Source organism: Clostridium sp. AF22-10 (genome assembly GCF_003478725.1).
GTDB classification, from domain to species: domain Bacteria; phylum Bacillota; class Clostridia; order Lachnospirales; family Lachnospiraceae; genus Otoolea; species Otoolea fessa.
The window spans coordinates 1-54,521 of the sequence record NZ_QUFZ01000010.1 but is presented as its reverse complement, the minus strand read 5'-3'; the positions used below and the strand labels follow the sequence as shown (position 1 = coordinate 54,521).

General features: G+C 47.4%; 72 protein-coding genes, 1 tRNA gene and 1 pseudogene (1 of these 74 running past the window's edge). 67 read left to right on the top strand and 7 right to left on the bottom strand.

From position 1 onward, the window contains the following. Together DWX91_RS09130 and sigE are read left to right on the top strand one after the other, a co-directional pair. Positions 1–702, top strand: the 3' portion of a protein-coding gene (locus tag DWX91_RS09130) for a sigma-E processing peptidase SpoIIGA (protein ID WP_182431329.1). 87 nt of this gene lie to the left of the window's left edge; the window shows 702 of its 789 coding nt (coding positions 88–789); its start codon lies beyond the left edge, outside the window; its stop codon occupies positions 700–702. A 53-nt stretch (positions 703–755) separates the two neighbouring features. Then, complete coding sequence (sigE, locus tag DWX91_RS09125; protein WP_106999729.1) at positions 756–1,514, top strand: RNA polymerase sporulation sigma factor SigE; 759 nt, start codon at positions 756–758, stop codon at positions 1,512–1,514. On the opposite strand, the gene DWX91_RS09120 is transcribed toward sigE, so the two are convergent. Continuing rightward, positions 1,468–2,535, bottom strand: coding sequence for an acyltransferase family protein (locus tag DWX91_RS09120; RefSeq protein ID WP_022360223.1), 1,068 nt, complete (start codon positions 2,533–2,535; stop codon positions 1,468–1,470). The genes sigE and DWX91_RS09120 overlap by 47 nt on opposite strands. 242 nt (positions 2,536–2,777) lie before the next feature. Here DWX91_RS09120 and sigG point away from each other — a divergent pair, with 242 nt between their 5' ends. After that, positions 2,778–3,554 carry an RNA polymerase sporulation sigma factor SigG gene (gene sigG / locus DWX91_RS09115; protein WP_106999731.1) on the top strand — a complete coding sequence of 259 codons (777 nt, stop codon included), beginning with the start codon at positions 2,778–2,780 and terminating at the stop codon, positions 3,552–3,554. A 450-nt stretch (positions 3,555–4,004) separates the two neighbouring features. Then, complete coding sequence (locus tag DWX91_RS09105) at positions 4,005–4,793, top strand: SseB family protein (protein WP_106999732.1); 789 nt, start codon at positions 4,005–4,007, stop codon at positions 4,791–4,793. Between the two features lie 119 nt (positions 4,794–4,912). On the opposite strand, the gene DWX91_RS09100 is transcribed toward DWX91_RS09105, so the two are convergent. After that, the gene (locus tag DWX91_RS09100; protein WP_106999733.1) at positions 4,913–5,686 is read right to left on the bottom strand and encodes a type III pantothenate kinase; all 774 of its coding nucleotides are present in this window, start codon (positions 5,684–5,686) and stop codon (positions 4,913–4,915) included. A 309-nt stretch (positions 5,687–5,995) separates the two neighbouring features. Here DWX91_RS09100 and DWX91_RS09095 point away from each other — a divergent pair, with 309 nt between their 5' ends. From DWX91_RS09095 to DWX91_RS09030, 14 genes and pseudogenes are all read left to right on the top strand, one after another. Beyond that, the gene (locus DWX91_RS09095; RefSeq protein ID WP_106999734.1) at positions 5,996–7,585 is read left to right on the top strand and encodes a peptide chain release factor 3; all 1,590 of its coding nucleotides are present in this window, start codon (positions 5,996–5,998) and stop codon (positions 7,583–7,585) included. Positions 7,586–7,832: 247 nt separating this feature from the next. Next, a complete protein-coding gene (locus DWX91_RS09090; RefSeq protein WP_022360228.1) occupies positions 7,833–8,282 on the top strand; it encodes a GatB/YqeY domain-containing protein in 450 nt (149 codons plus the stop codon). Positions 8,283–8,314: 32 nt separating this feature from the next. Next, positions 8,315–9,718, top strand: coding sequence for a dipeptidase PepV (pepV, locus tag DWX91_RS09085; RefSeq protein ID WP_022360229.1), 1,404 nt, complete (start codon positions 8,315–8,317; stop codon positions 9,716–9,718). A 154-nt stretch (positions 9,719–9,872) separates the two neighbouring features. After that, positions 9,873–10,865 carry an FAD-binding protein gene (locus DWX91_RS09080; protein WP_118538680.1) on the top strand — a complete coding sequence of 331 codons (993 nt, stop codon included), beginning with the start codon at positions 9,873–9,875 and terminating at the stop codon, positions 10,863–10,865. Positions 10,866–11,221: 356 nt separating this feature from the next. Next, on the top strand, positions 11,222–12,520 hold the full coding sequence (locus DWX91_RS09075) for a dicarboxylate/amino acid:cation symporter (RefSeq protein WP_118538678.1): 1,299 nt from the start codon (positions 11,222–11,224) through the stop codon (positions 12,518–12,520). Between the two features lie 250 nt (positions 12,521–12,770). Then, the gene (locus tag DWX91_RS09070; protein WP_118538676.1) at positions 12,771–13,787 is read left to right on the top strand and encodes an aminopeptidase; all 1,017 of its coding nucleotides are present in this window, start codon (positions 12,771–12,773) and stop codon (positions 13,785–13,787) included. A 417-nt stretch (positions 13,788–14,204) separates the two neighbouring features. Beyond that, a complete protein-coding gene (locus tag DWX91_RS09065; RefSeq protein WP_118538674.1) occupies positions 14,205–15,191 on the top strand; it encodes a LysR family transcriptional regulator in 987 nt (328 codons plus the stop codon). Between the two features lie 300 nt (positions 15,192–15,491). After that, the gene (gene ispH / locus DWX91_RS09060; protein ID WP_118467777.1) at positions 15,492–16,343 is read left to right on the top strand and encodes a 4-hydroxy-3-methylbut-2-enyl diphosphate reductase; all 852 of its coding nucleotides are present in this window, start codon (positions 15,492–15,494) and stop codon (positions 16,341–16,343) included. Beyond that, positions 16,324–17,405 (top strand): annotated as a pseudogene (rpsA, locus tag DWX91_RS09055) (30S ribosomal protein S1). Before ispH ends, rpsA begins: the two are co-directional and overlap by 20 nt. A gap of 52 nt (positions 17,406–17,457) precedes the next feature. Next, positions 17,458–17,607, top strand: coding sequence for a hypothetical protein (locus DWX91_RS18070; RefSeq protein WP_333490962.1), 150 nt, complete (start codon positions 17,458–17,460; stop codon positions 17,605–17,607). Between the two features lie 466 nt (positions 17,608–18,073). Then, a complete protein-coding gene (locus DWX91_RS09045; protein ID WP_022360428.1) occupies positions 18,074–18,388 on the top strand; it encodes a PadR family transcriptional regulator in 315 nt (104 codons plus the stop codon). 13 nt (positions 18,389–18,401) lie between these two features. Next, a complete protein-coding gene (locus DWX91_RS09040; RefSeq protein ID WP_118472902.1) occupies positions 18,402–19,223 on the top strand; it encodes an HAAS signaling domain-containing protein in 822 nt (273 codons plus the stop codon). A gap of 12 nt (positions 19,224–19,235) precedes the next feature. Further along, positions 19,236–19,496 carry a hypothetical protein gene (locus DWX91_RS09035; RefSeq protein ID WP_117795242.1) on the top strand — a complete coding sequence of 87 codons (261 nt, stop codon included), beginning with the start codon at positions 19,236–19,238 and terminating at the stop codon, positions 19,494–19,496. A gap of 47 nt (positions 19,497–19,543) precedes the next feature. Beyond that, entirely contained in the window at positions 19,544–19,750 is a 207-nt protein-coding gene (locus tag DWX91_RS09030) for a small, acid-soluble spore protein, alpha/beta type (protein ID WP_118472901.1), read from the top strand. 109 nt (positions 19,751–19,859) lie between these two features. On the opposite strand, the gene DWX91_RS09025 is transcribed toward DWX91_RS09030, so the two are convergent. From DWX91_RS09025 to DWX91_RS09010, 4 genes are all read right to left on the bottom strand, one after another. Beyond that, complete coding sequence (locus DWX91_RS09025; protein WP_118472900.1) at positions 19,860–20,924, bottom strand: site-specific integrase; 1,065 nt, start codon at positions 20,922–20,924, stop codon at positions 19,860–19,862. Between the two features lie 201 nt (positions 20,925–21,125). Further along, complete coding sequence (locus DWX91_RS09020; protein WP_118472899.1) at positions 21,126–21,860, bottom strand: hypothetical protein; 735 nt, start codon at positions 21,858–21,860, stop codon at positions 21,126–21,128. Between the two features lie 38 nt (positions 21,861–21,898). Further along, positions 21,899–22,333: an ImmA/IrrE family metallo-endopeptidase gene (locus tag DWX91_RS09015; RefSeq protein WP_243021919.1), complete on the bottom strand. Its 435-nt coding sequence runs from the start codon at positions 22,331–22,333 to the stop codon at positions 21,899–21,901. Positions 22,334–22,343: 10 nt separating this feature from the next. Continuing rightward, positions 22,344–22,772: a helix-turn-helix domain-containing protein gene (locus DWX91_RS09010; RefSeq protein WP_118472898.1), complete on the bottom strand. Its 429-nt coding sequence runs from the start codon at positions 22,770–22,772 to the stop codon at positions 22,344–22,346. 199 nt (positions 22,773–22,971) lie between these two features. On the opposite strand from DWX91_RS09010, the gene DWX91_RS09005 reads away from it, so the two are divergent. Beyond that, complete coding sequence (locus DWX91_RS09005; RefSeq protein ID WP_347474711.1) at positions 22,972–23,172, top strand: helix-turn-helix domain-containing protein; 201 nt, start codon at positions 22,972–22,974, stop codon at positions 23,170–23,172. A gap of 162 nt (positions 23,173–23,334) precedes the next feature. Here the strand turns inward: DWX91_RS09005 and DWX91_RS09000 are convergent, their stop codons facing one another. Continuing rightward, complete coding sequence (locus DWX91_RS09000; RefSeq protein WP_118472896.1) at positions 23,335–23,853, bottom strand: hypothetical protein; 519 nt, start codon at positions 23,851–23,853, stop codon at positions 23,335–23,337. Between the two features lie 134 nt (positions 23,854–23,987). Here DWX91_RS09000 and DWX91_RS08995 point away from each other — a divergent pair, with 134 nt between their 5' ends. The 48 genes from DWX91_RS08995 (at position 23,988) to DWX91_RS17390 (ending at position 53,753) form a co-directional block, all read left to right on the top strand. After that, entirely contained in the window at positions 23,988–24,491 is a 504-nt protein-coding gene (locus tag DWX91_RS08995) for a helix-turn-helix domain-containing protein (RefSeq protein WP_118472895.1), read from the top strand. 82 nt (positions 24,492–24,573) lie between these two features. After that, a complete protein-coding gene (locus DWX91_RS08990; RefSeq protein ID WP_118472894.1) occupies positions 24,574–24,819 on the top strand; it encodes a hypothetical protein in 246 nt (81 codons plus the stop codon). An 83-nt stretch (positions 24,820–24,902) separates the two neighbouring features. Continuing rightward, positions 24,903–25,094: a hypothetical protein gene (locus DWX91_RS08985; protein WP_118472893.1), complete on the top strand. Its 192-nt coding sequence runs from the start codon at positions 24,903–24,905 to the stop codon at positions 25,092–25,094. Next, on the top strand, positions 25,095–25,274 hold the full coding sequence (locus DWX91_RS08980; protein WP_118522316.1) for a hypothetical protein: 180 nt from the start codon (positions 25,095–25,097) through the stop codon (positions 25,272–25,274). Between the two features lie 37 nt (positions 25,275–25,311). After that, entirely contained in the window at positions 25,312–25,524 is a 213-nt protein-coding gene (locus DWX91_RS08975) for a hypothetical protein (RefSeq protein WP_118472892.1), read from the top strand. A gap of 5 nt (positions 25,525–25,529) precedes the next feature. Further along, positions 25,530–25,718 carry a hypothetical protein gene (locus DWX91_RS16405; protein ID WP_147354041.1) on the top strand — a complete coding sequence of 63 codons (189 nt, stop codon included), beginning with the start codon at positions 25,530–25,532 and terminating at the stop codon, positions 25,716–25,718. After that, the gene (locus tag DWX91_RS08970) at positions 25,699–25,995 is read left to right on the top strand and encodes a hypothetical protein (protein WP_118472891.1); all 297 of its coding nucleotides are present in this window, start codon (positions 25,699–25,701) and stop codon (positions 25,993–25,995) included. The genes DWX91_RS16405 and DWX91_RS08970 overlap by 20 nt, the downstream gene beginning before the upstream one ends. Next, complete coding sequence (locus DWX91_RS08965; RefSeq protein WP_118538672.1) at positions 25,967–26,287, top strand: hypothetical protein; 321 nt, start codon at positions 25,967–25,969, stop codon at positions 26,285–26,287. The genes DWX91_RS08970 and DWX91_RS08965 overlap by 29 nt, the downstream gene beginning before the upstream one ends. Beyond that, the gene (locus DWX91_RS16615; protein ID WP_182431328.1) at positions 26,271–26,426 is read left to right on the top strand and encodes a hypothetical protein; all 156 of its coding nucleotides are present in this window, start codon (positions 26,271–26,273) and stop codon (positions 26,424–26,426) included. Before DWX91_RS08965 ends, DWX91_RS16615 begins: the two co-directional genes overlap by 17 nt. After that, on the top strand, positions 26,413–26,898 hold the full coding sequence (locus DWX91_RS08960; protein ID WP_118472890.1) for a siphovirus Gp157 family protein: 486 nt from the start codon (positions 26,413–26,415) through the stop codon (positions 26,896–26,898). Before DWX91_RS16615 ends, DWX91_RS08960 begins: the two co-directional genes overlap by 14 nt. Positions 26,899–26,909: 11 nt before the next feature. Continuing rightward, complete coding sequence (locus DWX91_RS08955) at positions 26,910–27,590, top strand: ERF family protein (protein ID WP_118538670.1); 681 nt, start codon at positions 26,910–26,912, stop codon at positions 27,588–27,590. A gap of 36 nt (positions 27,591–27,626) precedes the next feature. Next, the gene (locus DWX91_RS08950; RefSeq protein WP_147353140.1) at positions 27,627–28,172 is read left to right on the top strand and encodes a hypothetical protein; all 546 of its coding nucleotides are present in this window, start codon (positions 27,627–27,629) and stop codon (positions 28,170–28,172) included. Next, positions 28,138–28,290, top strand: coding sequence for a hypothetical protein (locus DWX91_RS16610; RefSeq protein ID WP_182431327.1), 153 nt, complete (start codon positions 28,138–28,140; stop codon positions 28,288–28,290). Before DWX91_RS08950 ends, DWX91_RS16610 begins: the two co-directional genes overlap by 35 nt. A 149-nt stretch (positions 28,291–28,439) precedes the next feature. Further along, positions 28,440–28,820, top strand: a complete 381-nt coding sequence (locus DWX91_RS08940) for a hypothetical protein (protein WP_118472887.1) — start codon at positions 28,440–28,442, stop codon at positions 28,818–28,820. A 5-nt stretch (positions 28,821–28,825) separates the two neighbouring features. Continuing rightward, a complete protein-coding gene (locus DWX91_RS08935) occupies positions 28,826–29,254 on the top strand; it encodes a hypothetical protein (protein ID WP_118538668.1) in 429 nt (142 codons plus the stop codon). Then, positions 29,247–29,975, top strand: a complete 729-nt coding sequence (locus tag DWX91_RS08930) for a DUF6291 domain-containing protein (RefSeq protein WP_118538666.1) — start codon at positions 29,247–29,249, stop codon at positions 29,973–29,975. Before DWX91_RS08935 ends, DWX91_RS08930 begins: the two co-directional genes overlap by 8 nt. A 29-nt stretch (positions 29,976–30,004) precedes the next feature. Then, positions 30,005–30,484, top strand: coding sequence for a hypothetical protein (locus DWX91_RS08925; RefSeq protein ID WP_118538664.1), 480 nt, complete (start codon positions 30,005–30,007; stop codon positions 30,482–30,484). Positions 30,485–30,521: 37 nt separating this feature from the next. After that, positions 30,522–30,827 carry a hypothetical protein gene (locus DWX91_RS08920; protein WP_118538662.1) on the top strand — a complete coding sequence of 102 codons (306 nt, stop codon included), beginning with the start codon at positions 30,522–30,524 and terminating at the stop codon, positions 30,825–30,827. After that, positions 30,824–30,973: a hypothetical protein gene (locus tag DWX91_RS16605; protein ID WP_182431283.1), complete on the top strand. Its 150-nt coding sequence runs from the start codon at positions 30,824–30,826 to the stop codon at positions 30,971–30,973. Before DWX91_RS08920 ends, DWX91_RS16605 begins: the two co-directional genes overlap by 4 nt. Positions 30,974–31,091: 118 nt before the next feature. Further along, a complete protein-coding gene (locus tag DWX91_RS18065) occupies positions 31,092–31,214 on the top strand; it encodes a hypothetical protein (RefSeq protein WP_279220581.1) in 123 nt (40 codons plus the stop codon). Positions 31,215–31,262: 48 nt separating this feature from the next. Next, positions 31,263–32,171 (top strand): hypothetical protein, encoded by a 909-nt coding sequence (locus DWX91_RS08915; RefSeq protein WP_118472257.1) that lies wholly within the window; start codon positions 31,263–31,265, stop codon positions 32,169–32,171. Positions 32,172–32,459: 288 nt separating this feature from the next. Then, positions 32,460–33,299 (top strand): ParA family protein, encoded by an 840-nt coding sequence (locus DWX91_RS08910; protein WP_118472258.1) that lies wholly within the window; start codon positions 32,460–32,462, stop codon positions 33,297–33,299. Then, positions 33,292–33,690 (top strand): hypothetical protein, encoded by a 399-nt coding sequence (locus tag DWX91_RS08905; protein WP_118472259.1) that lies wholly within the window; start codon positions 33,292–33,294, stop codon positions 33,688–33,690. Before DWX91_RS08910 ends, DWX91_RS08905 begins: the two co-directional genes overlap by 8 nt. Next, a complete protein-coding gene (locus tag DWX91_RS08900) occupies positions 33,680–34,342 on the top strand; it encodes a hypothetical protein (RefSeq protein WP_118472260.1) in 663 nt (220 codons plus the stop codon). Before DWX91_RS08905 ends, DWX91_RS08900 begins: the two co-directional genes overlap by 11 nt. A 288-nt stretch (positions 34,343–34,630) precedes the next feature. Next, positions 34,631–35,083: a hypothetical protein gene (locus tag DWX91_RS08895; RefSeq protein WP_182431284.1), complete on the top strand. Its 453-nt coding sequence runs from the start codon at positions 34,631–34,633 to the stop codon at positions 35,081–35,083. Between the two features lie 144 nt (positions 35,084–35,227). Continuing rightward, positions 35,228–35,300, top strand: a tRNA-Ile gene (locus DWX91_RS08890). A gap of 230 nt (positions 35,301–35,530) precedes the next feature. Continuing rightward, entirely contained in the window at positions 35,531–36,388 is an 858-nt protein-coding gene (locus DWX91_RS08885; protein ID WP_118472261.1) for a terminase small subunit, read from the top strand. Next, positions 36,378–37,751 (top strand): PBSX family phage terminase large subunit, encoded by a 1,374-nt coding sequence (locus DWX91_RS08880; RefSeq protein WP_118472262.1) that lies wholly within the window; start codon positions 36,378–36,380, stop codon positions 37,749–37,751. Before DWX91_RS08885 ends, DWX91_RS08880 begins: the two co-directional genes overlap by 11 nt. 6 nt (positions 37,752–37,757) lie before the next feature. Continuing rightward, positions 37,758–39,122: a phage portal protein gene (locus tag DWX91_RS08875; RefSeq protein WP_118472263.1), complete on the top strand. Its 1,365-nt coding sequence runs from the start codon at positions 37,758–37,760 to the stop codon at positions 39,120–39,122. Continuing rightward, complete coding sequence (locus DWX91_RS08870) at positions 39,119–40,666, top strand: phage minor capsid protein (protein WP_118472264.1); 1,548 nt, start codon at positions 39,119–39,121, stop codon at positions 40,664–40,666. Before DWX91_RS08875 ends, DWX91_RS08870 begins: the two co-directional genes overlap by 4 nt. After that, a complete protein-coding gene (locus DWX91_RS08865) occupies positions 40,647–40,826 on the top strand; it encodes a hypothetical protein (RefSeq protein WP_118472265.1) in 180 nt (59 codons plus the stop codon). Before DWX91_RS08870 ends, DWX91_RS08865 begins: the two co-directional genes overlap by 20 nt. A gap of 160 nt (positions 40,827–40,986) precedes the next feature. Continuing rightward, positions 40,987–41,532 (top strand): phage scaffolding protein, encoded by a 546-nt coding sequence (locus DWX91_RS08860; protein ID WP_182431286.1) that lies wholly within the window; start codon positions 40,987–40,989, stop codon positions 41,530–41,532. Between the two features lie 3 nt (positions 41,533–41,535). Then, complete coding sequence (locus DWX91_RS08855; RefSeq protein WP_118472267.1) at positions 41,536–42,732, top strand: phage major capsid protein; 1,197 nt, start codon at positions 41,536–41,538, stop codon at positions 42,730–42,732. Between the two features lie 15 nt (positions 42,733–42,747). Next, entirely contained in the window at positions 42,748–43,140 is a 393-nt protein-coding gene (locus tag DWX91_RS08850; RefSeq protein WP_118472268.1) for a hypothetical protein, read from the top strand. A gap of 2 nt (positions 43,141–43,142) precedes the next feature. Continuing rightward, the gene (locus DWX91_RS08845; protein ID WP_118472269.1) at positions 43,143–43,502 is read left to right on the top strand and encodes a DUF6751 family protein; all 360 of its coding nucleotides are present in this window, start codon (positions 43,143–43,145) and stop codon (positions 43,500–43,502) included. After that, entirely contained in the window at positions 43,502–43,936 is a 435-nt protein-coding gene (locus DWX91_RS08840) for a minor capsid protein (RefSeq protein WP_118472270.1), read from the top strand. Before DWX91_RS08845 ends, DWX91_RS08840 begins: the two co-directional genes overlap by 1 nt. 1 nt (position 43,937) lies before the next feature. Further along, positions 43,938–44,375 carry a hypothetical protein gene (locus DWX91_RS08835; protein ID WP_118472271.1) on the top strand — a complete coding sequence of 146 codons (438 nt, stop codon included), beginning with the start codon at positions 43,938–43,940 and terminating at the stop codon, positions 44,373–44,375. After that, entirely contained in the window at positions 44,372–44,878 is a 507-nt protein-coding gene (locus tag DWX91_RS08830; RefSeq protein WP_118472272.1) for a phage tail tube protein, read from the top strand. The genes DWX91_RS08835 and DWX91_RS08830 overlap by 4 nt, the downstream gene beginning before the upstream one ends. Positions 44,879–44,888: 10 nt before the next feature. Beyond that, positions 44,889–45,194 carry a hypothetical protein gene (locus DWX91_RS08825; protein WP_118472273.1) on the top strand — a complete coding sequence of 102 codons (306 nt, stop codon included), beginning with the start codon at positions 44,889–44,891 and terminating at the stop codon, positions 45,192–45,194. Then, the gene (locus DWX91_RS08820) at positions 45,191–45,817 is read left to right on the top strand and encodes a Gp15 family bacteriophage protein (RefSeq protein ID WP_118472274.1); all 627 of its coding nucleotides are present in this window, start codon (positions 45,191–45,193) and stop codon (positions 45,815–45,817) included. Before DWX91_RS08825 ends, DWX91_RS08820 begins: the two co-directional genes overlap by 4 nt. Positions 45,818–46,008: 191 nt before the next feature. Then, positions 46,009–47,574, top strand: coding sequence for a phage tail tape measure protein (locus tag DWX91_RS08815; protein ID WP_118538660.1), 1,566 nt, complete (start codon positions 46,009–46,011; stop codon positions 47,572–47,574). 13 nt (positions 47,575–47,587) lie between these two features. Beyond that, the gene (locus tag DWX91_RS08810) at positions 47,588–48,631 is read left to right on the top strand and encodes a hypothetical protein (RefSeq protein ID WP_118538658.1); all 1,044 of its coding nucleotides are present in this window, start codon (positions 47,588–47,590) and stop codon (positions 48,629–48,631) included. After that, positions 48,628–49,326, top strand: coding sequence for a mtfA protein (locus DWX91_RS08805; protein ID WP_118472276.1), 699 nt, complete (start codon positions 48,628–48,630; stop codon positions 49,324–49,326). Before DWX91_RS08810 ends, DWX91_RS08805 begins: the two co-directional genes overlap by 4 nt. Further along, complete coding sequence (locus DWX91_RS08800) at positions 49,327–51,564, top strand: phage tail spike protein (protein ID WP_118472277.1); 2,238 nt, start codon at positions 49,327–49,329, stop codon at positions 51,562–51,564. Beyond that, positions 51,561–51,764: a hypothetical protein gene (locus DWX91_RS08795; RefSeq protein WP_118472278.1), complete on the top strand. Its 204-nt coding sequence runs from the start codon at positions 51,561–51,563 to the stop codon at positions 51,762–51,764. The genes DWX91_RS08800 and DWX91_RS08795 overlap by 4 nt, the downstream gene beginning before the upstream one ends. A gap of 2 nt (positions 51,765–51,766) precedes the next feature. Next, complete coding sequence (locus DWX91_RS08790; protein WP_118538656.1) at positions 51,767–52,654, top strand: hypothetical protein; 888 nt, start codon at positions 51,767–51,769, stop codon at positions 52,652–52,654. A 77-nt stretch (positions 52,655–52,731) separates the two neighbouring features. Then, the gene (locus tag DWX91_RS17395; protein WP_243099010.1) at positions 52,732–53,106 is read left to right on the top strand and encodes a hypothetical protein; all 375 of its coding nucleotides are present in this window, start codon (positions 52,732–52,734) and stop codon (positions 53,104–53,106) included. 35 nt (positions 53,107–53,141) lie between these two features. Beyond that, positions 53,142–53,753 (top strand): tyrosine-type recombinase/integrase, encoded by a 612-nt coding sequence (locus DWX91_RS17390; RefSeq protein ID WP_243099009.1) that lies wholly within the window; start codon positions 53,142–53,144, stop codon positions 53,751–53,753. Positions 53,754–54,521: the final 768 nt, after the last annotated feature.

Genomic DNA, 54,521 nt, shown 5'->3' with positions numbered 1-54,521 from the left:
CGTCTGCCGGAACGCCGGTATGGGCGGTTGGCAGGGAGTCTTCTGGGAGCCGTGTATGCGTTAGGAATGGTGTTAGCTCCGGTTCCGCTGGGATATGCCGGGCGGATGCTCCTAAGCGCCACGATGAGCGTGCTGATGGCATGGACGGCATTTTCCATCCGTAGGAAGTCGGAGGCGGCAGAAGCTGCGATCGGGCTTTACATAGCATCTATGCTGGCGGCTGGCTGCATGGAACTGGTTCAGCCGCTTGGAATACGGGCGAATCTTCTGTTCTGGCTGTTTACCGCGGGGGGCAGTTTTCTGATTCCATCTGCGGTGTGGCGGTTTGGTATGCAGCGGTGTATGAAGCTGGAACACCAGTACGCGGTAACGCTTTTTAACAAAGGCAGGGAGCGGCATGTGCAGGCGATTCTCGACACAGGCAACCATCTGACGATGCCGCTTTCGGGGCGTCCGGTGCAGGTGCTGGATGCGTGTGCGGCAGAGAGATTTTTTTCCTGGGAGGACGGTGTCCAATACATCCCATTTCGGAGTGTCGGAAAGGGCGGCGGCGTGATTCCGGCATATCAGGCGGAGCGGATGGAAGTGTCCGGTCAGGGCGGTATGCGGGTGATTGAGAAGCCGTGGATTGCCATTTCACAGGAGGCGCTGTCGCAGAAGGGCGAGTATCAGATGCTGCTCAATGAAAAATATTGGTTGTGAAGAAAACCATGCAGACAATCGAACCATAGCGAACAACATAAGGGGGAAAGCGTATGTTTATAAAAGTTTCAGTTCCAGGTCAGTTTCGTTTAAAAATGATGCCGTCGTTCCGGTCATTTCTGATGCACCGGGACGGGGAAGTTCATTATATCGGGGGAACCGATATCCTTCCGGCACCGTTTGACAGTGTGCGGGAGGCGGAGGTTTTAAGAAAATTTGGAACCAGTGAGGATAAAGAGGCGCGTTCGGCGCTGATCGAACACAACCTGCGCCTGGTGGTCTACATAGCAAGAAAGTTTGACAACACCAGCGTGGGCGTGGAAGATCTGATTTCGATCGGGACGATCGGTCTCATCAAGGCGATCAACACGTTTGACGTGGATAAAAATATTAAGCTGGCGACCTATGCATCCCGTTGTATTGAAAATGAGATTCTGATGTATCTCCGGAGAAATAATAAGACGAAGCTCGAGGTTTCGATCGATGAGCCGTTGAATGTGGACTGGGATGGAAATGAATTGCTTCTGTCGGATATTTTGGGAACGGATGAGGATATTATTTACCGGGATCTGGAGGATGAGACAGAGCGGAAACTGTTGAATGCGGCGATCGACCGCCTGAATCCGCGGGAACAGAAAATCGTGAAGCTGCGCTTTGGTCTGGGGAGAGAGCAGGAAGATGAAATGACCCAGAAGGAGGTTGCCGACCTTCTGGGTATCTCGCAGTCATACATATCGAGGCTGGAAAAGAAGATTATGAAACGCCTCAAGAAAGAAATTTCGCAGCAATGCGGTCTATACACCAGCCGATAAGTGCTGGAAGAAACAGACCGATCAGGATGTAAAACGGACCCATTTCATAGCGGAAGGAGACCGGGAAGTTGGAGAGCGTTTCCGGTATTTCCTTCAAAATGAAGCGGGCATAGGCAAAATCGATCAGCTTGAACAGCGTGAAATGAATCGCCATAATGTCAAAGGAATGGCGTCCTAAAAAGGCAAGGACCTTTGCCAGCGGTCTGATGCGCTCGGACAGGTCGGAGAGCGAAAGAACGAAGTAAATTCCAATGATGGAGATCGGATAAAATAAGACGCCCGGAATGTGCATGCTTGCCAGATCGATGAAAATGTGAAGCTTTGTGTTCGTCAGGTGCAGAAGCAGGGCGCTTATCAGGCAGCCGTACCAGACCGTATAGTGGCGGAAATTGGAGAAAAACTGCTGCATCAGCCAGGCGATGAGATAGACCGGAACAACGAGCAGCGCCGCCTGCAGATTGTAAGGGAGCGGGCAGCTTCTCATATTTAAGAAGACACCGGCAAGGCCAATCAGGATGCATGCAAATGCACATACAGGAAGCTTGACATTATCTTTCCGGGTAAAGCGGGCAGCTGCGCGTCCAAACCAGACGCATCCGGCAAAGAGTCCGGAGGACACCAGCCAGACCGGCAGAAACCAGAGGGCACCCTGAACCTGTTCCGGTGAGTTGAAGGAAAGACTGCTCATCCATGCCGTAAGCATTCTGGTATGGTTGTAAAGTTCCTGTCCCGCATAGAGCCTGTGCGTCACAAAAAAGTTGTGGAGCAGGACAAAAAACAGCGTGTAGAACATATACCTGGGCCATGCACCGGCGAGACGGGAGCCGAAGTAGAGAAACGGCGTATCCCCGTATTTCGTTTCATTATAAAAATAGCCTGTGATAAAGAAAAACAGCGCCAGGTGGAACAGATAGACGAACGCACCGGCGAAATATCCGGTATGCCCCAGCACGATCGCAATAATGCCCCATCCCTTTACGATATCCCAGTAGAGGGAACGGGCTTTTTTTTGTGTGTTCATGAATGGATCTCCTTGTGGTTGAATTCTATTTTCTATAAATAATATTGATCGTAAAACCCCTGAAAATATATTTTACTATGGAACGGCAGAAAAGGCAAGAAATTGGAATGAGTGAAAACGGTTCTCATTTGTCCGGGTATAAATGAGCTTTGAATTGTCCATTCTAATGTATAGGTGACAAAACAAAAATCAAAACGATTCAACCGTTTGCGTTGATCGTCCATCATACGGAGGGAATGGAAATGCCGGTCTATAAAGTGGAAATCTGCGGGGTCAATACATCCAAGCTGCCTCTTTTAAGTAATGAGGAGAAAGAAGAACTGTTTCGCCGGATTCTAAAGGGCGATCGGGAGGCAAGAGAACAGTATATCAAGGGGAATCTGCGGCTGGTGCTCAGTGTAATACAGCGCTTTTCGGGCAGCCGGGAAAATGTGGACGATCTGTTCCAGATTGGCTGTATCGGCCTCATCAAGGCGATTGATAATTTTGATATTACCCAGAATGTCCGTTTTTCGACGTATGCGGTTCCGATGATCCTGGGGGAGGTGAAACGGTATTTGAGGGATAACAATTCAATCCGGGTCAGCCGGTCGCTCCGCGATACGGCATACAAAGCGATCTATACCCGTGAAAATCTGCTGAAAAAGCAGTCAAAGGAGCCGACACTCTGCGAGATTGCCAAAGAATTGGGAGTCAGCAAAGAGGAGATTGCGTATGCGCTCGATGCTATCCAGAGCCCGGTCAGCCTGTACGAACCGGTCTATACGGACGGCGGCGATCCGCTCTACGTGATGGATCAGCTCAGTGACAAGAAAAATTCAGAGGAACATTGGGTCGAGGATCTGTCGCTGGGGGAGGCGATGCAGCGCCTGCCGGACCGGGAACGCCGCATTATTGATATGCGCTTTTTTGAGGGAAAGACCCAGACAGAGGTTGCCGAAGAAATCCATATTTCGCAGGCGCAGGTGTCACGGCTGGAGAAGAGTGCGTTAAAAAGCATGAAGCATTATTTGAGCTGAATGTTGATAGGGATTGTGTTATAGGGATTGTGTGAGATTCTTCTGATTGATTGTTTGGCGGCTCTGTGTTAAAATATAGGAGATATAGTCTGCAAAAAGAATCTGAAAATCAAGCAGATGACTGTTATCTGACTGGGGTTGAGCGGAGTATTCCATCTGATATAGTGATAAAGGCAGCTTGGCGATGCGACACTCAGGCAGTCATGGACAGCAGACAGAGTAGAAAAGACAGGCGCAGGCGGATTGAGCCTCGCGCATGATAAAATGTACTCTCGGAGTCTTTTCTGCACTCGCTTTTGTGGCTGATTTTCCGCCAGCCGTACCCGAATTTCATCAACGTACGCACCGCGTACGCCTCAGAAATTTGGGCACAGCTGACAAAAAATCATCTCACAAAATCAAGCACAGAAAGATTCCGAGAGTACATTAAAAAGAGCCGGAGGAATTCAAATGGAGAAATTACGTAAGCTGATGAAAGAACATCAGGATAAAGCAGATAAAAAAGTGATGGGAGAGGTTCTGGAGCTGCTTCAGAGAGAGCCGGGACTGTTTGTTGTGACTGTCCATGCGACGAAAAACTTCTTCCTGGGTGCAGAGAACGGCAAGGCGGCTGCTTTCCTTTACACCAGCCGCGAGTATGCAGATGAGTTCGTGAAAGGGCTGGAGATGGTCGGTGTAGAGACGAAGGTACTGGAGATCCGCCCATTACAGCGTATTTCCTTTTTCAACGACCTCTACCGCAGCGGTTTTGAGGCAGTTGTGATCGACAAGGGACAGGAAAATCATATGTCCATGTCGCTGTTCAGCATCATCGAGAAACCAAAGGATACATCCGAGATCGTGATGAACCCGTCCCTGGTCCGTTCTGCAAATCAGTTCTATCAGGCACTGGTACAGCACCAGGCATTCCCACAGATGCAGGATCTGATGTGCAAAGAGCTTTACGGTGCGCGTCTGCTGGTTCCGGTTGCTGACCCGCAGAAGACGACGGCAGTACCGGTTCTGACCACCGGAAAGGGTGTACGCTATTACCCGGCATTTACGGATTTAGTAGAATTTGGCAAATTTGACCGTAAACATCAGTTTGGAGCAATGGAAGTCCGCTTCCGCGATCTGAAAAAATATCTGGATTACGTGAATGGAATCGTGGTAAATCCGTTTGGATTTGCACTCCGTCTGGACGGCGAGAAGCTGGATCGGATTGAGAAAGAGAATATGAAGCTGAAGGTTGTAAAATAAATGCTGCTGTGACCGTGACCGGTAATGAATAGATGTCAGCATAATAAACTGTGATAAAAAGGCTGTCTCCCATCAGAATGTATCATATAGATACATCTGCCGAGAGACAGCCTTTTTGATTATTCGGTTCTTCTGTTTTTTTCATATAAATGTAGTAATCCCTTCATCAACAGCGCCCCATCATACGTGATCGTATGCGAACAGAGCGGCAGGACAATCTTGGAGATGCCGCCGGTGGCGATGATGGAAGTTTTCTCTCCGAGTTCTTCCTCGATGCGATCCAGCATACCGTCGATCATCGCGGCATTGCCAAATATGACGCCGCTTCTCATGCAGTCTATGGTATTTTTGCCAATGACACGGCGCGGCGTATCGAGGCTGATGCGCGGCAGCTGGGCAGTGCTGGCGCTCATGCTGTCGAGGGAAACGCGAAGTCCCGGCAGGATCGCGCCGCCGACATAGCGTCCGTTTTTGTCGATGACAGACATGGTCGTAGCGGTTCCCATTTCGATGATGATGATTGGCGGTTCATGCTCTGCAAGGGCACCGACTGCGTTTACGATCATATCGCTGCCGACGGATTTCGGGTTGTCCATCAGGATGTTTAAGCCGGTTTTCATGCCGGAACCGACCAGCATTGCGTTTAGTCCCGTTATTTTACGGATGGCGGCAAGAATCGTCCGGTTAAGCGGCGGAACGACCGAGGAGACGATCGCACCATCAAGCTGATCTGGGGCGATATGGTAAATTTCAAGAATACTTTTCAGCGCCACGGCATATTCCAGATTCGGTTTTCCGATGGTGGTCGTGATGCGTTCTACAAAATACGTTTTTTTTGCGTCGATCACGCCGATAATAATGTTGGTGTTTCCAACGTCGATAGCTAGAATCATAAAATAACTCCTTTATATCTCCTGCATCTCTACAATAATCAACATCTCTTATAAAATGTTGATTGTATAGTTATCGCAACGGTTTCATATGTTCAACTGTTACTATTTATTATATATCCACGTTAATAGTATGATTATATGTTTTTTAAAGAAAAGGATCAAGAAGAAGATGAAAAATGTTTTTAAGATCTGTTACCGATCGCGCGTGAGTGAACCGTAACTTGGACTTGCGTATTCGTTTAAAATAATATAGAATAAATACGTTTAGACAAAGTTGAAGAATGGTAGTAAGTTTGGAGGAAGATTTTTTTGGAAAATATAGCGGAGCAGATCAAAAAACGGCGTACATTCGCCATTATTTCCCACCCGGATGCTGGTAAGACAACCCTGACGGAGAAGTTTCTTCTCTACGGAGGCGCGATCAACCTGGCTGGTACGGTCAAGGGAAGAAAAGCGGCCAAGCACGCGGTTTCTGACTGGATGGAGATAGAGAAGGAGAGAGGTATTTCGGTTACCTCTTCCGTATTACAGTTTAATTATGAGGGATTTTGCATCAATATCCTGGATACACCGGGACATCAGGATTTCTCGGAGGATACCTACCGTACTCTGATGGCAGCCGATTCGGCGGTCATGGTCATCGATGGTTCTAAGGGTGTCGAGGCGCAGACGATCAAGCTTTTCAAGGTTTGCGTTATGCGCCACATCCCGATTTTTACCTTTATCAACAAGATGGACCGCGAGGCGCGCGATCCGTTTGAGTTGATGGATGAGATCGAGAGCGTGCTCGGCATCCGTACCTGTCCGGTCAACTGGCCGATCGGCTGCGGTAAGAATTTTAAGGGCGTGTATGACCGTGCCACAAAGAAGATCACAACTTTCACAGCAGCAATGGGCGGACAGAAGGAGGTCGCATCTCAGGAGTTCTCGTTAGAGGGCGATGAGGTTAACTCCATCATCGGTCCAGACTACCATCGGCAGCTGATGGATGATATCGAGCTTCTGGACGGCGCATGCGATGAGCTGGATATGGAGCGTGTCAGCCGCGGAAATTTATCCCCGGTATTCTTTGGTTCGGCGCTGACAAACTTTGGTGTAGAGACATTCCTGGAGCATTTCCTGAAAATGACAACCTCGCCGCTGCCGAGAAATACGACAACCGGCATGGTGGATCCGTTCTCTCCGAATTTCAGCGCGTTTGTCTTCAAGATTCAGGCAAATATGAACAAGGCGCACCGCGACCGTATCGCATTTATGCGTATCTGTTCCGGCAAATTTGAGGCAGGCATGGAAGTAACGCATGTGCAGGGCGGACGCAAGATCCGTCTCTCCCAGCCACAGCAGATGATGGCGCAGGATCGAAAGATCGTCGAGGAGGCATATGCGGGCGATATCATCGGTGTATTCGACCCGGGTATTTTCTCGATTGGTGATACACTCTGTACAGGTGAAAAGGTAGAATTTGAAGGCATTCCTACGTTCGCACCGGAACATTTTGCACGCGTGCGCCAGATGGACACGATGAAGCGCAAGCAGTTCATCAAGGGCATCAGCCAGATCGCCCAGGAAGGTGCGATCCAGATTTTCCAGGAGTTCAACACAGGTATGGAAGAGATCATTGTCGGCGTAGTCGGCGTCCTCCAGTTCGAGGTACTGACCTACCGTCTGGAAAATGAGTACAATGTAGAAGTCAAGCTGGAAAAACTTCCATACGAGTACATCCGCTGGGTAGAAAACGCTGACGAGATCGACGTTGCCAAGATTCAGGGAACTTCGGATATGAAGCGGATCAAAGACCTCAAAGACAATCCACTGCTTCTGTTTGTCAACAGCTGGAGTGTGGGAATGGTGGAAGAGCGGAATCCGAAGCTTAAGTTAAGCGAGTTTGGGCGTAACTAAAGCCATGCAGCGGAAAGCACCGTTTCAGCGAATGGAAAATTTATTTTTCAGGCGCTGAAAGGGGGATTTCTGCTATACGGCGCAGCCGGACAGGGGTGTGAAACCGCAGGTTTTGCACCCCTGGGCATGGTAAAACAAGAGAGAGTTCCTATCGCACCCCTGGGCATGGTGAAACAAGAGAGAGTCCCCATCGTCCCACCTGGGCATGGTGAAAATATAGAAAAAATCAGAAAAGGAGACATTTCATATGAGCAGAGTAGATGTAGTACGTGCAGCCATGGTAGAAGCCATGAAAGCAAAAGACAAAGCAAGAAAAGATTCCTTATCCATGCTGTTATCCGCACTGAAAAATGCGGAGATCGACAAGCGTTCTCCGCTGACTGAGGAAGAGGCGGACGCAGTTGTAAAGAAAGAGATCAAGCAGACGAAGGAGACTCTGGAACTGGCTCCGGCAGATCGTGCGGATATCCGCGAGGAGGCACAGGCACGTCTGGCAGTTTATCAGGAATTTGCACCGGAGGATCTGACCGAAGAGCAGATCGCAGAGGTGATCAAAAGTGTTCTGGCAGAGCTGGGCATTGAAAATCCGGCACCGTCTGACAAGGGCAAAATCATGAAAACCCTGATGCCGAAGGTAAAGGGCAAGGCAGACGGAAAGGTAGTGAACCAGGTACTGGCTGGAATTCTGTCCAAATAATAATCAAAGGAAAAGAACGAGGCGGAAGATTTATGTATAAAAAGAAAATCGAGCAGTATATCGAGGCGCACAAGCAGGAGATGTTAGATGACATATGCACGCTGTGCAGCATCAACAGCGAGCGTTCGGCATACCAGGAGGGCGATCCGTTCGGCGAAGGTCCGAGCCGCGCACTGGCACAGGCACTCAAAATGGCGGAAGAGTATGGATTTTCCATCAACAATTACGATAATTATGTAGGAACCGCCGATTTAAACGACGGTGAGCACCAGCTAGATATTCTGGCACACCTGGATGTTGTCCCGGCAGGCGAGGGCTGGACTGTGACACAGCCGTTTGAACCGATTGTAAAAGACGGAAAGTTGTACGGACGCGGCACGGCGGATGACAAGGGACCGGCGGTAGCAGCTCTGTATGCGATGCGTGCGGTCAAAGAACTGGGAATCCCGGTGACAAAAAATGTTCGCCTGATTCTGGGAACAGATGAGGAGTGCGGCAGCAGCGATATTGAACATTATTATAAAGTGGAGAAGGAAGCGCCGATGACATTTTCCCCGGATGCTTCGTTCCCGGTTATCAATATCGAAAAAGGACGTTTCCCGGGGCATGTGACAGCTTCTTTTGAGGTATCGACGGAGAATGCGCGGATCCTGTCCATCGAGGCTGGCATCAAGATCAATGTTGTTCCGGGCAAGGCGCATGCGACAATTACAGGACTGACCGAGGAAGAGGTACGTCCGATGGCAGAGGGCGTGACGAAGGAGACTGGCGTACAGTTTGAGCTTCAGGCAGAGGAAGATGCGATCGTGATCACCGCAATCGGTGAGGGCGCACACGCCTCGACACCGGAGGAAGGCAAAAATGCGCTGGCATCCCTGCTTCTGCTTCTGGATCGCCTGCCATTTGCATCCTGCGGACAGACGAAGCTGATTCACAGCCTGACTGAGTGCTTCCCGTGGAATGATACCGAGGGCAAGGCGCTTGGCGTGGCGATGCAGGCAGAAGGATCCGGAGCGCTGTCTCTGGCATTCACGATGCTTACGATGACGGAGACACGGATGGAAGCGTACTTTGACGGACGTTTCCCGATCGGCGGCAATGATGACAACCTGTTGAAACCGGTGGAGGCAAAACTTGCGTCCCACGGCATGAAGTTAGAGTCCCCGCAGCTGCGAGAGCCGCATTTTGTAGACGGCAATTCCGAGTTTGTCAGAACACTTCTGAATGCTTATGAGCTTTATACCGGCAACAAGGGCGAGTGCAACTACACCGGCGGCGGCACATATGTGCATGACCTGAAAAACGGCGTTGCATTTGGCGCGTCGATGCCGGGCGTGGACAACCGGATGCACGGGGCAGATGAATTTGCCTATGTGAGTGATCTGGTGGCAAGTGCGAAGATTTTTGCACAGGTGATTGCGGATTTGTGTAAGTAACAGAAAATTTCGTTTTTTCCGCCGTAAGAATTAAAGAAACCTTAATTGATTCGCCGCAGGTTCTATGTTAGACTGAAATCCACAACCGAGAGGTACTGTGCATGTTTGAAGACGGCTGCAGGAACTCCGGCGAGAGGGAAAGGAGAGAACGATTATGAAAAAATCATTCCATACAGTTAAAAAGGCAGGGATTCTGACGGCGGCAGCGGTTCTGGGAACAGCGGCACTGGCGGGATGCGGCAGTAAGGCAGATACAACAGAGAGTGCAGCGGCAAGCGAGGAAGCAACCGAAGCGGCCGGAGAGGCAGAAGCATCGGATGCACAGCTTGTCATCGCAGGCGGAGACAGCGCCGGATTGATCGCGGCGGTTCAGGCGGCAGCCGAGGGCATGGATCCGTCGAAGATCCTGATTCTGGCACCGGGCGAAGAGCTGGCGGCAGATATGGCGGAGATGGCGCCGTATGTCAATGCAGCCGATACAGATGAGCAGTTCCAGGCGAATCTTACGGATGATTTTGAGATTTATCTGTCGGATATTATGACGGCAGGAAATAATACGAACAATTCGGATATGGCGGCAGATGTATCGGAGAACAGCGAAGAGGCGAAAGACTGGCTTGCCGACACACTGGGAATGGAGTACGGCGATCTGACACAGGAGGCAGGTTCCACGGTAGCCCGCAGTTTCCCGGCAAAAGAGGGAAATTTGAACGAGCTTGCACAGGAAGCGCTGCTTAAAAAAGTCGAAGAGCTGAAGATTCCGGTTGAATATAAGGCAGAATTAAAGAGCGTCGCTTACAATGAAGAAGGCGCGCTTGACCGCATCACTGTGACGGTGGACGGCAAGGATCAGGAGATTGACTGCCTGGCACTGGTAGCGACCGATGTCTCCCTGATTCCGGTTTTTGAGGAATCTCAGGTATATGAGGCAGATGGAAAGGCAGCAGCCCTGGTTGTCAGCAACAATGCGGAACAGCTAAACAAAGATAGCGGCGAGCTGATCAATGGTCTTTATGCAGCAGGTCCGATCCTGTCAGCGGCAGTAGACGGTGAAGGTGTGCTCTCCGGCAATGAGCTGACCGAGGCGGTTGTGTTTGGTTCGACTGCAGGAACAGAAGCAGCGGTTTATGTTTCGGATAACCAGTAAAAGCTAAAATGATTCACATATAATGCCATTTCTAAAAAGTAGATGATGCAGACGAAATAAAATAGAAACCTTTAAGAAGAAGGTTCAAGCAAGAAGCGGGTAAAAGCGAAAAAACTTTTACCCGCTTTTGGTATTTTACAGAAAACAGCTCGGAACTGATTTGCAAAAATAAAATTGTTTTTATTATGGAGATAATACCTAAAAAGTAAGTCAGAACTAACTCTGTATCACTGAATTATTATAACTTATTCGCGATTCGATATATTTGTTTATAATAATCCGGCTTTTTGATACTATGTAGTCAAACCTCATGAGGAACACGAGAAATAAAAAACCATTACATAAGGGGGTATCACATGGTGGAGAAAACTAAAAATGGGGCGGAGAAAAAAGAAACTCCGTTGTACGTGAAAATATTTATTGCATTGTTTGCAGGTATCGCATTTGGTTACGTCTTAAATTTTATGGGCGGCGTGGAGAATGAGATCATTAACGGATATGTCCTTCCGTTCTTCCAGTTCATCGGAGATTTGTTTATCAAGTTGATCAAGATGATTGTCGTTCCGCTGGTGTTCTTCTGTATTATCGACGCGGCGCTTTCGCTGGGTGATATCAAGAAACTTCGAAGCATCGGCGTTAAAACCATCATCTGGTTTTTAGCAACTGGCGGTATTTCGGCAACCATCGGTCTGATACTTGCCAATATCATCAAACCGGGACGCGGCTTGCAGCTGGGAACGGCAGAGACAGCAATGGAGGTGAAAGAACTTCCGGGTATCTACCAGACACTGCTCGACTTAATCCCGTCCAACCCATTCCAGGCACTGACAAGCGGCGAGATGATGCAGATTATCGTCTTTTCCCTGTTTCTTGGATTTGCCATCATCAGCATCGGCAAGGAAGCACAGCAGTTATGTGACATCATCAGCCTTTGTTCACGGACGATGTTTAAGGTTATCGACATGATTCTTGGAATCATCCCTTACGGTGTATTCAGTTTGATGACGGTAGCACTTGCAAAATATGGCGTTGCCATCTTCGGACCGGTTCTGAAATTCATCTTAACTGACTATCTTGCCTGCATCACCATGAGTATTGTTGGATACAGCATTTTCCTTAGCGTGATTGGAAAGGTAAATCCGATGAAGTTCTGGCGCAAAGCGTTTGAACCTTGGATGATTGCATTTAGTACCTGTACTTCTTCAGCAGCTCTTCCGGTATCGATGGAAGTAGCACCGAAGAAGATGGGCGTTCCGAGAGATATTGCGAGTTTCGTACTTCCGCTTGGATGTACCGCTCAGATGAACGGAACGTGTGCATACTTTGGTATCGTTGTTCTCTTTGCCGCACAGCTGTACGGCGTAGAGTTAAGTATTCAGCAGCAGATCATGCTGGTTGTACAGGCAACATTCTTAAGCGTTGGCTGTGCAGCAACTCCGCAGATTGGTCTGGTTATCAGCTTAACCCTGATGACGCAGATGGGACTTCCGCTGGATGCATACGCACTGGTAGCTGGAATCTATCGTATTATCGACCAGATTCACACATCTACTAACTCTGTAGGCGACCTGGTAGCGTCTGTCTGCATTTCTCAGATGGAGGGTGAACTGGATCACGATATTTTCAATCAGGAAGAAGCCAAAAAGGCAGCTTGAGTTTTAGAAAGAAACATCCCGGATTCGTATGAAATGTGAAATATATCTGGGCAGTAGTTATGTATGAAACCCGGAAAGCGGGGAAACGACAAATTTGTGCAGAACGTGAATCAAAGATGGAATATGGAACACCCGGTTCTGAAAAGTCCACGTTTTCCGGATAAAAAGGAAAAAAACAGAAATAATTCCCACTTGCAAAGGTGCAAAAATTTAAGGGAACCAGACAAAACAAGAAAAGGAGATTAAAACTATGAGTGATAACAGAATTATCGAATGTATGGAACGTGCACAGTATCTTCTTGGCAACCTGATGGCTGTTAAACCGGGCGAGGAAGTTTTAATCGTAGTAGACCCGCAGACCGATGAGAGAATGACCCAGGCGATGGCAGCAGCCGCTTTAAACTGTGGCGCTGAGTACGGCGTATACATGATGCCGATTCGTGGAAAAGACAAAGCAACCATCTTCCCGAAATCCCTGGAACTTGGCATGGATGCCTGCGATGTATTTGTCGGCATGACTACTGCATCCGGTGCAGCGATTTACAATAACCACTTAAAAGAGCTCATCAACCAGAAGAAACTCCGTGAGGTTTCCATCTGCTTAAGAAGCATCGATAACTTCACAAGAGGCGGCGCACTGGCAGATTATGAAGCAGTTTATGCAGACGGCGAGAAGCTGCAGGCAATCTGGAGAGGTCATAAGATGGCTCACATCACCACACCGGCTGGTACCGACCTGTACATGGAAATGAATCAGATGGAGCCGATCATCGAGTGCGGTATCGCGAGAAATCCGGGCGATGCAATGGCGTGGTCTGACGGCGAAGTTTCCTTAGGACCGGTTATCGATACAACCCACGGAAAACTGGTAATTGATGGACCTATCTGCTACTACGGCTGCCCGACCACACCGGTTGAGTTAAAGATTGAGAAAGGCCGTATCGTAGAAGTAGTCGGCGGCGACCCGAAGATCTGCAAAGAGATCCGTCGTCAGATTGCAGAAGTCAAAGATTCCGACAACATCGCAGAGATCGGACTTGGTCTGAACCCGGCTTGTATGTTCAACGGAGACTTCGAGGAAGAGAAGAAGGCAAGAGGAACCTGCCACATCGCGATGGGCAACGGCTTCTACTATGGACAGCCGGCACGCTCGACCGTACATATCGACATGGTACAGTACAATCCGACCGTTATCTTCGACGAGGGAACACCGGAAGAGGTTCTGATCGTAAAAGACGGCAAGGTTGTATGCCTGGGTGATAAATAATATGGCTGCATATTAAGAAATATCAAGAACGAATTGTCAATGAAAGACTGCATGAATTGCGGCTGCGATTTCCCCTTGAGCAGCCGCAATATAAAACATCAGGAATTTGTAAAAGCTTAGGAATTGAATAAACCTCCATATTAAAAATGGAAGCTGTGGACGCAGGTTAGCTGCCTTAGATGTGCAGAGCGCAGGTGTTCGCAGCTTCTTTTGAGTGCTGATTCACGCACCTGGAAGTTTCGTAAAACAAGCTGGATTCTGTCTGAAAAACGACAAATGGACGGAAAATACAGTTTATTTGTTTACAGATATAGAAATCTTATGATAAAATAATAACAATAAAAAATAACTGTTAGATATGGCGGTTATATTCGTTTAAGCAAAGCAGGATGGAAAATGGACAGGGGGAATTGACAAATGCTGAATGAAATGAAGTACGTGTATGAGGTTTACAAAGAAAAGAGTTTTTCCAAAGCGGCGAAGAAGCTTTTTATCAGCCAGCCAGCACTCAGCAACATGGTGCGGAAGGCAGAGAAAGAGATGGGAGCGCCGATTTTTGATCGCAGTACGATTCCGCTGACGGTGACGAAGGAGGGCGCGTATTACATCCGTACCGTTGAAAAGATTCTTTTTCTGGAACGGAATCTGGAACGGTATTTTCAAGATATTGCGGGGCTTCAGGGCGGCACGCTGGCGCTCGGCGGTGCATCTTATTTCTGCTCGTTTGTGTATCCGGATCTGATTGCCCGTTTTCAGACAAAATATCCGCAGGTTACGATTGACCTAACAGAAGGAAATACGCGGGAGCTGAAAGCAGGGTTGGAAAATGAGTCGCTGGATCTGGTGTTGGAGACGGCGATGGAGAAGGACGATACTTCGATCAAACGGTATTTATTCCGGAAGGAAAATCTGATTCTGGCAGTTCCGGAAAGTTTTCCGGTTAACCGGAAGCTGCAGCCATACCGACTGTCCAGGCAGGAGATTCTGTCCAAGTCCTTTTTAAAACCGGAGGTGGAGGCGGTTCCGTTAAAGGAATTTAAGGATGTGCCGTTTATCACGATGAAACCGGGCAATGATATGTATAAACGAGGCGCGAAAATATGCCGCAACAGCGGTTTTACGATGAAAACTGTGATGATGGTGGATCAGGTGCTGACTTCTTTAAATATCGTCTCCAACGGGGTTGGAGCGATGTTTGTGCGTTCTGATATTGTACAGTGGCGTCCGGAGGACCCGAGGCTGGTCTATTATAAGATAGACGACCCGTTGTCTGAGCGGGAGATCACATTTTCGGTCAAGCGGGGGCGTTATGTGACGGCGGCGATGCGTGAGTTTATGCGTCTGGCAGGCATCCGGTCGGATGATCCGGACGCCGATCCGGCTGCCGGGAGGCAAAAGGAGTAACGGCAATTTCCGAAGACAGGGACTGAATGCGGCGTAAATTCCGGAATGTGGTTGCAAAATCAGTTAATCGTGTAAATTTTATATAATTTTACGTCGATTTAGACTTTACCAGCAGTCTAAAGTATGATAGACTATAACAATGAGGGTAAATGAGTTGCCGATTAAAGGCGGAAGAATTTCTATTCTGGAGAATTCGCGGGATGCTATGAGAGACAGGAGCAAAGGTGGATTTTATGAAGGAGACAGAGGGGATTTATTTATCCAAGACGATGAGGAATAGGAGGAATAGCGGGCAGGAACATGGAAATCACAGTTGCGAAGACGGCTGGCTTCTGCTTTGGCGTGAAGCGGGCAGTCGAGAAGGTATATGATCAGATAGCGACGGGGAAGAAGCCGATCTATACCTACGGTCCCATCATCCACAATGAAGAGGTGGTGCGGGATCTGGAAGAGAAGGGCGTACAGGTCATCAATTCGAAGGAGGAACTGGAAGCCCTGAAAGAAGGCGTGGTCGTCATCCGTTCCCACGGCGTAGGCAGGGAGATCTATGAACTCCTGGAACGCCAGGGACTGGAGCTTGTGGACGCGACCTGTCCATTTGTCAAAAAGATCCACAAGATTGTCCGGGAACAGTGCGAAGCCGGACGCCGCGTGATTATCGTGGGAAATGAGCACCACCCGGAGGTCGAGGGTATCAAAGGCTGGGGAAATGAGTATACTCTGGCAGTCGAGTCACTGGAGGAATTTGAAAATCTGGCACTCAGACCGGATGAAAAGCTCTGTATCGTGGCGCAGACGACATTTAACTACAATAAATTTCAAGATTTAGTTGAAAAAATTTCAAAAACGTATTATGATATACTTGTTTTAAATACGATTTGCAATGCAACACAGGAGAGACAGGTTGAGGCGAGGCAGATAGCTTCACAGGTTGATGTTATGATTGTGATTGGAGGCAAGAACAGTTCTAACACACAAAAGTTGTATGAGATTTGCCGCAGGGAATGTAAACACACTTACTACATTCAGACACTGGAAGATTTCAAGCCTGAGATAACAGGTACTGTGCGCAGCGTAGGTATTACAGCCGGGGCATCGACCCCAAATCAAATTATCGAGGAGGTTCATACTAATGTCAGAATTAAGTTTTGAACAAATGTTTGAAGAATCATCATTCAAGAGATTACGTACAGGAGAGGCTGTTACCGGTCAGGTTATCGGTGTCAAGGAAGACGAAATCATTCTCAGCATCGCTGGAAGCAAATCCGAGGCATCATCACAAGAAGCGAATTCACCAATGAGCCGGGCGTAGATCTTAGAACCAAAGTTCAGGTCGGCGACGAACTGGAAGCAAAAGTTCTGAAAGTAAACGACGGAGAGGGCATGGCTGCTTTATCTTACAAGAGACTGGCTGCTGATAAGGGTCTGAAACGTCTGAAAGAAGCTTTCGAGAACAAGGAAGTTCTGAAAGAGAAAGTTACACAGGTTATGGAGAAAGGCCTCGTAGTAGAGGTTGAGGGAACCCGTGTATTCATTCCGGCAAGCATGGTTTCTGATACTTATGATAAAGACTTATCCAAGTACGCAGGTCAGGAGATTGAGTTCGTAGTTACCGAGTTCAATCCGAGCGGAAGAAGAAGCCGTATCATCGGCGACCGCAAGCAGATCCTGCTTGAGAAGAAAGCTGCTATGCAGAAAGAATTATTCGAGAAGATCGCTGTTGGTCAGACCGTAGAAGGTGTTGTTAAGAATGTAACTGATTTCGGTGCATTTATCGACCTTGGCGGCGCTGACGGTCTGCTTCACATCTCTGAGATGTCCTGGGGCAGAGTTGAGAATCCGAAGAAGGTTTTCAAAGTAGGCGATAAAGTAAAAGCTCTGATCAAAGATATCAACGGCGAGAAGATCGCTCTGAGCTTAAAGTTCCCGGAGAGCAATCCGTGGGCAAACGCAGCTGAGAAATATGCTGTAGGCAACGTAGTAGAAGGCAAGGTAGCACGTATGACTGATTTCGGCGCATTCGTTGAGCTGGAGCCAGGTGTAGATGCACTTCTTCACGTATCCCAGATTTCCAGAGAGCATGTTGACAAACCATCCGACGTACTGAGCGTAGGACAGGTTATCACTGCTAAGGTAGTTGATTTCAACGAGGCAGACCGCAAGATCAGCCTGAGCATGAAAGCTCTTGAGAATCAGGAAGCAGAAGAAAACTAATCAAACGGTTGACGCCAGTTTCTCATCGGACAGATAGTGCGTCAGACGGAGGATGAAAGAATCATCAGGCTGTCACTTCCACAGGAAGAATGTGGAGGTGGCAGCCGTTTTTGCGATGGCGTGGGGCATGGTATTCTTGACCGGAACGCAGTTGGGTATTTCTGGGATTGGAAGAAAGAGCTGGCTGTTTCTGGCGCTGTAGAAAGCTATTTGGTGATTTTATCTCAGTCGAGAAGACTCCCGCCTCTTCAGGTGGTGAGTAATAGCAAATTTGTCTCAGTGGGAGTTGGGTCTCCAACTGAGATAAACGCTCCGCGAGGATGCGCAGTGATTCTGATAGGAATATGTCAGCTTTGCTGACCAGAATCACGCGCCAAGTCTCACGGATGTTCGACTTGAATAAGATAAAAATGAAAACAGGCAGTATGGCGTATGTGATGGAACATAGGTTGTACGGTCTGTTTTTTGCGTGATGAGGAGCGGGATACGGCGTGGTGAAGGGTTGTGGGAGCAGAAAGATGGATTGGAGTGAGTCATAAGGATATTTGGAAAAATATTGACAAAGAAGGTACACTGATATATAATTTAGATACAATATTATATTAACATATAATATTAAACAAGAAAAAATATTATATTTTGAATTAGTGAATCTTAGGAGGGATAAGATGGTTTTTAATACAGGAGCTGCGCTTCTGGATGCGATCGTCCTTTCAGTTGTATCAAAATCTGCAGAAGGAACATATGGGTATAAGATCACGCAGGATGTCCGTCAGGCAATCGAAATATCGGAGTCCACGCTTTATCCGGTGTTGCGGCGGCTTCAGAAGGATGACTGCCTGGAAACATATGACCGGGCGATCGACGGCAGAAACCGACGGTATTACAAAATAACGGAGGCGGGACGGATTCAGCTGAATCTTTACCGGGGTGAGTGGAACGTGTATGCAGGAAAAATTTCAGAGATACTGAAAGAGGGATAAGGAGAGGCAGATCATGAAAAAAGAAGCATTTTTAGAGAGGCTGGAAGCGCTCTTGCAGGATATTCCGGAAGAAGAAAAACGGGATGCGATTGACTATTACCGCGATTATCTGGAGGAAGCGGGACCGGAGAAGGAAGAAGAGGTACTTGCAGAATTTCAGAGTCCGGAGCATATTGCCGAGGTAATCCGGACGGAGCTGCAGAGTGAATGGAGTGGCGGCGAATTTACAGACCGGGGGTACAATGACAGCCGGTTTGAAGAAAAGCGGACGACTTTATCCAGAAGCGGTGGGGCAGAACAGGGAGAACGAGAAAAAGAAGCAGGATTTCAGGCTGGAACCGAGGATGCCCCATTCCGGGAATTTCGGGATGAGGAAACGGGAGAAAATGCGGCATCCAATGAGAATCAAAGAAGCCGTCTGAGCGAGATGCTGCATTGCTTAAAAGAAAAAATAACCGGTTCCAAGATTGGAATGGTTGTGGCAGTTCTGGTAGTGCTTGCAGTTCTTCCATTTATCTTTTCGCTGGTAACGGGGACTGTGGGAAGTGTTTTTGGGCTGGCAGTCGCACTGGCAGCGATATTGGTGGTGCTGGGACTGATGACGGTGCTGGTGTTTGTTGGCGGAATTATGCTGTTCGTTCTGGGTGCAGCGAGTCTGTTTGAACATTTTGCGATGGGACTGATGTTCATCGGATTGGGTATCGCGGCAGAGGGCAGCTGTCTGCTTCTGATATGCGGCTGTATCCTGTTTTACGGTGTATTTCTGCCGTGGGCAGTCAAGGGAATCATTCAGCTTTGCCGTCAGGCGGCAGGTTATCTGTCAGCCAGGGCGTAGGAGGATAGGAAAATGAAAAAATGGATGAAAAAAATGGCAATCATTGGCGCTGTCCTCTTTGTGGGGGGAATCGGTGTGACATCGATCGGGGCTGCCATTGGAGGCGCAGCTGCCGGACTGGATTTTCTGATCGATCAGGAAAAAAATTTTCAGGATAAATATAATTGGGGTGATTCTGAGGAAATATGGGATGATACGGAGCAGCTGCCGGAAGAGCTTGATGAGTCGGATGAGGTAAAAGAGCAGCTGAACGGAGAAAGACAATACGAATAGATTTCCAGAAAATGGACATACTCTGAGTACACAAGATGGAAAGGAGTATGTTTTTTATGGATGAAAATAAGGTGGATTTTGAGAAAATGACCCCGGCAGAGCGGCTGAAATATGAGGTGGCGGAAGAAGTTGGATTGGCGGACAAGGTACGACAGTATGGCTGGAGAAGCCTGACTGCCAAGGAGAGCGGGCGGATTGGCGGTCTGATGACGAAGAAAAGGCGGGAGATGAAACAGGATAAGAAAGACGGATAATTCCCTTAAAACACCGAAACCCCTTGAAAATAAAGGAAAAATCCAATATTTTCAAGGGGCTTCAAATCTGCCGGCTGCGGGACTTGAACCCGCGAAGAAGCCTTTAATATCAATGCTTTTCAGGCATCGTGTTGCATTTCGTGTTGCATGATTTTACGTTTGCAACTTTTTGGAAATGTTCAAGGATCAGCTGACTCTGCTTTTCTGCCTCCAAATCAATGACATTCCGGTAGACGGATTTCATCACATTGTCAGAGGACCAACCGCCTCGCTGCATAATGTATTGATCCGGAACTCCGATCGCATGCATGATGGACGCGGAGTAATGCCGCAGGTCATGAAAGCGGAAGTGGGGGAGCTGGCAGAGATCCAGAACCCGTTCGAATTCTCGCGTGAGCTGATCGGGGTTCAGGTTACACAGTGCCCCTTTTTTACCGCGTATATGTTTAAAAAAGAATTCTGGCATTTGTATAGTTCGATAGCTGCCGTAGGTTTTGGGTGACTTGGTTATCCACTCATTGTCCTCGCTGCGCACGATGCTTTTGCTGACAGTTATGGTGTTCTCTTTAATATCACGGGAAGTCAAAGCACAGATTTCGCCACGGCGAAGCGGACCAAATGCAGCCAGAAGAATGGCTATTTCCAGATCGGTTCCAGCAGATTCAGCCAGGAGGCGCTGAATATCTGTGTCGTTCGGACAATATAGCTCCGGGTGCTTCCGGGCGGGAAGCTGTACGCGGATGGAAAGGTCGGGGGCAAACATATCGAGAGCCGCTGTCAGAAGCGCATAGGCATTTCGGACGGTCTTAGGGCTAAGCCTTTTCGATAAATCAGATATCCAGATCTGTACAATCTGGCTGTTCAATTCATTAAGGCGTGTGCTGCCGAAATTGCCCTGGAAGTGCGTCCGCAAGAGTCCTGCATAGCCGCGTAGGGTAGACGGGGAAAGGACGGCTGCTTTCATGTCCTTGTATCGCTGGACAGCGACACGAACGGATATATTTTCGGCGCGGTTCCTTTTCTTTGATAATTTCCATTCGTCTGCAAGCATCCGCGCCTCTTTCTTGGTCGGCGCGGTAAAGGACTTATAATGACGTTTACCATCCGGATCTGTGTAATCTAAAGCCAGAACACGAAAGTTCCCGGATGGGAGTGAATTTTTGCGTTTTGCCATAATGATATCATCCTCCTTGGTGGGTATAGGAAATACACCCCTTGCAGGGCGCCCGGAAGAATGATATAATTCAAAGTGTTCAAGTTTGATTATATCTTCCGGGAGTGATCCTGTAAGAGAAAATCTATGTAAAGCCGTTCGGTACGCCAATACCGGGCGGTTTTGCTATTTAAAGTGGTCGAAATCGACTACTTTAGGAAATCACTGTAAAGCAGGGCTTAACCATACATCAGTCGAATAGCTTTGTAACTGCCCCTCTACAATCGCCCCATTGGCGATTTTTTCAAGAGTATCATGCGAAACAGTAAAGCTAATAACTTTTTGTTCGCTTCCGTCTGTCATATCAGCGACCGCCCAGTATTGCAATTCATCATATTGATCCAGACCATATTTTTCGACCGCGTCATATACATCGTAAAAGCAGCTAGCTACGGTCATTTTTTTAGTCAAACTAGATGTAATCTTGGCTTTCAGGACGATGGTTGTCCCGTTTACAGTGGTACTAAGCAAATCGCCATAATGAAGTTGAATTTCTGATGTATCGGAAGCACCGTTTTCAGCAGCTATTTTATCGTAGTTTCCCAGTACATACATATATACGTGAGAAGCATCATCTGTTGAAATACCATATTTTTCTGCAATCTCTTCATCAACCTGTGCTTCATAATCTCTTTTCGCAATCGGATCTTCTGGTGAAGATTCCCAAGCGGTCTGATAGTCTTGATAAATAGAAAGCATGGTTGAATTATCAAGTCCTAACGCTCGTACACTTCCCCAGCCGTCGGAATCGTTATCAGCGGAAACGGAGCTGTCTTCTGCAGTGCTTTCTTCGACGGAGCTTTCTGTTGGCGTTTCGGTTGTCGATGTGTTTCCACCGCCGCAAGCCGACAAAGAGAATGTACACAGCAATGCTACAAAAAATATTTTTCTTTTCATACCTTTTCTCCTTAGTGTTTTTTATTAAAATGCCAAAGCTATTTTAATCGTAGTTCAATTAATTTTTTTTGATACCCCAATAATCTGGATACCTGCTCGATGGAGCATTCTTTGTATTTAAGATATTCTGTTAATATTTCGTCCGGAATTAAAAATTCCACAGCAAATTTATTTGCTTCGACTTCTAATTTCGTATTCAGCAAGGTGTGAGTCCTTAAAAAATAGCAGTTTTCTTTCGGGTGCAGAATTGCATGCCCCAACTCATGAGCCATAACAAACATTCGCTCATTGCCTTCGAGAGATTCGCTGATCCAGATGCACTTTGACCGTTTCAGATACATATAGCAGCCGAGCCGGGAACCAATGTCGCAGGTCATGACTTCGATGCCAAGAGCGTCGGCCAGTTTAAACGGATCAGAAGTATTAAATTTTCTTCTATAAGCTAAGGCCTTTTTTCTGACATAGTCATTCAACCCAGATCACCTACTTTTTGTTTTTATTGGGATTGTATTTCTCTTTGTTCTTTATTTTTACTCGGCGGAGCATAAGATCCACCTGTCCCAAAAACAGATCAATATCTTCTTCCGGAATATCCTGCCCGTCATATGCCGCTGGACCAGATTCTTTATTGGCCAGTTTCTCACGCAGGGAGTCGAGGTCTTTCTTTATATCTCTTTCGTCCCGGGCTGTAAGCTCTGGGGCTTTTTCTTTTACGACCGCTTCTTTTCCGGTCATCAGATACTCTAAAGACACGCCGAAATAATCAGCAATTTTCTGTAGCTTATCCTGCTTGGGAGTGTATTTCCCTTGTTTCCAATTAGACAGCGTTGCAGTAGTAATACCAGTTTCCTTAGCTACTTTATAGGCGGTTACTCCATACTTGGAAAGTAGCTGTTCAAAAATCTCATACATTATAGTCCTTTCCGCCTGAATAGCTTAGAAAAATTAGCTAAAAATATTGACAAGCTAAGATATCTATGCTATTGTATGGATGTAGCTAAGATATCTAAGCTACAAACAATGACATAGGCTTTGGTTTCTTAAATAACTTAGGTGGTACTTTGATTATATAAGAAACCTTAGCTAAAGTCAATAGATTTTAAAGAAGGAGGTGTCTATTTTGTATAAAAAATATGCAGAGCTGCGAGACAAGAGAAATATAACAGACTATAGAGTTGCAGCAGATACTGGAATTTCGACAGCAACACTTTCTAATTGGAAGAATGGAAACTATGCGCCGAAGTTCGACAAGCTTCTGATTCTTGCAAAATACTTCGACGTTCCGGTGGAGTATTTCGCGGAAGCAGAATAGCGATCGAGGATCTGTTGGAGTAGGGAGGTGAGAGGGATGAAGATAGTATTGTTAATTGGCTGCTGGCTTTTAGGAGCATTATGCGTTCTGATTATGAAAAAAATAGAGCCACATAACAAGGTGTATCCTGTATGGGCTCTGTTTATATCGATCATGTTTACGCTATTCGCGTTCTACGATTTGCTTGGTAGAAGTTAGTTCTTTATTAAGTTCACAACCTAAAGATGCGATAAGGGAAGAATACATTGTTCGTTCTTCTCTTGAGGATCCGCTACCAAAGACTTCGTTGTCGATTTTATCCATGAACGAAATAAGTGTTTTTTGGTTTTGGGAATCACAGAACAAAAGAGCTGTATCGACAGCGGAGTGGACATTTTGATAGCGTTCAAGAGATTGCTTCGAAGCGGTAAAGTTACCAGCGGAGCGAAGTACCTCACTAAAAGCAGTTTTTTTATCAGCATAATAAATTTCAAATTGCTTTTGAGCAGCTTCATGGGAAAGAGATAATTTTTTCATATTTTCTTCATGACAGAATTCGAGCTTTTTCATTTTATATGCATGGTGATTATTAATTAAAGCAACAGCTACGGGAGATAAAAAAGCAGCAATAGCAATAACAGCTGTAATTACCCACGATAAATCTAATGGGTGCGAAAAAAGAGAATCAAAATTAATGCTCATGGGAGTCTCCTTTTGTTTTGTACTCGGCATTTTTGGAAGCCTGTAAGTACAGTATAGGGCAAAAGGATGGGGATGGCAATTAAAAAGAGGCGTATTCCAATAAAGAGAGCGAACCTAGAAGGGAGGCAAAAGAGATGCGTTTTATTGAGAACGAGATTCTGGAACGTATTGGCTTTGATTTTTATTGCGACATTGCAAATAACATTGTCAAAGCCAGAGCAGAAATGGGATGGACCCAGAAGAAGCTGGCAGAGCAGTCAGGAATCAAACCCCATCGGCTGGTGGGAATTGAAAATGTAAAGATCCGGATCGATTTGGATGATTTGGAAAAGCTGTCAAAGGTCTTAAACAGATCAGTGGACTGGCTTCTGGATGCGGAGTTGGAGGGCGGCGGAAAAGAATGCCTTTATCTGGTTTGGTCGGACTCCAGTCCATGTCTTAAACTTTACCAGAGAGCTACCAGTAAGCGGATGGCATTCATGATATATGACAGAAAATTCAAGGAGTGCCATGTTGCATACAGCAGCGGGCGAGAGAGACATTTTGTACAACTTGTAGGAGTTCCAGTATCAACGGCAGAAATTCAGAAGAAGTTCAAAAAGCGTGTGACGGATGATTTGCCGATAGAACCGGATTGATTCGGGATGCCAATGCTCAGATGTCATTAGCTGAGTAGGGGGAATTCTGTTCGCAACAGAGGATGAGAAGGAGGTGTAAGAAATGAAAAGAACTGCATTTAAGAAAAAGCCATCATGGAGCTATTGCACGGCGGATTGGATAAACGAAATTAAGATTCGAACCAGTTGGACAAATGAAAAACTTGCTGGTGAGCTGGGAGTATCGATGTCAACGCTCCATAATCTTAAATCTGCGCCGTGGAAGGTGTCTGGGGCGTACGTGCTGCGGCTTCTGGAGATTCGCAATAATGTGATTGCAAAATATGAAAATGAAAGAAAAGTCGTGTAAGATCTGCTGGAGTTGCTGGCGGTGTATGGAATCCGATCGGGAATACCCGTGCAAAAATTATAAGAAGAAAGCGAGGAAGCGTAATGAGAAGAGAACTGAAATGCATGGAACTGAGAAGTCAGAACCAGCGGACCATTGAGGTGCTGGACAAAGAACTTGGCAGAGCACAGGCGGATCTGCGGTTTGCGTGGCGGCTGGCATATGTAGGCATGACGATCGCAGCGGTGGCGACCGGGGCGATGGTGGCGATTGCGCAGGCGGCGGGGATGTTCTAAATGAGAGAAAGAGAAATGGAGTTTTGCCCGTTCAGAACTGTGATGGAGACATTTCCAGCCGTACTTGTTGGACAAGGGGACGTTACACGGACGAGATTTGAATTATGCTTAAAAGAAAAATGCCCAGCGTTCCGTGTGATGAGGGGGGGCGAGAGCTGTTTGAGGCTGGAGAAGCAGTAAAGGCTGTTTTTGGCAGCAGGGGAAGGAGGACAGGAGTATGTCGAAGAGAGTCGAAGAAATCCTCAGAGGTATGCCACGGGAAGATCTGAGAGTCAGAGAAGATTACCGTGATGATGGATTACGCGTCAAGCTTGCGACGCATTACCTTATAGGCTATCTGGGGAATGAAACACCGGAAAACAACAGAGCTGTTTACAGCGGAAAGGAGATTGCGGAATTGCTGGAAAGCGTCTGCAATGGCATTGAATAAGAAAGATGAGCAGGAGAACCAACGGAACCAACCGCGCCGGGGCGATGGTAAACGCCAGCCGGTACACCGGTTATGGGAAACCAAAGAAAAAGACCGCCAGCTTGGCAGAGCTGAACGGTCAAATCAATAAAAATATTAACAGCTTGATTATATCAAGAGATTCGGGAGGATGCAATGGTAAAAGCAACAATTAAAGGTAAAAGGGAGCCGATGGAGCTGGAGGGGGATATGATCCTTGGTGCCACGATCCAGTATGATGCAACCAGAGATTCAGGGGTGTTTATCATCGGTGATGTTAAATATTCACTTCTTCCGAGAACCCTGGCAGTAATGGCGGCGGCGCTTCTGAAAAAGCATTTTTCGGGAGAAGAGCTGGCGAAAGCATATGCAGATTTCTATATAGCATTTCTTGCAACTGTGGAAGTAGCACGGGAGGATTCTGATGAAGAAGAGACTGGCAAAGAAAATTGAGAAGATGCGCCGGAAGAAGATTCATGAGGCGCTGGAGATGGTGTTGGAGATCAATACCACACAGGTAAGAAGTCAGGAGCTTACTGGACGCAAGCCTACGGCGTTCTTTTCGTTTTCGGGTCACGTAGCAGACGTAGATGTTAGCATGTATCAAAATGGATGGAGCTTTACACGCGGTGCGGAAGGACGTTGGAGTGCTCAAGCTTTCCTCGACCACGCTGGAGATATGGAGCGACTGCTGAAAGAGCTTGCGAACAAGAAAAAGGAGTTACAGGATGCTGGAAAGATGTGACTGCTGCGGCGCATATCTGGAAGACGGCGGTTTGGCTTGTGAGGAGTGCCGGAAAGATATGAAGAACAGGATCAACCATAGAAATCAGAGAAATGAAAATAGAGCAAATGAACCGGAGGTAGCTTATGAATTTGTATGAGATTGATGCCCGCATCATGGAAGCGTTTGAGGCGGCGGTCGATGAAGAGACGGGGGAGATTGTAAATGAAGAGGCTTATGCGGCGCTGGATGCGCTGCAGGAAGCCAGAGACGAGAAGATCGAGAATGTCCTGCTCTGGATTAAGGATCTGAAAAGCGATGCGGAGCAGCTGAAAAATGAGAAGAGGGTGCTGGAAACACGCCAGAGAGAAGCCGAGAGAAAGGCGGAATCACTGCAGGAGTACGTTAAAAGAGCGTTAGACGGTCAGAAGTTTAAGACAAGCAGAGTGGCGGTGTCGTACCGCGCCAGCAAGGCGATTGAATACGCCGGGGATATTAATGCACTTCCGGAAGAGTTCATCCGCCGCAAGGATCCAGAGCTGAATAAGACAGCACTGAAAGAGGCGCTGGACAATGGCGCTGAAATTCCTGGCGTATCGATTGTAACCCGTAGCAACATGATTATTAGATAGGTGGCAGAGATATGGGAGAGACGAAAAAGAATATCTTCCAGACGATAGCAGCTGTCATGGAAGATGTGGGAGTGGTCGGGAAAGATTCGTTAAATGAGCAGCAGAAATTCAAGTATCGCGGCATTGACGCGGTCATGAATGCGCTGAATCCGGCATTTATTAAGCATCACCTGTTCGTTGTCCCGGAGGTTATGGATCAGACGCGGGAGGAACGCAGGACTGCAAAGGGCGGGATGCTTTTATATTCGGTCTGTCGTATGAAATATACGTTCTACGCCGAGGACGGCAGCCACATCGAGGCGGTGGTAGTTGGCGAAGGGATGGACAGCGGCGACAAAGCAACCAATAAAGCAATGTCGGTTGCATTCAAATATGCTTGCTTCCAGGTGTTCTGCATTCCAACCGAGGAAATGAAGGATCCGGATGCGGAGACGCCGCCGGCTTCCGAGAAAGCCCCGGAGCTGGCAAGCGAAGCGATGAGGAATGTATTCCTGAAAGAGTGCGACAGAATCGGAAAGAGCCCGAAATGTATTTTGAAAGCAATCGGCGTAGATTCGTTGGAACACCTGACGGTGGAACGATTCCAGAACGCGATGAAGAGTTTTAAGAACACGCCGGATAAATCCAAAGGGAAAGTAGATCCAGCCACGGTACCGCCGGAGGATGAAACGAGCGGTCTTCCGTTCAATTAGCCTATGGAGAGTAAGGGAACTTTAAAAGATGTGTCGATGGACTGGAAAACCGGTCGGATGCGGCTGACGTTTGAGTTGGAATCGGATGTGTCATCGTCGATTGACAAGATGAAGGACAAGCCCCTGCGGATCATTGCAAAGCAATGGCGGGAGAAGCGGAGCCTGGACGCGAATGCGTATTACTGGGTGCTTCTCTCGCGTCTGGCAGAGGTGGCGGGCATATCCAAGCCGCGGGCACACAACCTCATGCTTCGGAGATACGGCCAGAATCTCATGATTGCCGGTCAGATGGCGTTTTTGGTTGTACCGGACACGACCGAAGCGGAAGAGACGGCGCTGGAGGCGGAAACCTTCCACATCCGTCCAACTTCGCAGGTTAAGCAGGGCAAGGATGGGAAAGCATACCGTACATATACGGTGCTTGCTGGATCCAGTACCTACGATACAAAGGAAATGAGCGAGTTGATAAATGGGCTGGTAGCGGAATGCAAGGAGCAGGGGATTGAAACCCTGCCGCCGGATGAGCTGGCTCGGATGATGGCAGAATATGAAGAAAACCACAGGAAGAAAGAAACTATATAGCGTCCACATGAATCAGGAGTTTGATGAGCATTTGAAACGTCAGGCACAGGAGTATTATGAGGCGCACATCGGCACCAGAGAACAGTTTATTGCCGAGTTTGGCAAGAGTTATTTATAACGGTACAACAGCCGCAGGGCTAGTACATAGTAACCCGTAGACAGCATCCTGGCACGTCTTACCGTGTTATATATTACCAAACCTTTACAGGATGCCATTGGTTTACCGGGAGGGAGACCGACCCTCCCGCTCCGGAAGGAGGAAGCAAGTTGGCGAAGAAGAAAGTGACGCCGCAGATGGAGCGGTTTACCAGTGCTTTATACAACGCGCTGGGAGTAGGACATAAAAATGCGCAGACGCGCAAGGAGCTGTGTAAGCGCCTTAGATGTGATGATCGAATGCTTCGGGATGGAATAGAAGTTTTGCGGGCTGATTATGCAGTTTTGAATCGCGATGATGGAAAAGGTTATTATCTTCCAGAAGAAACGGATTCAGGGCGCGCGGACACAAAACGGTGGCATGAGCGGCAGGAACGTCGAGTACAAGCGATTCGCGCATCGCAGGCGGGAGCGCTTAAATTTATCGGAATGGGCCGAAGAGAACCTAAAGGCGTATATGGACAGCTCAGCATGTTCAGAGATGGAGGATAAGCAGGATGGGGAAGATGCAGAGAGAAAAAGGAAAACGCGGAGAGCGTGAGCTTGCTGGCATCCTGCGGGACTATGGATATAATTGCCGCCGGGGTCAGCAGTATTGCGGGACTTCCGGCGATGCGGATGTGATCGGACTGCCGGACGTACATATCGAGGTCAAGCGGGTGGAAGACCTGAGACTCCGGAAAGCATTACAGCAGGCTTCCAGGGATGCAAGGGCGGGCGAGATTCCGGTGGTAATGCACCGGCGTAACTATGAGCCGTGGCGGGTGTCCATGTACCTGCAGAACTTCCAGCGGATGTATTCGGATGATATTTTCGATGAGCTGAAAGCGCAGATTTGCGGTGGAATCATTACCCTGTTGCTGGATACATGGATTTGCTATTACCGTGACTGGCAGGCGGGAAAGGAGATGGGCTTGGATGAGTGATAAGAAGTCTTTTGTCATGTATGAGAGCTGGGGCGCTGCCATCGAAAAGATGAGCAACGAGCAGGCGGGCGAACTCATTAAAGCGATCTACGCCTATCAGAAAGACCCGGATGCTGTTCCGGAGGATCCGGCGCTGGCGTTTGTGTTCGAGCTTATTAAACAGCAGCTGGATGCGGACAGCCAGCGCTACAAAGAAGCGTGTGCAGCCAGATCGGAAGCAGGAAAGAAAGGCGGAAGACCGAAAACAAATGCTTCTGATAAAAAGCAAATGGTTTCGGAGGAAAGCAAAAAAAGCAAATGCTTTTCTGAAAAAGCAAAAAAAGCTGATAATGATAATGAGTATGATAATGATTTAAAAGAAAACACCCTAGAGGGTGTAAAAGAAAAGCGCTTCGCGCCGCCCACCCTGGAGAATGTGAGTGAATATTGCCGGGAAATGGGTTATACGAACGTGGATGCAGCACGCTTTATTGACTTTTACACCAGTAATGGCTGGATGGTCGGTAAGAATCGCATGAAGGACTGGAAAGCAGCGGTTAGAAATTGGGACAGGAGAGAAAAGAATCCGCAGAGGCAGGATGGGGCCGCCGAAGTCTCCAAGAAGAACCGCTTTCACAACCTGGAAGAACATGGTTACGACTACGATGCGATGGTGTGGGGCATGGTGGGCGCAGCGGCGCAGGGCGAGGCTGGAAGTGCTGTGGAACCCGGTACGGGATGAAGGGAGTTAGAGGACGATGAAAAGCATGGATGAACGCCGGGCAGCCATCAAGAAGCAGCTTCGGGGCGGCAAGAGAAATACTTCGGGAGCTTTCGGAAGTGATTGGCGAGGAACGGGAGAGAACCAGAGCTGCGGTAAAGAAAATGTGTGCTCTGGGCGAACTGATTCAGGAGGGTGACGGTGCGCGCGGCCAGAAAGCGGTTTACCTGCTGACGCGTGTAGGTGAGGAGGAAAACGACGAGGAATTGGACAAGCCAGATGATCGTCGAATGGTAGACGGCATCTGGCCGGATGAACTGGAAAAGACCAGGAACCGCGTGCAAGTCGGGGAGAAGCTCAAAGTGATGTTGCTTGCCGACACCCGTACCAAAGGCGAGGTGCGGACCGTGCGCCGGACGGTTCGGGTAATCAGCAAGCATAGGTATCTAGTTCGGACATCCGACGGAAGCAGCAGTACATACGCGGAATTGGCGATGTATTACCGCGGGAAGATTCTGGATCGGCGGTAGAAATGTCGGTATAGGCGGAAAGGAGAAGGAGAACTGCATGAGAACGCGTTATAAGACTTATGCGGATTATGGAATGTTGAAAAGCGATGAGGAGAAGACCCGGGAGCACTGTATGAAAGCGTCTGCAGAGGAACGGCTTATTATTCTTCAATGCGCGATCTCTGCTGCTCCAGGGCTGGAAATAGCAATATATGATTCGATTACCAGTGGCTCCGGATATCGGACACTCCTGCGGATGGGGCGGCAGATACCGGCGGGCGAGGACGATTTCTACGCGTATCGCCGCAAAACGTTGGCAGAGATAAGCAGATATATGAGGCTGCTGGGGAGGTGGAAGGAATGAAGAAAGATGCGGAGGACAGCATCCCCAAAGCGGCAGTGCTGGAGCTGATAAAAGAGATGGGCGGCTGTGATGCGGGCGATGAGTTTGCCAGGGGATGGGATGCCGCCTGTGATGCGTTTTACAAGACTATCATGGAGAGGTTTTGAGATGAATAGAGCAGAAACGACAAAATTAATTCATTATGCGTGGATATGAATTTGGGTGGAGATATCAAACAGAAACTATTGACGGGGAAGCTACCGAAGAAGAGGTAGAAGAAAGGACATGGAGATGAATGATAATTGCAATAGAGCGTGCTGGAACTGCTGGTATGACGAGTTTTGTGACTGGCATCCGGCGGGCGATGAGGAAGTGTGCGAGGAGTACATAGCAGATGACGAGGGTTAAGTGGTTAGATAAATCAGCCATAAGCGGGCGGCAGAAGAGGAAGAGCGGATGAGAGTAGCGTTGATCGATGTAGATGGACACAATTTTCCGAGTCTGCCGATTATGAAGTTGTCAACGTGGCATAAGCGGAAGGGCGATGCCGTGGAATGGTACGATCCGCTGACTGCATGGATGAATCCACCGGATAGGGTGTATATGAGCAAGGTCTTTACATTTACACCAGATTATCCGCATCCGATAAATGCCAGAGAAATCATAAAAGGCGGGACCGGCTACAATTATCCATCGGGCGGCGTCAGCTTGCCAGATGAAATTGAGCATATTTATCCCGACTATGGCCTGTATCCAGAACTGTGCAAAGATACAGCATATGGATTTCTGACTAGAGGATGTCCGCGCGGATGTAACTTTTGCATTGTGGGGGAAAAAGAAGGAAAGTGCAGCCGGAAAGTGGCAAATCTGTCCGAGTTCTGGGCAGGACAGAAGAATATTGTGCTATTAGATCCAAATATGTTTGCCTGTCGCGAATGGAAAGATTTGAGCCAGCAGCTCATTGAGAGTGGAGCGTGGGTTGATTTTTCACAAGGATGCGACATTCGTATTATGACGGCAGAAAAAGCGCAGTATCTCAAACAGATGAAGATTAAGCGGATTCATTTCGCTTGGGATCGATACGATGATAAAGACAAAATCGTTCCGCAGTTCGAGGCATTTAAACGTGTGACAGGCTGGGATTATCGTAAGATGGGCGTGTATGTGCTTTGTGGATTTGATACAACACTGGAACAGGATTTGGAACGGATTTATACTTTGCGGGATATGGGATATACCCCATACGTGATGATTTATGAGAAGTACAAACTTCGGCGAGGGGATGATTTGATAAGGTTGCAACGATGGGTTAATTCCAAATATGCGTTCGCATCAGTCAAAAAATTTGAAAACTATAAGGCGTAAAAGGCGAAGCGGCTGCCGAATTGCCGGGCGGATCGCCTGGGCGAGGATGCGGGCGGGCAGTTGAGGTTCGCGTAGAAAAATAGAGTGAGGTGGTAAGCACAGTCGATAGAGCGTCTTACATCCAGCGCGGAGGTTTGAACTCTTTCGTTCCGATTTGCCTGGTTTGGGGATTCTACGCCCGGATATTCCAGGGAATATGAGACATCTTTCAAAAAGGGTGTCTTTTTGTCGTTGTTTTTTGGGCAACATGTGTTATACTGAAAGAAAAATGTCGAAGGGGAAGATTACATGAGCGGAAAAGTTATTTCATTCATTAATATGAAGGGTGGAGTTGGAAAAACAACTTTATGCATTGGAATTGGAGAATACTTAGCTACATATTGTAAAAAGAAAATTTTATTTATTGATTTAGATCCACAGTTCAATACGACACAAAGTTTAATCAATGAGTTTGACTTAGAAGATGAGTATATGAACGAATATTCTAGTGGAGACAACAATAAAACAGTAATGAAGCTATTTCAATCACAACTTACACTTGCAAAAAAAGTTGACATTCCAACGCCGGATGATGTGTTAGTAAAATTGAATGATAATATGGATTTGCTTCCTGGAACTATCAATTTAATTCTTGTAGAAAGTGATAAAGATGGGACTAAAGCGAGAAAAGTAAAGCGTTTTATCAATGAGAATAAATTGAGAGATAACTATGATTTTATTTTTATAGATTGCCCACCTACCATTAGTGTATATACAGATGCAGCATTAATAGCTTCGGACTTTTATTTAGTTCCAAATCGAATTGATAGATATTCTATTTTGGGGATTAAATTATTAAAACAGGTAATAGATCGCTTGGATGACAATGAACATATAGGAATTCTCCCGTTAGGTATTGTATATACTATGATTAGAGATTTGACGCAAAAAACACTAATGCTTAAAGAAACATTTGAAAAAGATGATATCGTTAAAAAAATTGGATTGTTTTCAAATTCAACCTCTTTTGTTAACGACTTACTGGTTGGATTGCAGGGGAATATTTCTTCAAAGTATAAAAAATCGCGAGAAGAGATTGCTGTGCTTTGCGATGAATTTTTGAAAAAGGTGGAACAGTATAATGAATAATAGTGAATTTTTGTTTGAAAAAATAGTTAAAGATCGATTGAAGAAAAAACAGCTTGATATGTTAGATATAATAAGTTTGTTTTGTGTTTTTATTATATCAAGAAAATATATTAAGACCAATGTAGAAGTTAGTGAATTTATTGAACAGACATTAAAAGAAAAGTTTCCACCGTATGTGGTTAAATCACGTACTTTAATGGCAGCGAGAACTTGCAGGGTATTGCTAAATATTGAAGAAATCGATGGTGATAAAGTTTTACATATCATGCGTAAGATTATGAAAAATTCGGAAGAGATTTCAGAAAAAGATAAAGTTATAAAAAGATCTCGTAAAGGAAATGAAAATGATAAATTAGAAAAATGGTTAAGAGGATTTGGCGATGCTGAATAGATACTATGAAGCAGATAATTGCAAAAAAGACATTGAAAGATTTTGCAATATGGTATGCGGTGATAAAAGAATTCAGAAAAGTAAGATTACGTGTGTGGCCAAAAACGTGCTGTTCTTAAAGAAGTTTTTTTATTTTTATGTAGATAATAATCAGACGCATTATTATAGTTGCTTGATAAATGATATGCTAGTATTAGTACATTCATTATCTCAAAATTCAATAAGAATATATTATGTAACATTTCGTTCATTGATCGAAAATTTAATAAGAGTTTTATTGAAATATGATGATATGAATGCAACAGGTGTTAGGAATATGTTTACAGAATTTGCGGAAAATAGTTGTAAGGAATATTATAGCTATTTAGAGGGAGAATATGGAAAATGCTGTAATGTTGTACATAGTAATGCCAATTTTACACTTCCGATGTATAGTTTCTATGAGGAGTTATTGCTGGCAGATGAAGTGAATGATAAAATAATAGATGCGTTTTGTGATAGTATGATGACATTTTATAAGAAGCTAAAAGATTTCTTGATAGATAATAAACCTGATGATATATGGGCGGCTTTTCGTAACAACAATGAAGTTCTTTATACACTGGTTGGACAAAGAGATTATGAGCGTTTAGAAGGAAAGATAGAAAAATAGTAGTAGATTTAGTAAATGGGGCCGCCACTGCGTGGCTCTTTTCATTTATTTTAAGCTCGATGAGGTGAAATGAGAGCAATCAGCGCCTGTAGAATTAACAAAAGCATATGCATCTTTAATATCGGGGCTGTCGTATTAATGTGCGGCAGCCTTTTTCGATCCCCAAAAATCCAAACGTGCAGAGAACCCCTCCCGCCCCACCATGATAAAATAATGGCAGAATGCCAGAAATAAGGGAAGTGATAGGCATTGAAGGCTTGTGAAGTAAAATAGAGGGAGGTGGTACCGTTGGAGAAAAAGGTGCTGCTGCAGTATTGCGAAGTCATGGAAGAGATAAAAGATATTAGAAGACGCATCCGGGAACTGGACAAGTTCCTGGAAAACCCGCCGATTGTGGCGGACACCGTAAAAGGGAGCAGGGCGGATTTAACGATAGGCCCGATCAAGGTCAATGGTTTTCCAGATCCGATGCTGTATAGAAAGAAGCGGGCGGCGGAACGCTACCGGAAGCTTCTGACAGCCAAGGAAGCGGAGCTTCTGGAATTAACGACAAAGGCAGAGGAGTACATAGAGGCGATTAAAAAGCCTGATTTGAGAATTATGTTCCGCTTCTATTATCTGGAGGGATTGACATGGATTCAAGTAGCCTATCGACTGAACCGGATGTTTCCAAAACGTCGGGTTAAATATACGGAAGATGGATGCCGGATGAGAAATTCCCGATTTTTTGAAGAAAAATAAAAATGTTCGGTCGTGTTCGCTATAAAAGTAGTAGTATGGTATTAAGCATTCGTGTGACGGCGAATGTGGACGGTTCACGATGACGGAAAAATCCTCCGTATGTACTTCAACCCCGCTGGAAGATGGTCCCGGCGGGGAACCCCCTGGAACGTAGCTCAGTTGGTAGAGTGGCCGGCTTATATCCGGTGGGTCGAGGGTTCAAGTCCTTCCGTTCCGATTTGGCATGTTGAGCGGGCAGCATGCCGGTCTACTTGTGTTAGACATAATAAAATATCCTTTCGAGATGGCACCTGTCGCAAGATGGGTGCTTTTCTTCTGCCTATTATCATACGGCGCGCACGGCACCAGCCCACCTCCTGCGAGAAGGCAGCAGTCGGCTGTCTTGTATGGTGCCGGCGGGATCGTATTTGGTTACATAAAACTTAGAGAAATGAGAGGTGGTGGTGCATGGCCAGAGCGCCGGATGCCAGAGTAGATCAGGCGAAAGAATTATATCAGCAGGGTAAAAAGCTGGTTGAGATATCGGCGCAGCTGGGAGTGCCAGAAGGCACCGTCCGCCGGTGGAAACATACCTATGGATGGGATGGCGAACGTTCGGAAAAGAAAAGTGAACGTTCGAAAAAGAAGAACGAACGCTCGGAAAGAGTAAAGAAAGCAGTTGCTGAGGAAGTGGAGCGGGTTATAGAGAACCCGAATCTGACTGACAAGCAGCAGCTTTTTTGTTTGCACTATGTTCGATGCTTCAATGCGACGAAGGCATATCAGAAAGCGTATGGTTGCAGCTATGAAACGGCAGGGTCAAACGGCTATGCCCTACTGCAAAATACTGCAATAATAGCAGAGATTCAGAGGTTGAAACAAGCCCGCCTTAACCGTGAGCTTCTGGACGAGAGTGATATCTTCCAGAAATACATGGATATTGCCTTTGCTGACATCACAGATTATGTGGAGTTTGGGCGAGAAGAGGTTCAGGTTATGGGCGCGTTCGGTCCGGTACTGCAGGAGGACGAGGAGACAGGAAAGAAGATTCCAGTTACCAAAGTCGTCAATACAGTTCGCTTCCGGGAGTCTGGAGAGGTTGATGGTACGATCGTCACGGAAGTAAAGCAGGGCAGAGACGGAGTCAGTATCAAGCTGGCGGACCGGATGAAAGCGCTGGAATGGCTGGCGGCGCATATGGACTTAGCCACACCCGAACAGAAGAGCCGAATGGAGCATCTGAAAGCCCAGACCGATAAAATAACCGGACAGGGGCAGGAGATAGAGGATCTGGATGAGATAGAGGGCGAGATTTATGGCGGGTAAGGTAGTCAAAAAGAAAACCATAGAGTTTCACTTCTCAGAGAAACACAAGGAATACATCCGGCGGTGTCAGCAGTGCTCCTATAATGTGGCAGAGGGCGCAGTTCGAGCAGGCAAGACGGTGGACAATATCTTTGCGTTTGCGCATGAGTTAAAAACAACTCCGGATCGAATCCACCTGGCAACCGGTTCAACGGTCGGCAATGCAAAGCTGAACATCGGAGACTGCAATGGTCTGGGACTGGAATGGATTTTTCGGGGACAATGCCACTGGGGAAAATACAAAGATAATGAAGCTCTGTTTGTAAAGGGACCTTCGACGAGCTGGCAGCAGAAGATTGTTATCTTCGCAGGTGGCGGCAAGGAAGACAGTTATAAGAAGATTCGAGGCAACTCTTACGGAATGTGGATTGCCACGGAGATCAACCTGCACCATGACAAGACCATCAAAGAGGCGTTTAACCGTCAGCTGGCGGCGAAACGCTTAAAAGTATTTTGGGACTTAAATCCGGACAACCCGCGGGCGGCTATCTATTCAGAATACATCGACCGCTACCAGAAGCAGCAGGAAGCGGGGGAGTTCCCTGGTGGATACAACTACATGCACTGTACCATCTACGATAACATCAACATCACGCCGGAGCGTCTGCATGAGATAGAAAGCCGGTATGATGTCAATTCGATTTGGTTTCTTCGTGACATCAAGGGAATGCGTGTAGTAGCAACCGGTCTGATTTACCGACGCTTTGCGGATGATATCACTGCGGGAATCGGAACATTCCGGATCCAGGGCAAACCGACGGACCTCATGGAGATCAATCTGGGGATTGACTTCGGTGGCAGCGGATCGGGGCATTCGTTCACGGCTACCGCCATTACAAGAAGTTACCACAATGTGGTGGCGCTTGCATCGGAGTGGATTCGATGCAAGGATGAGTCGGGCAACCAGATAGAGATAGATCCTCAGATGCTGGGAGATATGTTCTGTAACTTCGTCCGGAAAGTCTTAGGGCAGTACGGCTATATTACGACGGTTTATGCAGATAGCGCAGAGCAGACGCTGATTGCAGGCATCCGGAGCAGTCTCCGGCACAACGGACTCGGTTGGATTCGGGTCGAGAATGCGCTGAAAGCTCCCATCAATGACCGAATCAACGCGGTGCTGATATTGATGGCGCAGGGGCGTTTTCAGTATGTTGAGGGAGAATGCGAGAGCTTGGTCAATGCACTATGCACAGCTGTGTGGGATCCAAAAGAACTGACGAAGAATGTTCGGCTGGATGATGGAACCAGTGATATCGACTCTCTGGATAGTTTTGAGTACACACTAGAGCGGCGAATCAGCCAGCTCATTAAATATGGGTGATGAAAAATGGATTATACGAAAATGTATGAGGCATTGCGGAAAGTCCTTGGAAATGAGCAGATTGATTTTGCCATGTCCGGGCGGAGCAGTGCCTTAATTGAATTGTGGTCCCGGATGTATGAAGAAAAATCGCCGTGGCTCCATGAGATAGATAACGCGAATATCCCGGCAACGGTGGCGGGAGAGATTGCCAGACTTACGACCCTGGAATTACAGAGCAAGGTTGATGGCAGTCCGAGAGCGGATTTTCTAAACAGCATGTATCAAAACGTTCTTGGAAAGCTCCGGGTTCAGACAGAATATGCCTTTGCGAAAGGCAGCATGGTATTCAAACCGTATGTTTCCGTAAATGGTATCGCGATCCAGTACATCCAGGCGGATATGTTCTTCCCACTGGATTTTGACTCTGAGAAAATGACGCGCTGTGCCTTTTTGGATCAGTTCCGGAAGGGCAATGCCATTTATAGCCGAATCGAATTGTATTCGCTGGATGGAGACACGCTCTCAATTAAGAACCGGGTCTTCGTGGCGAGGACAAAGGGAACTTTAGGCTCGGAGATTTCGATCGGAAGCGTTCCAAGATGGTCGGAACTGGCGGAAGAAATGCAGTTTTCTGGTGTCAGCAAGCTGCCGATTGGGTATTTTGCGGTGCCGCTTGGAAATAACAAAGATTCCGGCAGTCCGCTGGGCGTTTCTGTTTATTCACGGGCAATTAAACAGATTGAGGATGCAGATCGGCGGTATTCACAGATTAACTGGGAGTATGACAGCAAGGAAACGGCGGTACATATCGCTCAGAGCTTGCTTAAATACAATCCAGATACAAACAGCTATGAGTATCCGGGCGGCAAGGAACGTCTGTACAGGGGCGTCGAATATGCCGCTGGCGCGCAGGACAAGCCGCTTCTGGATGTCTTTTCCCCGGCTATCCGTGATTCGTCATATTACAACGGATGGAATCAGCAGATGCGCCTGATTGAGTTCCGCTGTAATCTGGCTTACGGTACTCTGTCGGATCCGAACAACACGGATAAGACGGCGGAGGAAATCAAAGCCAGTAAGCAGAGATCCTATGATTTCATTTCAGACTGTCAGAGAGCCCTGCAGAAGGCACTGACGGATTTGGTGGATGCGATGGCATTCTGGTGCGACATTTATTCTCTATGTCCTGCCGGAGCCTATCATCTGTCCTTCCAGTGGGATGATTCCATTGTGGTCGATGCGAAAGCCGAACGAGATAATGACCGCGCGGATGTGGCGATGGGTGCGATGGCTCTGTATGAGTACCGAATGAAGTGGTACGGAGAAACCGAAGAGGAAGCCAAAGCTGCAATCAGTGAAATCAGCAGCACAGGGGAAGTGATTGAGTGACGCAGGGAGAACTTGAAAAACTGGCGCTGAAAACCGGAAACTTGTTTTCGGAATTGGAGATCCGTATCATGTCGGATGTTGCCAGGCGAATCAAAGACGCAGGCTTTTCGACTGCTTCGTCTGACTGGCAGATCCGGAGGCTGGAGGAACTCGGAAAGGCAGAATCAGAAATAAAAGACTGGGTGCAGGAAACACTGCAGAAGAGTGACGAGGAAATGGAACACATTTTTTCGGATGAAGTGTATGAGCAGTATTATCAGCACTCCAGAGCCTACAAAGCATCCGGCGTCAAGATGCTGCCGTTCGAAGAGAACACGCCGCTCATCCGGCTGACCGAAGCGGTCAAGTCTCAGCTTTCGGGAGAATATAAGAATATCGCCGGTTCAATGGGCTTCGCGATTCGCGGACCTGATGGACGCATACAGGCATCGCCGCTTATGACGTTCTACCGCTCCACGCTGGATAATGCTGTTCTGGATATACAGTCTGGCGGGTTTGACTATGGGACTGTCCTCAAGCGTACCGTGAGCCGCATGACGAACTCAGGACTTCGGTGGATTGATTATGATTCCGGTGTTCACAGCCGCGTGGACGTAGCAGCTAGGAGAGCGGTTTTAACAGGATTTCGGCAGGTGCAGGGTAAGATAAACGAACAGGTGGCAGCAGACCTCAAAACGAACAGCTATGAGGTTTCTTATCATGTGGGTGCCCGCCCATCGCATCAACCTTGGCAGGGACGGGTCTGGACGATGGAACAGCTTCAGAGCGTTTGCGGACTCGGTACGGTGACTGGATTGCATGGAGCAAACTGCTATCATGATTACAGTCCGTTTATCCCTGGTATGTCCACGCGGACATATACCGACGATCAGCTGCAGGAGATGCTGGATGAAGAAAATACTCCGAAAGATTATTACGGCAAGTCCTATACCACTTATGAGGCGTTACAGGAGCAGCGCAAGATGGAGAGGAATATGCGTGCGACCCGGCAGCAGGTGAAGCTGTTGCAGACGGGCGGCGCGGATGAAAAGGATGTTATTCTCAAAAAAGCCAAGTATCAGGGACAGTTGCAGAAATATGCTGATTTTTCAAAGACAATGCATCTGCCAGAGCGGAAGCAGCGGATCACACAAGATGGTCTGCGCGGGCGGTTTACACCAACAAAGACAGAACAGAAAAGGCTTGAAGAGTCGGAGAAAAATGATAGAATAAAGGTAGAGCTAGCAGAAGCGAAGATTCGAGGAGTTCCGAAACTGAATCCAGATAAAGTGGATGTCTCTGGATTTACTTACGATACGGAGCATATCAATGACGAACGCCTACACGGAGTTACCAGAGCCGACGCAGAAAAGTTTATCCAAGAAGCGGATATTTCTCTTACAAGATGGAATGGTCAGTTTATAAATTATTACAGCCCTAACGGTGCGACGTATGTGGATGTGAAAAATAGAAATATAAGAACCGCATTTAAGAAAGAGCAATTTGATGAGCCAACACTGAAAATAAGGGAGGTGGCAGAACAATATGGCAATAAAAAAACTTAGCTGTCCGTTAATGGATGCGGAAATTGATGAAGGAATATGCTATGACATCCACATGAATGTGGAAGGGCTGGCACCAGAATGGACAATTCCCGAGAAGGTGTTAGAAACTCCAGATTATAAAAAAACATGCTTGCAATGTCCGAACCATAGGGACGATTAAATACCACCCGTCAGCAGATAGGTGGTATTTTTATACCCAAAATCAGTAATCAGCACGCAGAAATGTGTGTTATTTTTATACCCTTTTGGCGTGGCTGCCGTAAAAGCCTACTTTTAAGATGGACGGCTACCCATCGGAAAAAGCCGAGAAAGGAAGCAACATGGCAATTTTTAAGACTGAGGCACTCAAGGAAAAAGGACTGACACAGGAACAGATTGATTATATCATGGCGGAGGCCGGAAAGCAGGTGAACTCCCTGACGGCGGAGAGGGACGGCTATAAGAATCAGCTTGCGACCGCACAGGCATCCCTGAAAGCAATGGAGGGGATCGATGCAGCGGGACTCCAGACCAAAATCAATGAATTATCCGAGCAGATGAAGGGCAAGGATGCGGAGATCGAGAAAATCAAATCTGATTATGCATTTGATGCGGCGGTCAAGGAGGCGATCCGGAAGGCATCCGGCAAGAACGAGCGCGCGATCATGGCGCTTCTGGATGTGGATGGCTTAAAGGCATCGAAGAATCAGACACAGGACATTGACGCGGCTCTGGCAGCGGTTAAAAAGGATAATGATTACCTGTTTGGCAGTTCTGCGCCGGTTCCGAGAGTGGTAAGCAGCACATCAGGCATCAATAACGATGCACAGACAAAGAGAGAACAGGCGAACGAAGCACTGAGAAACCTGTTCGGAAAAGGAGAGTAAAATATGGCAGTAAATATCACAGATAGATCAGCAGTTGAAGCTTTAATCCGTGAGCAGATTGTATCTACCATCTTCCAGGATGCACCGAAACAGTCCGCATTCATGGGGATGGCGCGCAAGCTTCCAAACATGACATCCAAGCAGACCCGTATCCGCGTTCTGGATTTTCTTCCGACGGCTTATTGGGTGGATGGAGATACTGGAATGAAGCAGACCTCTATGCAGGCGTGGGACAACGTATACCTGACTGCGGCAGAGCTGGCGGTTATCGTGCCGATTCCGGAGTCTGTATTTGATGATGCCGAGATTGATATTCTGGGCGAGATTACCCCAAGAGTCAATGAGGCAATCGGTCAGAGAGTCGATGCGGCAATTATCTTTGGCGATAACAGACCGAGAGAGTGGCAGGCAGATATCATTACCCTGGCGCGTCAGGCTGGGAACAATGTTTCCCCATCTTCCGGCAAGGACTACTACGATCTGACCCTTGGAGAGGGCGGTGTATTTTCTAAAGTTGAGGATGATGGCTATGCGGTAACCGGAGCAATCGCCCCGATGACGTTCAAGTCCAAGCTGAGAGGACTGCGTGATTCAAACAAGCAGCCGATTTTCACACATAATATGCAGGATTCCAGCAAGTATGCGCTGGATGGCGTACCGATCCAGTTCCCGGAGAACGGTTCCTTCATGCCGGATATCGCACAGCTGGTTGTCGGCGATTTCTCCAAGGCTGTTTACGCGATTCGCCAGGATATTACCGTAAAACTGCTGACAGAGGGCGTTATCCAGGATCCGAATACGAAGGATATCGTTTATAACCTGGCACAGCAGGATATGATTGCGCTTCGTGTAGTATTCCGCATGGGCTGGGCGCTCCCGAATCCGGCAACCCGCCTCAATGAGGATCGTACCGGCTGCACATTTGCTTATCTGGAGCCGGGCACTCCGGCTGTTACCCAGAAGGTAACCTTTACGGTAACGGATGGCAAAGAGTCCAGCCCGACGGCCTATGAGGATGTCCGTATCAACGTAGATGGTGCGATCCTTAAGACGGATTCGGCTGGTAAAGCGGAGTTTAACCTGAGAAAAGGCACCTATGCGGCAAAGATCACGAAGAAAGGCTTTGTTCCGGTAACGGAGACGTTCACGGTTGACGCTTCTGCCGTAAACAAGGCGATCACTCTGGTAGCGCAGGCCTAGTAAGGAGCTGATGCAATGGCTTATGCAACGCGGGACTATTACATTTCTGGTTATCTGCAGGGGCGTTCCCCTGCGGTGCCGGATGCGGATTTCCTGTTCTGGGAAAAGCAGGCGGAGCGGATCGTAGACAGCTATACATTCGACCGAATCAAGGCGAATATCAGCCTTTTGACGGAGGGTGTGAAAGATTGCACCTGTGAGCTGACAGAACTGCTCTATCGGGCGGACAAGGCTTCGCAGAGCACATCTGATTTTGGCGGTCCGTTGACATCGTATTCCAACGACGGAGAATCCGGCACGATTGACCTGTCAAGGTCGATTTACACCGAAGAGGGGAAACGGAAAAAGTGCCGGGAGATCATCTGCCGGTATCTGGGAAATACGCCACTGCTTTATCGGGGGGTGTGAGAATGAACCCGAATTACAATCAGATAATTACAGTCTTCCGGAAGGTTGGAACGGCGTGGAGCAAGAGTGTGTTCGAGCAATGTTTTTGGAAGTCTGGGATCACCGTGGTTCAGAATGATACTGAAGCATCGCAGACGAACACCTACACAGTACGTATTCCCCTGGAAGCGGCTGGAAGCGATTTTTCGGTGTCTCCGGGGGATGTAGTAGTGTTAGGCGAATGTGCGGACGAGATCACTGGAAAAAGCCCTAACACGGCGGCGGAAGTCCTGCGCCGGAATAAGCCGAATGCGTTTCTTGTCAGCGCATATTCAGACAATACCGCCTATCGGATGGCGAAGCACTACAGACTGGGGGGCTGATGATGGATGTCGAAATCAAATGGAATAAAACATCGGATCAGATTGCCAAAGAGAAAACAAGGGGCAATGATGGTCTTCTGTTTCTCGCCAACGAGGCAAAACGGCTGATGGATCCGTATGTTCCGGCTGACAGCCTGGCACTTGCCCAGAATGTCAGTGTCCATGTAGAGGGAGACACTGGTGTGATTGAGTATCAATCGCCATATGCTCATTACCAATACAAGGGCGTGGCATACGGTCCGAACTATCCGCTGATGGATGGCGGCGCTGTGATGGGATATTATTCCCCACCACACAAGTCCTCCACCGGAAAGAAGCTGAAATACAGCCATTTCCGCCATCCGCAGGCTACATCCGAATGGGACAAGGCTATGATGAGGGCGCGCAAGGGCGATCTGGTGCGGGCACTGGAAAACTATCTCGGAGGTAAGTGACATGACAAAGCATGATGCAGTGACGGCGTTCTTCCAACCAAAAGCCGAGGAGCTGGCGGGTCAGTACCTGGAATTTAACTATTCGGATGATTACAGCGGCATTTCGCTGGTAACAAACTATTCGGACAAGCTGCTTAAAAAGTATCTTTGGGGGTCTGAAAAAGAATATGGTTTCTCGATTATAATTGTGCAGCCGTATTCGACCGATACGGACGATCTGAACCTCACGGCGATGAATTTCGCCCAGGCTTTCATGGATTGGCTGGAAGAGCAGAATAAAAAGCGGAACTATCCGGAATTTCCGAATAGTTGCCAGATAAAGAAGATGGAGACGCTCCAGAATATGCCAAATCTGGCGGGCGTCAATGTAAAGGAAGGAATGGCGCGGTACATGGTACAGTGCCGGATTGTCTATTTTGAGAAAGGAGACAAGCGATGAAAATCAGTGAATTAATGGCAGGCGTTACACCAAACGCATCTTATGAAGGCTGGGTAACGGCAGATGACTGGGTACTGGCGATTGATACCAGGCCGTCGGCAGAAGCAGCTACAGAAGTAAAAAATTATGAGGTTGTCCAGATGGGCGTCGAGGGACTGGATGCGAATCTTAACCCGGTAACGTCAGAAAAAACCTATATCCGTGCCGGAAAATCGACCCAGAAGACTGGAACAGCAAGATCCTTTGCGGTATCCGGCGATCGTTATATCGGCGATCCGGCGCAGGATTTCATGCTGTCCCATGCGATGAAATATGCGAAAGGTAACGCAGCGGTAACGAATTATGTGTACTTCTGTATGCTCAATGGTAAAGGTGAGAAAGGTCAAGTGTCCGTAATCGTCAATTCAGAGGGCGGCGGCAATGCGGGAGAATCATCGTCTATCGATATCAACCTGCAGAAGATTGGGGCAGAACCGGCGGAGTATACATATTCAGCGGAATAGGAGGATAAACATGCAGATCAGAGGAAGAGAAGTTGATTTTAAAATCGGGCGTTTAAAGGATGCCGCAGCATTTGAAAAGGCTCTTGACAAGATGAGCAAGACGGAAAAGGAAGTCAATAAAAAGGGGACACTCAGCGAGATTATTGCAGCAGAGATTGAAATGTTTCGTACTTTTGTTAAAGAATCAACAGGCGAGGATGTTCTGGAAGACTGTGATGATCTGGAAGAGGCGAAAGGCGCTTACATTGATATGCTTTTAGGAATCAAAAAACAGAAAGAAACGCTGCTCGGATTTTCAATGGATGAGATCAAATGAAATGGTCAGTAACGTTTGACAAACTTCCCGGTACGGCACGCATTGGTGGGATAGTTTATGACATTTCTTTTGGCTACCGCACCATGATGGCAGCGGAGATTGAAATGTTCCGGCAGGACATCAGCGACGAACAGAAGATGCTCAATGCGCTGAATCTGTTCTATGCCCGCAATATCCCGCCGGATCTGGATGCGGCAGTTGATTATATGCTCTGGTTCCACCGCGGCGGGGAGTCTGTCCGGAAGGGCAGCGGAGCAAAAAAACGAACAGCGCGGCGGGGATACTGTTTTTTGAAGGATGCCCCGCTTATCTACGCGGCATTCCGGCAGCAGTACAGCATCAATCTCAGGCAGACGCCGAACGACTCCCTGCATTGGTGGGAGTTCCTGGCGATGTTCGAGGCGTTGGATGAAAACACCCGGATGGCGAAGGTCATGTACTGGCGGACCTGTGATACCAAAGGAATGGGAAAAGAGCAAAAAGCGTATATCAAGCAGATGCGGACACTTTATTCCCTGGAAGAGCCGCAGGCAACGATGGATAGTCGGTTGAGACTGGCAAAGCGTAACGCAGATATGCGGGCGTATGTGAAAAGAAGGATGGAAGAATGCCAAAACGGGTAAAGTGCCCTTACTGCGGTTATTCCATGCTTATTTTTTTTTCTGAAAAATCAGATTGTCATGGGATAACCGTACCGTGTAAAGGGCGGAATTGTGGAAAAGAATTTGAAATTAAGATAAAGAATGGAGAGCAAATCAAGTAGAGCCATTATGAGCCGATGATTTTCTCTTGTCCGAGAGGCGAGGTGAAATGAATGGGCTATGATGGAACTGTAAAGATTGGCACGGAACTGGATAGTAGCGGAGTCAAAAAAGGCTTAGACGAGATTAATGGAACAGCGCAGTCAGGATTCTCAAAGTTTAGTGAGATTGGAAAGAATGCGCTGTCTGTTTTTGCCGGAAATATGCTGACCGGCGTTGTATCACAGGCCAAGAATGCCGCCGGGGCTGTCCTTGATATCGGCATGAGCTTTGAGTCGGGGATGTCGAAAGTAGAGGCAATCTCCGGTGCGACCGGCGAGGACCTGGCAGCCCTGACAGATAAAGCGAAAGAAATGGGCGCAAAGACGAAGTTCAGCGCCACCGAATCCGCCGAGGCGATGCAGTACATGGCAATGGCAGGCTGGAAAACCAGCGATATGCTGAACGGCATTGAGGGTATCATGAACCTTGCCGCGGCATCCGGCGAAGATCTGGCTACGACTTCTGATATTGTCACAGACGCACTTACCGCGTTCGGCTTGTCGGCACAGGATTCTACTCATTTTGCGGATATACTGGCACAGGCATCCTCCAACGCAAACACCAACGTCAGCATGATGGGTGAGACGTTTAAATACGTGGCTCCGGTCGCTGGTGCGATGGGATATTCGGCGGAGGATGTGGCGCTGGCGGTCGGATTGATGGCGAACTCCGGTATCAAAGCCAGCCAGGCGGGCACCTCACTGAAAGCGGCGCTGGTAAACATGGTAAAGCCAACGGATGATATGCGGGGCGTCATGGAGCGGCTTGGCATATCGATCCAAAATGCCGATGGAAGTATAAAGCCGTTTGGTGAGTTGATCGGGGATCTGCGAGACAAGTTTGCGATTACCACGGACGCTGAGCGTGCTCAGAACTATGCGATGGCGGAGCAGAAACTTACAGCGGAGGGGCTGGCAGACAGCCTGTCAGGGTTAAGTGGAGAGCAGCGGAATGCACAAATCGCATACCTTGAAGGCGTTGAGCTTATCAAGGATATGACCAAAGAAGAGATTAAGGCTCAGGCAAAGCAGAAACTTGGAATCAAGCTGACGAAAGAAAGACAGCTCTCGGAGGAAGAGCTATATCAGCTTGCATCTTCCCTCGGTAAAGAATCGTTGGATGGCATGACGGCGGCGATGCAGGAGGAGGCAGCTGCAACCCTGTTCGGAAAAGAGGCTATGTCCGGAATGCTGGCGATCATCAATGCGTCGGATGCAGACTATGAAAAACTGGCAGGTTCGATCGAAAACTGCGATGGTGCAGCGGCAGCAATGGCAGAAACCATGCAGAATAACCTGGAAGGGCAGCTGACAATTCTGGGATCCGCGGCACAAGCACTCGCCTTGGAGTTGTATGAATCAGTTAAGGAACCGCTGACGAACTTCACAAAGCTGGGAATCGATGTAGTCTCAAACTTAACGCAGGGGTTTGAGGAAGGCGGCGTCGTGGGAATGATCGAAGCCGCTGGACAGATGGCAAATGCGTTTGCCGAGAATCTTCCGTCGATTATCGAACAGGGGCTTCCGCTGGTAGAGGCTTTACCGAAACTTACGTTCCAACGCCGGAAAACTGGTTGATGGCGGCATTGATTTGATATTAAAGCTGGCACAGGGTCTGATGGACGGGCTGCCCGCGATGCTTCAGTATGTTCCGCAGATCATCATAAACATTGCCGGAATCATCAATGACAACGCACCAAAGCTGTTAATGGCCGGTGTACAGTTGATAGTGGTTCTTGGAAAAGGACTGATTCAGGCAATTCCGGATATTATTGCAGCCTTGCCGCAAATTATCCAGGCGATCGTAAGTACCTTGCAGGCATTTAACTGGGTTAATTCTGGAATATATATTATTACGCTGCTGAGAAATGGCATTATATCAATGGTAGGTGCGATTGCCTCAGCTGCTGCAGAGATACTCAAAGCAATTGTTGGAGCAATACAGAGCTTACCGCAAAAGCTTCTTGAAATTGCCAAAAAGGCAGGTGAAGGAATTTCAAGTGGCCTAAAAGGGATGCTCGGAGCGATTAAAGGAGCGGCTACCAGCATCCTGAGTGGCATTGTGAGTGCCCTCACATCGCTGCCATCCAAACTCTTAGGTCTTGCGAAAAATGGCGCCCAGAGCATCGTCAAGGGATTCACAGGGCAGTCGTGGGGCAATATCGGAAAGAATATCATCACAGGCATTACAGCCGGAATCACGGGTTCGGTTGGAAAGCTGGCAGAGGCGGCGAAGAATGCAGCGAAGAAAGCGTTTGACGCGGCAAAGGATTTCCTTGGTATTCATTCCCCATCGAAGCTGATGCGGGACGTTATCGGTAAGAACATGATCGCCGGATTTGAGAGAGGTATCGTGGCAGAAACACCGAATCTGGAAAAAACGTCGGCTGGCTCTGCTCAAAGGGCGGTGGAGAGTATGCAGGGAATTGCATTACAGAGATCCGGAACTGTGGTAGCAGGGAATCAGGTACCGCCGGCACCAACGCCGGGCGGCGGACAAGGAAGCACAGTGGTTGTCCTCGAAAAAGGCAGCATAACCGGAGATGTGACAATGGATGGAGAAAAAGTAGGCACACTTGTAGCGCCTACAGTGGATACCGAGATTGAACGAGCGCGGAAGGAGAGTGAACGATGATTTATCCAGATGTGCAGATGGCAGATATAAAAACCTTTACAGACTGGGGGCTGAAATTGGAATCGATAAATATTTCCTTCCCCGAAGCTAAGACGGATCTGTTAGATATTCCAGGAGCGAACGGGCTCCTGGATCTGTCTGAGGTAAACGGTCAGATTTGTTATAAAAACCGAACGCTGACCTTGAATTTTTCCCTGTTTGACGATTACACGGAATGGCATGATTTAAGCAGTAAAATCGCCAAGACGTTGCACGGAAAGGTTATCAAGTGCGTTCTGCCAGACGATCCGAACTATTACTATGAGGGGCGTTTTTCATTGCAGACGACAAAAAGCAATGATGTGCTGGCGGATTTTGTGATTACTGGCGATGTGCAGCCATTTAAAATGGAACGGTACACAGCGGCGGAAAATTGGCTGTGGGATCCGTTTTCATTCGAGAACGGCATAGTCAGAGGATATAGCGGCATATCAATATCCGGTTCCCTGTCGGTTGATGTGACCGGATCTGATATGCCGATAGTTCCGGAGATTACCTGCAGTGCGGCCATGACGGTAGAGGTAGGCGGTAAGACGTTTGAGCTGACAGAAGGAGTCAATAAAAACTATGACATCATCCTGGGATCCGGAACAAACGTTATGAAATTTACTGGCACCGGCACCGTGTCGATTGATTTCAGAGGAGGTGTGCTGTAGATGTATAAAGTTACAGTGGTTACGGAGGGAAAGGAATATCCGCTTTTGAACCAGGTTCTCCGGCTGGAGAATCCAACGCTGAAAGAATATGCCGGCAACTCTCCAGGGTATCTTAAATTTAAGATTACGCCGAAGCATCCGTATTATGACAAGATTCTGCCACTGTCTTCCGAATTATTTGTTTATGAGGACGGAATGGAGATCTTCCGAGGGCGGAGCATGACGACCGAAGAAGAGTTTAACCGGACACATCAAATCACTTGCGAATCGGATCTCGCATACCTATGCGATAGCATCATCCGGCCATTTGAGTTCCAGGGCAGTATTGTGGAGTTTATGACTCAGGTGTTGAAGGTTCACAATGAACAGGTAGAGGTACGTAAACAGTATCTTCTGGGGCGCGTCAATGTGGTAGATAGTAACAACTACATTAACCGTAGCAACTCTGATTATGCGTGTTCTCTGGACTGCCTGCGGGATAAGCTGGTAAAGACCCACGGCGGATATCTCCGGACCCGGTGCGAAGCTGGAAAGCGCTATCTGGACTATCTGACGGATGGCGGCGGGACAAACGATCAGGTTATCCGGTACGGCGTCAATCTGGCAGATTACAGCAAGACACAGGATGCCACGGAGCTTTTTACCGCACTGATTCCGACCGGCGCAGACCTGGAAGATACCTCCTCCAGCGGAGAGAGTACCACCAAAACAGTCGATATTACATCCGTGAATGGCGGCAAAGATTTTATTTACGATGAGGATGCGGTGCAGCGGTACGGCTGGATCTTCCGTCAGCACAAATGGGAGGATGTCACACTGCCGGAAAACCTCATCAAAAAGGCGCGGGCGTATCTGGAGCAGTCCATCTATTTGAGTGATGTTTTAAAGCTGACGGCGGTGGATCTGGCGAACGTGAATGTCGATATCAAGCGTTTGGAAACTGGGTACTGGACAAAGGTTATATCCCGTCCTCACGGTGTGGATGTTATGTATATCCTGGAAGAACGTACGCGAAACCTGCAGGAGCCAGGAAAAGACACAGTTTCTCTGGGCGGCACGATTGCTACGTTATCTGGCAGCATGGCGAAATCCCAAAAGGAATTATCTGCGAAAGTGGAGCAGGTGGGACAGGCGGCGACAAAGGGCATCGACCAGAAGATTAATAATGCAACGCAGCTCATCAGCGGCGGACTCGGCGGATATGTAGTGATCGGGCGGTCTGAAAATGGTCATCCGGAGGAAATACTGATCCTGGACGCGCCGACAAAAGCCAACGCCAAGAATGTAATTCGGCTCAATAAGAACGGTATCGGATTTTCCACCAGCGGATACAATGGAGTGTATCGGAATGCCTGGACCATCGACGGAAATCTGATTGCGGATTTTATTACATCTGGAACAATGTACGCAGACCGGATTAAGGGCGGGACGCTGATGCTTGGCGGCGTCGGCAATTCGAACGGTGTATTGAAAGCGTATGATACTGCAGGAAATGCAATTTGTTCACTTGATAACGAGAGTTTTTTGCTTACAGGTGATGGTGTGTCAGTGAGTTTCGATATATCTCATTATGTAGGAGATTCTGGCAATGGCGATGAGGGTTTGTGGTCGGCTGTAAAAATTTCCGATAAGTATACATGTATGCATATGACTCCGGACGATCTTAGGGTGTTCGATGGGATGGATGATAATTTAGATGGCAATTATTGTGAGTTATATCATTTTGGAATCGGATTTTACGAAAACGGATCTGTGACAGCTCAACTCAACCCAGATGAGATGTATGTTGCGGGTGATGCGACTGTCGAAGGTGATTTGAATGTTACCGGAAAGAAGCACAGAACAATACAAACTCCCAATTACGGGAAAATTAGTCTATCTGCCTATGAAACAGCATCACCAATGTTTGGCGATATTGGAAGCGGGCAGATTGGAGCTGATGGTTTGTGTTACATCTGGATCGATCCGGTGTTTGTGCAAACCATCTTCGGGGAATACCAGGTATTTGTTCAAGGTTACTCAGATGCTCCGTTTTATGTCACAGAAAGGGCTTCTGGTTATTTTGTGGTTAAAGGTCCGGCCGGAGCGTCCTTTGGTTGGGAGATTAAAGCAAAGCAGGCAGGGCTTGAGCAGGAGCGAATGGACGCGTTTCACCGGAGAGAAAAGAAAGAAAAAGAGACATATGGCAAAGACGGCGCAAGATACTATCAGGAATACATGGAGGGATTGACGAAATGAAAAAAGTAACAGCAATTACAATTTTTGATACGGCAGTTGGGACAAGAGCAAGCATCGTTTACAGCGAGATCAATGATGATGGCGTGATTGTAAAGGACAATATCCGTTTGGATCGCATCATCGTGGATAAGGCAGTTCTTAAGAGTGTGGCTGCGGTAACATCCTACGCACAGGAGCTGGTTGATGGATTGGAGGGCTAAAGATGGCGGTTGATAACATTGATTTAAGCGGAGAGATTAAAGCCTGGAAAGATGCGGCTTACGGCAAGGATGTCAGGGCGGCAAATGTAGCGGCATTTGAGAAGATACAAGGAACTGTGAACGATACGGTGCAGAATGTTAATCAGGCGTCCGAGGATGCTTCCAGCGCATCGCAGAATGCACAGAAAGCGGTTGATGATATCCAGTCCGCGATCGAAACTGCCACAAGCAAAGCGAGTGAGGCGGCCGGAAGTGCAACAGCAGCGGATACCTCGAAGAAAGCGGCGGCAAGTAGCGCAGCGGCAGCGGATAATTCAAAGACACAAGCGGCAGCATCGGCAGCGGAAGCAAAAAAGATTGCTCAGGGTTTGGGCGATTTTGACGGAACGGCTGCGAAAGTCAAGATTACCGATACATACGGTTTGGTAGTGAGTGCCTTAGGGGAGAGTACCGCGCAGGCGCTGATTGATGCGATTGCCAATAAGGTTGTGAATGAGCTTATCAATAAAAATAAGATTGTAAATAACCTTCTGGCAACGGATGCCTCCACCGTTCTGGCGGGAACGCAGGGCGCGGCGCTGGATAAAAGGTTGGTGGCGGCGGAGAAAGCGGTTACTCAGTTAAATAGCGAGGCCTTATTTACCAATGCTCTTCATACTGTCAGTGCCAACGACAGTAACGGCATAAAAAATGACATGTATGCTAATTGGAATACTTTTAAAACTGGTGTAGCTGCACTTCTGTACCGAAATTCTGCCGAGGCATGGATCGGACTTATCAATAAATACGATAATGCTAAAGGAAGCGTTTTACTGATCAACTCCTGGGGCTCAATTAAAGTTTACCGACACTATGGAACCGTTTTAACTGACATATATGTGGCATCTTGAAATCGTAATTTAACTGAGTAAATTTTACAGAATCTCTCCTTTTTGATACTCTGAAAGAGCTAGAAGGGAGAGATTTTATGATTGAAGAATTATTGATGAATGTAGTAAATGCGATGAGCAACAGCCTGGATGAGGAGCAGTTGGACAAGTTGCAGAATGTCCTGTACATCAATTTCCACGGCGTGAGAGTAGTAGAAGAGAAGAATGAACTCCAGGCAACTGGCACAGACAGCGACACTGTAAAGATGCGGCTGTTTGTTGCCAGTAAAAAGTTTCCGGACGACAAGATAACACACTGGCTCAGTACATCCGGGAAGTTACCAACTGCCGGAATGCACTCCAAAAGAACATTGAAGATATCACCACAATGGACCTACGGTGGTATTTTGGAATGCTCCGGGAGCGGAATAAAATCAGCATGGTCACTCTGCAGGGGCGGATGCGGTATCTAAATAGCTTCTGGACCTTCCTACAAAAAGAAAACCTTGTGAAAGATAATCCTGTGGCGCGAATTGAATCACTCCGGATCGAAAGCACAATCAAAAAAGCCTTTTCGGCACAGGAGCTGGAAGCCCTCCGGATCGCCTGTGAGCGTCCGCGGGATAGAGCACTGATAGAGTTTTTGTATGCGACGGGAGTGCGTGTGTCCGAGCTATGCAGCTTAAGTGTAGGAGATATAGATTTATACAAGCAGGAGTTCAAAGTTATGGGTAAGGGCCGAAAGGAGAGGAGATTATACGTCTCAGACGTAGCTTGCTTTCATCTCTACCGATATCTAAGGTGGAGAATGGCAAAAGAGGGGCTGACAATGGAAGAACTGGCGCAGAAACCGCTTTTTGTATCTGCGAAGAAGCCGTATAGCTGCATGACAGTGGCGGGAGTACAATATCTTGTGAAATCTTTAGGGAAAAAGGCAGGGGTCGGAAATGTGCATCCGCATCGATTTCGCCGAACCTTTGCGACAGATCTCTTGAATCGAGGAATGCGGATCGAGGAGGTCATGGTGCTGATGGGACACACAAAGATAGAGACCACATTAATTTACTGCAATATCAAGCAGGATAACGTGAGAGAGTCGTATCGTAAATACGCAGCATAGAAGAGGAGAGGAGTAGTTTTTTGAGTCGGCAGAAATGGCGGCTTTTTTGTTGTACATAAAAATAGGAGAGCGGAGAGAAGAGGAGATCAGGCAGCATTTTGACCCGGAAGATGGGTAAGATTTTCACGGTTAAATTACGATTTCCTTAGTTATCTATAAGACACCCACATGTGCGAACTTTCTTTAACTTCCTGCCCGTTTAATAATACTGAATCTATATAAATCCTCTGAATCGACACACCTATTCTGCCGCCTACATATGTTCCAGAATTAAAATACATACCAAAATTATAAAATCGAAATTCATTGCCGGATGCACGAACCAGAGGATAGACCAGTGGAATCGAAAAAGTCACGTGGTTATTTGAATTAACGATGATAAAAACATGAATTGCTTTCCATGACAAACTGCTTATATCTACTGATGATACGCCATTTGCAAAAGATTTCCACGATAGCTCGCTATTTCATGGTAATTTGAAATTCATACTTTTTCCAAGCTGCTGTATCCACATTGTAATTCTGAATGACACGCCTGTTACCAGTATAATGTGTAATGTTCTCATAATCTGAACTTATGATCCAATTTTAATGAAATTTACGAACTTATATCCCCAAATTCGACCTATCCAAAACTTATTTGTGAATCTAGGTGAAGTATGATAAATGTACCCCATTGGCAACCTGCATCTGAAGTAGCATAGCCATTTCTCGTAATTAATAAGCCTACAAAGTCTCCAGTTTGATAATCTGTAAATTTAGTGGATG

Excerpts from the sequence above, each read along its gene's own strand:
- sigE (WP_106999729.1), top strand. The coding sequence starts at position 756 with ATGTTTATAAAAGTTTCAGTTCCAGGTCAGTTTCGTTTAAAAATGATG.
- DWX91_RS09120 (WP_022360223.1), bottom strand. The coding sequence starts at position 2,535 with ATGAACACACAAAAAAAAGCCCGTTCCCTCTACTGGGATATCGTAAAG.
- sigG (WP_106999731.1), top strand. The coding sequence starts at position 2,778 with ATGCCGGTCTATAAAGTGGAAATCTGCGGGGTCAATACATCCAAGCTG.
- DWX91_RS09105 (WP_106999732.1), top strand. The coding sequence starts at position 4,005 with ATGGAGAAATTACGTAAGCTGATGAAAGAACATCAGGATAAAGCAGAT.
- DWX91_RS09100 (WP_106999733.1), bottom strand. The coding sequence starts at position 5,686 with ATGATTCTAGCTATCGACGTTGGAAACACCAACATTATTATCGGCGTG.
- DWX91_RS09090 (WP_022360228.1), top strand. The coding sequence starts at position 7,833 with ATGAGCAGAGTAGATGTAGTACGTGCAGCCATGGTAGAAGCCATGAAA.
- pepV (WP_022360229.1), top strand. The coding sequence starts at position 8,315 with ATGTATAAAAAGAAAATCGAGCAGTATATCGAGGCGCACAAGCAGGAG.
- DWX91_RS09080 (WP_118538680.1), top strand. The coding sequence starts at position 9,873 with ATGAAAAAATCATTCCATACAGTTAAAAAGGCAGGGATTCTGACGGCG.
- DWX91_RS09075 (WP_118538678.1), top strand. The coding sequence starts at position 11,222 with ATGGTGGAGAAAACTAAAAATGGGGCGGAGAAAAAAGAAACTCCGTTG.
- DWX91_RS09070 (WP_118538676.1), top strand. The coding sequence starts at position 12,771 with ATGAGTGATAACAGAATTATCGAATGTATGGAACGTGCACAGTATCTT.
- DWX91_RS09065 (WP_118538674.1), top strand. The coding sequence starts at position 14,205 with ATGCTGAATGAAATGAAGTACGTGTATGAGGTTTACAAAGAAAAGAGT.
- ispH (WP_118467777.1), top strand. The coding sequence starts at position 15,492 with ATGGAAATCACAGTTGCGAAGACGGCTGGCTTCTGCTTTGGCGTGAAG.
- DWX91_RS18070 (WP_333490962.1), top strand. The coding sequence starts at position 17,458 with ATGAAAGAATCATCAGGCTGTCACTTCCACAGGAAGAATGTGGAGGTG.
- DWX91_RS09045 (WP_022360428.1), top strand. The coding sequence starts at position 18,074 with ATGGTTTTTAATACAGGAGCTGCGCTTCTGGATGCGATCGTCCTTTCA.
- DWX91_RS09040 (WP_118472902.1), top strand. The coding sequence starts at position 18,402 with ATGAAAAAAGAAGCATTTTTAGAGAGGCTGGAAGCGCTCTTGCAGGAT.
- DWX91_RS09035 (WP_117795242.1), top strand. The coding sequence starts at position 19,236 with ATGAAAAAATGGATGAAAAAAATGGCAATCATTGGCGCTGTCCTCTTT.
- DWX91_RS09030 (WP_118472901.1), top strand. The coding sequence starts at position 19,544 with ATGTTTTTTATGGATGAAAATAAGGTGGATTTTGAGAAAATGACCCCG.
- DWX91_RS09025 (WP_118472900.1), bottom strand. The coding sequence starts at position 20,924 with ATGGCAAAACGCAAAAATTCACTCCCATCCGGGAACTTTCGTGTTCTG.
- DWX91_RS09020 (WP_118472899.1), bottom strand. The coding sequence starts at position 21,860 with ATGAAAAGAAAAATATTTTTTGTAGCATTGCTGTGTACATTCTCTTTG.
- DWX91_RS09010 (WP_118472898.1), bottom strand. The coding sequence starts at position 22,772 with ATGTATGAGATTTTTGAACAGCTACTTTCCAAGTATGGAGTAACCGCC.
- DWX91_RS09000 (WP_118472896.1), bottom strand. The coding sequence starts at position 23,853 with ATGAGCATTAATTTTGATTCTCTTTTTTCGCACCCATTAGATTTATCG.
- DWX91_RS08995 (WP_118472895.1), top strand. The coding sequence starts at position 23,988 with ATGCGTTTTATTGAGAACGAGATTCTGGAACGTATTGGCTTTGATTTT.
- DWX91_RS08990 (WP_118472894.1), top strand. The coding sequence starts at position 24,574 with ATGAAAAGAACTGCATTTAAGAAAAAGCCATCATGGAGCTATTGCACG.
- DWX91_RS08985 (WP_118472893.1), top strand. The coding sequence starts at position 24,903 with ATGAGAAGAGAACTGAAATGCATGGAACTGAGAAGTCAGAACCAGCGG.
- DWX91_RS08980 (WP_118522316.1), top strand. The coding sequence starts at position 25,095 with ATGAGAGAAAGAGAAATGGAGTTTTGCCCGTTCAGAACTGTGATGGAG.
- DWX91_RS08975 (WP_118472892.1), top strand. The coding sequence starts at position 25,312 with ATGTCGAAGAGAGTCGAAGAAATCCTCAGAGGTATGCCACGGGAAGAT.
- DWX91_RS16405 (WP_147354041.1), top strand. The coding sequence starts at position 25,530 with ATGAGCAGGAGAACCAACGGAACCAACCGCGCCGGGGCGATGGTAAAC.
- DWX91_RS08970 (WP_118472891.1), top strand. The coding sequence starts at position 25,699 with ATGGTAAAAGCAACAATTAAAGGTAAAAGGGAGCCGATGGAGCTGGAG.
- DWX91_RS08965 (WP_118538672.1), top strand. The coding sequence starts at position 25,967 with ATGAAGAAGAGACTGGCAAAGAAAATTGAGAAGATGCGCCGGAAGAAG.
- DWX91_RS16615 (WP_182431328.1), top strand. The coding sequence starts at position 26,271 with ATGCTGGAAAGATGTGACTGCTGCGGCGCATATCTGGAAGACGGCGGT.
- DWX91_RS08960 (WP_118472890.1), top strand. The coding sequence starts at position 26,413 with ATGAATTTGTATGAGATTGATGCCCGCATCATGGAAGCGTTTGAGGCG.
- DWX91_RS08955 (WP_118538670.1), top strand. The coding sequence starts at position 26,910 with ATGGGAGAGACGAAAAAGAATATCTTCCAGACGATAGCAGCTGTCATG.
- DWX91_RS08950 (WP_147353140.1), top strand. The coding sequence starts at position 27,627 with ATGGACTGGAAAACCGGTCGGATGCGGCTGACGTTTGAGTTGGAATCG.
- DWX91_RS16610 (WP_182431327.1), top strand. The coding sequence starts at position 28,138 with ATGAAGAAAACCACAGGAAGAAAGAAACTATATAGCGTCCACATGAAT.
- DWX91_RS08935 (WP_118538668.1), top strand. The coding sequence starts at position 28,826 with ATGGGGAAGATGCAGAGAGAAAAAGGAAAACGCGGAGAGCGTGAGCTT.
- DWX91_RS08930 (WP_118538666.1), top strand. The coding sequence starts at position 29,247 with ATGAGTGATAAGAAGTCTTTTGTCATGTATGAGAGCTGGGGCGCTGCC.
- DWX91_RS08925 (WP_118538664.1), top strand. The coding sequence starts at position 30,005 with ATGAACGCCGGGCAGCCATCAAGAAGCAGCTTCGGGGCGGCAAGAGAA.
- DWX91_RS08920 (WP_118538662.1), top strand. The coding sequence starts at position 30,522 with ATGAGAACGCGTTATAAGACTTATGCGGATTATGGAATGTTGAAAAGC.
- DWX91_RS16605 (WP_182431283.1), top strand. The coding sequence starts at position 30,824 with ATGAAGAAAGATGCGGAGGACAGCATCCCCAAAGCGGCAGTGCTGGAG.
- DWX91_RS18065 (WP_279220581.1), top strand. The coding sequence starts at position 31,092 with ATGGAGATGAATGATAATTGCAATAGAGCGTGCTGGAACTGCTGGTAT.
- DWX91_RS08915 (WP_118472257.1), top strand. The coding sequence starts at position 31,263 with ATGAGAGTAGCGTTGATCGATGTAGATGGACACAATTTTCCGAGTCTG.
- DWX91_RS08910 (WP_118472258.1), top strand. The coding sequence starts at position 32,460 with ATGAGCGGAAAAGTTATTTCATTCATTAATATGAAGGGTGGAGTTGGA.
- DWX91_RS08905 (WP_118472259.1), top strand. The coding sequence starts at position 33,292 with ATGAATAATAGTGAATTTTTGTTTGAAAAAATAGTTAAAGATCGATTG.
- DWX91_RS08900 (WP_118472260.1), top strand. The coding sequence starts at position 33,680 with ATGCTGAATAGATACTATGAAGCAGATAATTGCAAAAAAGACATTGAA.
- DWX91_RS08885 (WP_118472261.1), top strand. The coding sequence starts at position 35,531 with ATGGCCAGAGCGCCGGATGCCAGAGTAGATCAGGCGAAAGAATTATAT.
- DWX91_RS08880 (WP_118472262.1), top strand. The coding sequence starts at position 36,378 with ATGGCGGGTAAGGTAGTCAAAAAGAAAACCATAGAGTTTCACTTCTCA.
- DWX91_RS08875 (WP_118472263.1), top strand. The coding sequence starts at position 37,758 with ATGGATTATACGAAAATGTATGAGGCATTGCGGAAAGTCCTTGGAAAT.
- DWX91_RS08865 (WP_118472265.1), top strand. The coding sequence starts at position 40,647 with ATGGCAATAAAAAAACTTAGCTGTCCGTTAATGGATGCGGAAATTGAT.
- DWX91_RS08860 (WP_182431286.1), top strand. The coding sequence starts at position 40,987 with ATGGCAATTTTTAAGACTGAGGCACTCAAGGAAAAAGGACTGACACAG.
- DWX91_RS08855 (WP_118472267.1), top strand. The coding sequence starts at position 41,536 with ATGGCAGTAAATATCACAGATAGATCAGCAGTTGAAGCTTTAATCCGT.
- DWX91_RS08850 (WP_118472268.1), top strand. The coding sequence starts at position 42,748 with ATGGCTTATGCAACGCGGGACTATTACATTTCTGGTTATCTGCAGGGG.
- DWX91_RS08845 (WP_118472269.1), top strand. The coding sequence starts at position 43,143 with ATGAACCCGAATTACAATCAGATAATTACAGTCTTCCGGAAGGTTGGA.
- DWX91_RS08840 (WP_118472270.1), top strand. The coding sequence starts at position 43,502 with ATGATGGATGTCGAAATCAAATGGAATAAAACATCGGATCAGATTGCC.
- DWX91_RS08835 (WP_118472271.1), top strand. The coding sequence starts at position 43,938 with ATGACAAAGCATGATGCAGTGACGGCGTTCTTCCAACCAAAAGCCGAG.
- DWX91_RS08830 (WP_118472272.1), top strand. The coding sequence starts at position 44,372 with ATGAAAATCAGTGAATTAATGGCAGGCGTTACACCAAACGCATCTTAT.
- DWX91_RS08825 (WP_118472273.1), top strand. The coding sequence starts at position 44,889 with ATGCAGATCAGAGGAAGAGAAGTTGATTTTAAAATCGGGCGTTTAAAG.
- DWX91_RS08820 (WP_118472274.1), top strand. The coding sequence starts at position 45,191 with ATGAAATGGTCAGTAACGTTTGACAAACTTCCCGGTACGGCACGCATT.
- DWX91_RS08815 (WP_118538660.1), top strand. The coding sequence starts at position 46,009 with ATGGGCTATGATGGAACTGTAAAGATTGGCACGGAACTGGATAGTAGC.
- DWX91_RS08805 (WP_118472276.1), top strand. The coding sequence starts at position 48,628 with ATGATTTATCCAGATGTGCAGATGGCAGATATAAAAACCTTTACAGAC.
- DWX91_RS08800 (WP_118472277.1), top strand. The coding sequence starts at position 49,327 with ATGTATAAAGTTACAGTGGTTACGGAGGGAAAGGAATATCCGCTTTTG.
- DWX91_RS08795 (WP_118472278.1), top strand. The coding sequence starts at position 51,561 with ATGAAAAAAGTAACAGCAATTACAATTTTTGATACGGCAGTTGGGACA.
- DWX91_RS08790 (WP_118538656.1), top strand. The coding sequence starts at position 51,767 with ATGGCGGTTGATAACATTGATTTAAGCGGAGAGATTAAAGCCTGGAAA.
- DWX91_RS17395 (WP_243099010.1), top strand. The coding sequence starts at position 52,732 with ATGATTGAAGAATTATTGATGAATGTAGTAAATGCGATGAGCAACAGC.